Origin of the sequence: Herbivorax alkaliphila (assembly GCF_030848475.1) — a bacterium.
Taxonomy (GTDB): domain Bacteria; phylum Bacillota; class Clostridia; order Acetivibrionales; family Acetivibrionaceae; genus Herbivorax.
In genome coordinates this window covers 1-57,671 of the sequence record NZ_JAVDDS010000016.1, presented here as the reverse complement: position 1 = coordinate 57,671, position 57,671 = coordinate 1, and the positions used below count along the sequence as shown (strand labels likewise).

Annotated in this window: 49 protein-coding genes (1 of these 49 running past the window's edge); 32 read left to right on the top strand and 17 right to left on the bottom strand. The window is 31.8% G+C overall.

The genetic code is table 11. The annotated features are described in order from the left end of the window. From RBH29_RS07735 to RBH29_RS07720, 4 genes are all read right to left on the bottom strand, one after another. Positions 1-1,526, bottom strand: the 5' portion of a protein-coding gene (locus tag RBH29_RS07735; RefSeq protein ID WP_306696208.1) for a Na/Pi cotransporter family protein. 184 nt of this gene lie to the left of the window's left edge; 1,526 of the gene's 1,710 nt are visible here — the first part of the coding sequence; its start codon is at positions 1,524-1,526; its stop codon lies beyond the left edge, outside the window. A 244-nt stretch (positions 1,527-1,770) separates the two neighbouring features. Continuing rightward, positions 1,771-2,457 (bottom strand): DNA/RNA nuclease SfsA, encoded by a 687-nt coding sequence (sfsA, locus tag RBH29_RS07730; RefSeq protein WP_306696207.1) that lies wholly within the window; start codon positions 2,455-2,457, stop codon positions 1,771-1,773. Between the two features lie 278 nt (positions 2,458-2,735). Continuing rightward, positions 2,736-3,344 (bottom strand): SafA/ExsA family spore coat assembly protein, encoded by a 609-nt coding sequence (safA, locus tag RBH29_RS07725; protein WP_306696206.1) that lies wholly within the window; start codon positions 3,342-3,344, stop codon positions 2,736-2,738. Positions 3,345-3,719: 375 nt separating this feature from the next. Next, positions 3,720-4,178 carry a hypothetical protein gene (locus RBH29_RS07720; RefSeq protein ID WP_306696205.1) on the bottom strand — a complete coding sequence of 153 codons (459 nt, stop codon included), beginning with the start codon at positions 4,176-4,178 and terminating at the stop codon, positions 3,720-3,722. Between the two features lie 495 nt (positions 4,179-4,673). Between RBH29_RS07720 and RBH29_RS07715 the strand changes: the two genes are divergently transcribed. The 4 genes from RBH29_RS07715 (at position 4,674) to RBH29_RS07700 (ending at position 11,370) form a co-directional block, all read left to right on the top strand. Beyond that, on the top strand, positions 4,674-6,653 hold the full coding sequence (locus tag RBH29_RS07715) for a DNA gyrase/topoisomerase IV subunit B (RefSeq protein WP_306696204.1): 1,980 nt from the start codon (positions 4,674-4,676) through the stop codon (positions 6,651-6,653). A gap of 134 nt (positions 6,654-6,787) precedes the next feature. Next, positions 6,788-8,971 (top strand): DNA gyrase/topoisomerase IV subunit A, encoded by a 2,184-nt coding sequence (locus RBH29_RS07710; RefSeq protein ID WP_306696203.1) that lies wholly within the window; start codon positions 6,788-6,790, stop codon positions 8,969-8,971. A gap of 94 nt (positions 8,972-9,065) precedes the next feature. Beyond that, positions 9,066-10,064 (top strand): isocitrate/isopropylmalate dehydrogenase family protein, encoded by a 999-nt coding sequence (locus tag RBH29_RS07705; RefSeq protein WP_306696202.1) that lies wholly within the window; start codon positions 9,066-9,068, stop codon positions 10,062-10,064. 112 nt (positions 10,065-10,176) lie between these two features. Then, positions 10,177-11,370 carry an alpha/beta fold hydrolase gene (locus RBH29_RS07700; RefSeq protein ID WP_306696201.1) on the top strand — a complete coding sequence of 398 codons (1,194 nt, stop codon included), beginning with the start codon at positions 10,177-10,179 and terminating at the stop codon, positions 11,368-11,370. Between the two features lie 165 nt (positions 11,371-11,535). Here the strand turns inward: RBH29_RS07700 and RBH29_RS07695 are convergent, their stop codons facing one another. After that, positions 11,536-12,513, bottom strand: coding sequence for a dockerin type I domain-containing protein (locus RBH29_RS07695; protein WP_306696200.1), 978 nt, complete (start codon positions 12,511-12,513; stop codon positions 11,536-11,538). A gap of 437 nt (positions 12,514-12,950) precedes the next feature. Here RBH29_RS07695 and RBH29_RS07690 point away from each other — a divergent pair, with 437 nt between their 5' ends. The 3 genes from RBH29_RS07690 to RBH29_RS07680 all read left to right on the top strand — a co-directional run bounded on the left by RBH29_RS07690 (position 12,951) and on the right by RBH29_RS07680 (position 16,308). Next, positions 12,951-14,141, top strand: a complete 1,191-nt coding sequence (locus RBH29_RS07690) for an RtcB family protein (RefSeq protein ID WP_306696199.1) — start codon at positions 12,951-12,953, stop codon at positions 14,139-14,141. A gap of 116 nt (positions 14,142-14,257) precedes the next feature. Then, a complete protein-coding gene (locus RBH29_RS07685) occupies positions 14,258-15,160 on the top strand; it encodes a helix-turn-helix transcriptional regulator (protein WP_306696198.1) in 903 nt (300 codons plus the stop codon). Positions 15,161-15,366: 206 nt separating this feature from the next. Next, the gene (locus RBH29_RS07680) at positions 15,367-16,308 is read left to right on the top strand and encodes a M15 family metallopeptidase (protein WP_306696197.1); all 942 of its coding nucleotides are present in this window, start codon (positions 15,367-15,369) and stop codon (positions 16,306-16,308) included. 246 nt (positions 16,309-16,554) lie between these two features. On the opposite strand, the gene RBH29_RS07675 is transcribed toward RBH29_RS07680, so the two are convergent. From RBH29_RS07675 to RBH29_RS07655, 5 genes are all read right to left on the bottom strand, one after another. After that, positions 16,555-17,751: a putative glycoside hydrolase gene (locus RBH29_RS07675; RefSeq protein WP_306696196.1), complete on the bottom strand. Its 1,197-nt coding sequence runs from the start codon at positions 17,749-17,751 to the stop codon at positions 16,555-16,557. 203 nt (positions 17,752-17,954) lie between these two features. After that, positions 17,955-19,265: a TRAP transporter large permease gene (locus tag RBH29_RS07670; RefSeq protein WP_306696195.1), complete on the bottom strand. Its 1,311-nt coding sequence runs from the start codon at positions 19,263-19,265 to the stop codon at positions 17,955-17,957. Then, positions 19,262-19,819, bottom strand: a complete 558-nt coding sequence (locus tag RBH29_RS07665) for a TRAP transporter small permease (RefSeq protein WP_306696194.1) — start codon at positions 19,817-19,819, stop codon at positions 19,262-19,264. The genes RBH29_RS07670 and RBH29_RS07665 overlap by 4 nt, the downstream gene beginning before the upstream one ends. Continuing rightward, positions 19,806-20,879, bottom strand: coding sequence for a TRAP transporter substrate-binding protein (locus RBH29_RS07660; protein WP_306696193.1), 1,074 nt, complete (start codon positions 20,877-20,879; stop codon positions 19,806-19,808). Before RBH29_RS07660 ends, RBH29_RS07665 begins: the two co-directional genes overlap by 14 nt. Positions 20,880-21,200: 321 nt before the next feature. Continuing rightward, a complete protein-coding gene (locus tag RBH29_RS07655) occupies positions 21,201-21,956 on the bottom strand; it encodes a SurA N-terminal domain-containing protein (protein WP_306696192.1) in 756 nt (251 codons plus the stop codon). A 392-nt stretch (positions 21,957-22,348) separates the two neighbouring features. Here RBH29_RS07655 and uvrB point away from each other — a divergent pair, with 392 nt between their 5' ends. From uvrB to RBH29_RS07625, 6 genes are all read left to right on the top strand, one after another. Next, positions 22,349-24,328, top strand: coding sequence for an excinuclease ABC subunit UvrB (uvrB, locus tag RBH29_RS07650; RefSeq protein WP_306696191.1), 1,980 nt, complete (start codon positions 22,349-22,351; stop codon positions 24,326-24,328). Positions 24,329-24,649: 321 nt separating this feature from the next. Beyond that, positions 24,650-27,499 (top strand): excinuclease ABC subunit UvrA, encoded by a 2,850-nt coding sequence (uvrA, locus tag RBH29_RS07645; protein WP_306696190.1) that lies wholly within the window; start codon positions 24,650-24,652, stop codon positions 27,497-27,499. Positions 27,500-27,772: 273 nt separating this feature from the next. Continuing rightward, entirely contained in the window at positions 27,773-28,792 is a 1,020-nt protein-coding gene (gene asnA / locus RBH29_RS07640; RefSeq protein ID WP_373463307.1) for an aspartate--ammonia ligase, read from the top strand. Positions 28,793-28,874: 82 nt separating this feature from the next. Then, the gene (gene asnS / locus RBH29_RS07635) at positions 28,875-30,269 is read left to right on the top strand and encodes an asparagine--tRNA ligase (RefSeq protein WP_306696187.1); all 1,395 of its coding nucleotides are present in this window, start codon (positions 28,875-28,877) and stop codon (positions 30,267-30,269) included. A 21-nt stretch (positions 30,270-30,290) separates the two neighbouring features. Then, positions 30,291-30,917 carry an ABC transporter ATP-binding protein gene (locus RBH29_RS07630; RefSeq protein ID WP_306696185.1) on the top strand — a complete coding sequence of 209 codons (627 nt, stop codon included), beginning with the start codon at positions 30,291-30,293 and terminating at the stop codon, positions 30,915-30,917. Beyond that, positions 30,917-31,696, top strand: coding sequence for an ABC transporter permease (locus RBH29_RS07625; RefSeq protein WP_306696184.1), 780 nt, complete (start codon positions 30,917-30,919; stop codon positions 31,694-31,696). Before RBH29_RS07630 ends, RBH29_RS07625 begins: the two co-directional genes overlap by 1 nt. A gap of 187 nt (positions 31,697-31,883) precedes the next feature. On the opposite strand, the gene RBH29_RS07620 is transcribed toward RBH29_RS07625, so the two are convergent. The 3 genes from RBH29_RS07620 to RBH29_RS07610 all read right to left on the bottom strand — a co-directional run bounded on the left by RBH29_RS07620 (position 31,884) and on the right by RBH29_RS07610 (position 34,352). Then, complete coding sequence (locus RBH29_RS07620) at positions 31,884-32,945, bottom strand: cellulose-binding domain-containing protein (protein ID WP_306696182.1); 1,062 nt, start codon at positions 32,943-32,945, stop codon at positions 31,884-31,886. Positions 32,946-33,178: 233 nt separating this feature from the next. Further along, positions 33,179-33,745 (bottom strand): chromate transporter, encoded by a 567-nt coding sequence (locus RBH29_RS07615; RefSeq protein WP_306696181.1) that lies wholly within the window; start codon positions 33,743-33,745, stop codon positions 33,179-33,181. Positions 33,746-33,791: 46 nt separating this feature from the next. Then, positions 33,792-34,352: a chromate transporter gene (locus tag RBH29_RS07610; protein ID WP_306696180.1), complete on the bottom strand. Its 561-nt coding sequence runs from the start codon at positions 34,350-34,352 to the stop codon at positions 33,792-33,794. A gap of 332 nt (positions 34,353-34,684) precedes the next feature. On the opposite strand from RBH29_RS07610, the gene RBH29_RS07605 reads away from it, so the two are divergent. From RBH29_RS07605 to RBH29_RS07580, 6 genes are all read left to right on the top strand, one after another. Beyond that, positions 34,685-35,137: a PspC domain-containing protein gene (locus RBH29_RS07605; protein ID WP_306696179.1), complete on the top strand. Its 453-nt coding sequence runs from the start codon at positions 34,685-34,687 to the stop codon at positions 35,135-35,137. Then, a complete protein-coding gene (locus tag RBH29_RS07600; protein WP_306696178.1) occupies positions 35,134-36,057 on the top strand; it encodes a toast rack family protein in 924 nt (307 codons plus the stop codon). The genes RBH29_RS07605 and RBH29_RS07600 overlap by 4 nt, the downstream gene beginning before the upstream one ends. Positions 36,058-36,271: 214 nt before the next feature. Further along, the gene (locus tag RBH29_RS07595; RefSeq protein ID WP_306696177.1) at positions 36,272-36,832 is read left to right on the top strand and encodes an RNA polymerase sigma factor; all 561 of its coding nucleotides are present in this window, start codon (positions 36,272-36,274) and stop codon (positions 36,830-36,832) included. Further along, positions 36,829-37,752 (top strand): zf-HC2 domain-containing protein, encoded by a 924-nt coding sequence (locus RBH29_RS07590; protein ID WP_306696176.1) that lies wholly within the window; start codon positions 36,829-36,831, stop codon positions 37,750-37,752. The genes RBH29_RS07595 and RBH29_RS07590 overlap by 4 nt, the downstream gene beginning before the upstream one ends. A 324-nt stretch (positions 37,753-38,076) precedes the next feature. Next, positions 38,077-38,406 (top strand): YtxH domain-containing protein, encoded by a 330-nt coding sequence (locus RBH29_RS07585; RefSeq protein ID WP_306696175.1) that lies wholly within the window; start codon positions 38,077-38,079, stop codon positions 38,404-38,406. A 179-nt stretch (positions 38,407-38,585) separates the two neighbouring features. Then, positions 38,586-38,963, top strand: coding sequence for a hypothetical protein (locus RBH29_RS07580; RefSeq protein WP_306696174.1), 378 nt, complete (start codon positions 38,586-38,588; stop codon positions 38,961-38,963). 133 nt (positions 38,964-39,096) lie between these two features. Here the strand turns inward: RBH29_RS07580 and RBH29_RS07575 are convergent, their stop codons facing one another. Then, complete coding sequence (locus tag RBH29_RS07575; protein ID WP_306696173.1) at positions 39,097-39,567, bottom strand: chemotaxis protein CheW; 471 nt, start codon at positions 39,565-39,567, stop codon at positions 39,097-39,099. 432 nt (positions 39,568-39,999) lie between these two features. Then, entirely contained in the window at positions 40,000-41,205 is a 1,206-nt protein-coding gene (gene argJ / locus RBH29_RS07570) for a bifunctional glutamate N-acetyltransferase/amino-acid acetyltransferase ArgJ (protein WP_306696172.1), read from the bottom strand. A gap of 566 nt (positions 41,206-41,771) precedes the next feature. Between argJ and lon the strand changes: the two genes are divergently transcribed. Then, positions 41,772-44,207, top strand: a complete 2,436-nt coding sequence (gene lon / locus RBH29_RS07565; RefSeq protein ID WP_306696171.1) for an endopeptidase La — start codon at positions 41,772-41,774, stop codon at positions 44,205-44,207. A 210-nt stretch (positions 44,208-44,417) separates the two neighbouring features. Beyond that, complete coding sequence (locus tag RBH29_RS07560; RefSeq protein ID WP_306696170.1) at positions 44,418-46,097, top strand: MASE3 domain-containing protein; 1,680 nt, start codon at positions 44,418-44,420, stop codon at positions 46,095-46,097. Between the two features lie 2 nt (positions 46,098-46,099). Here RBH29_RS07560 and RBH29_RS07555 read toward each other — a convergent pair whose 3' ends face one another. After that, the gene (locus RBH29_RS07555; protein WP_306696169.1) at positions 46,100-46,645 is read right to left on the bottom strand and encodes a DUF6648 family protein; all 546 of its coding nucleotides are present in this window, start codon (positions 46,643-46,645) and stop codon (positions 46,100-46,102) included. A gap of 239 nt (positions 46,646-46,884) precedes the next feature. Here RBH29_RS07555 and RBH29_RS07550 point away from each other — a divergent pair, with 239 nt between their 5' ends. Beyond that, positions 46,885-47,694 (top strand): PRC-barrel domain-containing protein, encoded by an 810-nt coding sequence (locus tag RBH29_RS07550; protein WP_306696168.1) that lies wholly within the window; start codon positions 46,885-46,887, stop codon positions 47,692-47,694. Here RBH29_RS07550 and RBH29_RS07545 read toward each other — a convergent pair. After that, positions 47,691-48,317 (bottom strand): adaptor protein MecA, encoded by a 627-nt coding sequence (locus RBH29_RS07545; protein ID WP_306696167.1) that lies wholly within the window; start codon positions 48,315-48,317, stop codon positions 47,691-47,693. The genes RBH29_RS07550 and RBH29_RS07545 overlap by 4 nt on opposite strands. Positions 48,318-48,499: 182 nt before the next feature. Between RBH29_RS07545 and RBH29_RS07540 the strand changes: the two genes are divergently transcribed. The 10 genes from RBH29_RS07540 to mgsA all read left to right on the top strand — a co-directional run bounded on the left by RBH29_RS07540 (position 48,500) and on the right by mgsA (position 57,446). Further along, positions 48,500-49,342: a hypothetical protein gene (locus RBH29_RS07540; protein ID WP_306696166.1), complete on the top strand. Its 843-nt coding sequence runs from the start codon at positions 48,500-48,502 to the stop codon at positions 49,340-49,342. Positions 49,343-49,610: 268 nt separating this feature from the next. Continuing rightward, a complete protein-coding gene (locus RBH29_RS07535; RefSeq protein WP_306696165.1) occupies positions 49,611-50,204 on the top strand; it encodes a Maf family protein in 594 nt (197 codons plus the stop codon). Positions 50,205-50,234: 30 nt separating this feature from the next. Continuing rightward, positions 50,235-51,257 carry a rod shape-determining protein gene (locus tag RBH29_RS07530; RefSeq protein WP_306696164.1) on the top strand — a complete coding sequence of 341 codons (1,023 nt, stop codon included), beginning with the start codon at positions 50,235-50,237 and terminating at the stop codon, positions 51,255-51,257. A gap of 12 nt (positions 51,258-51,269) precedes the next feature. After that, the gene (gene mreC, locus RBH29_RS07525; RefSeq protein WP_306696163.1) at positions 51,270-52,097 is read left to right on the top strand and encodes a rod shape-determining protein MreC; all 828 of its coding nucleotides are present in this window, start codon (positions 51,270-51,272) and stop codon (positions 52,095-52,097) included. A gap of 30 nt (positions 52,098-52,127) precedes the next feature. Further along, complete coding sequence (mreD, locus tag RBH29_RS07520) at positions 52,128-52,643, top strand: rod shape-determining protein MreD (RefSeq protein WP_306696162.1); 516 nt, start codon at positions 52,128-52,130, stop codon at positions 52,641-52,643. Between the two features lie 52 nt (positions 52,644-52,695). After that, positions 52,696-54,819: a penicillin-binding protein 2 gene (mrdA, locus tag RBH29_RS07515; RefSeq protein WP_306696160.1), complete on the top strand. Its 2,124-nt coding sequence runs from the start codon at positions 52,696-52,698 to the stop codon at positions 54,817-54,819. 184 nt (positions 54,820-55,003) lie between these two features. Further along, positions 55,004-55,687, top strand: coding sequence for a septum site-determining protein MinC (gene minC, locus RBH29_RS07510; protein WP_306696158.1), 684 nt, complete (start codon positions 55,004-55,006; stop codon positions 55,685-55,687). Positions 55,688-55,933: 246 nt separating this feature from the next. Further along, positions 55,934-56,734, top strand: a complete 801-nt coding sequence (minD, locus tag RBH29_RS07505; protein WP_306696157.1) for a septum site-determining protein MinD — start codon at positions 55,934-55,936, stop codon at positions 56,732-56,734. 13 nt (positions 56,735-56,747) lie between these two features. Then, entirely contained in the window at positions 56,748-57,032 is a 285-nt protein-coding gene (gene minE, locus RBH29_RS07500; RefSeq protein ID WP_306696156.1) for a cell division topological specificity factor MinE, read from the top strand. A gap of 18 nt (positions 57,033-57,050) precedes the next feature. Continuing rightward, positions 57,051-57,446: a methylglyoxal synthase gene (gene mgsA, locus RBH29_RS07495; protein WP_306696155.1), complete on the top strand. Its 396-nt coding sequence runs from the start codon at positions 57,051-57,053 to the stop codon at positions 57,444-57,446. Positions 57,447-57,671 lie beyond the last annotated feature (225 nt).

Genomic DNA, 57,671 nt, shown 5'->3' with positions numbered 1-57,671 from the left:
CTATCACGAAGAGTAACTTCAATATTGTCAATTTCAGATTCTTCTGATAACACCTCTTTTGCTAGAGAAGTGTCATCTTGGCCAAGTGATTTTATGGAATGTTTTACCATGTCATTCAGCTTGTTAAAAGTTTCAGTAATATCATTAATAGCTTCCTCAGAAAATGGCAGGTTCTTTTCTTTCTTTTCCATTGCAAACTCGGCAATATTTTTACAGTGATCCCCCATACGCTCGATATCATTTGTTATATGCATAAGACCAGCAAGTCTTATTGACTGACGTTCTGTAAGAGAAGATTGTGAGAGCATTGTAGAGAGGTATTTAACTATTTCATATTGAAGTATATCAACAATATCTTCTACTTCATGGACTTTTTTTGCACATGTTGCATCTGATTCTATAAAAGCTTTTTTTGAATCATTTACCATTTCTTGAGCGAACTCCGCCATTCTAGTAAGCTCTTTTGTTGCAAAATCCATTGCAATAGAAGCACTGTTTAAAAACTTATAGTCAAGGTATAATACTCGTTTTTCTAAAGTATCTTCCTCACCCTTTATAAAAAATGTAACTATTTTTGTAAGTAAAAATATAAATGGCAACCATATGAGGGTGTTAATAATATTAAATGATGTATGTGCATTTGCTATTTGCCTAGTGATTATTTCTGTTTCTATTCCTTTAGGAGAAATAAAAACAACAAATCTAGCAAAAAGAGGTATGAACATCATGAATATGATTGCACCGGTAATGTTGAATATTGAGTGTGCCATAGCAGCTCTTTTAGCATTTATTCTTGCTCCTATAGATGCCAGCATAGCTGTTATTGTTGTCCCAATATTGCTACCAAAGAGAATAGGAAGGGCTGCATGAAGACTTACTAAAGCTTGTCCATCAGCACCTTGCTGTTGGGATAGATTTAATAAAACTGCTATGGTTGCACTACTACTTTGAACTATTAGCGTAAGCAAAGCTCCAATAACAAGGCCTAGCACAGGAACAGAAGAAATTTGTTGGATAATATTTTCAAACATTGCACTTTGAGATAGAGGTCTCATTACATCACTCATAATATTAAGACCTATGAATAAAAGCCCAAAGGCAAAAATAGTTTGACCAATGTACTTAATTATTTTCTTATGGAAAAAGAAAAATAACACAAAACCTATGGCAGCTATTAAATAAGCATAGCTCCCGACTCTGAAAGCAATTAGTTGGGCTGTAATGGTGGTTCCTATGTTAGCCCCCATAATTACACCTACAGCCTGCGGAAGTGTCATTAACTTTGCACTCACAAAACCAATAACCATAACAGTAGTAGCTGTACTGCTTTGGAGCATTAGTGTTACCAATGCTCCAACTAAAATACCTATGAAAGGATTATTGGTTAAAACTTCTAATATTCGCCTCATGCGTTCACCAGCAGCTTTTTGAAGACCATCACCCATAAGGTTCATACCATATATAAATATAGCTAATCCACCTAAAAGACCAAAAATCATATTAGAAATCTCTAAATTTCCTGTCATAAATGTACCCCTTTCTTAAAAACAAAAACTTTCCCCCATTATAATAACTATTTAATTTTAACACGCAATAGATATCAATTACAAGAAAATTAAAAATTTTTTTATCTTATAGTCTTCAGGTACAGTTGAGTCTCCACCGGAAGATTATAAGATAAAGGATTTCACTTGGTCATTTAGGATAGTTTAAAGGAAAGTGTCGTAGGTCAAAACTGATAAATGGGGTTTTTGCTAAAAAAGATTAATTTTATACAGTAGAAGATACTGGATTTCCAATTTTAAGTCCATTTATACTGACAATTGAATCATAAACCAGTATTTTAACACCTTTGTTTTTGGCTTTTTTTAAAGCTCTATCGAAGTTAGGATCCATTTCTTTGTTAGGAGTAAAGTACTTTATACCATTTAGTTGTATTAGAAAAATAATATAACCTTGATAGTTTTTACTTACTGCATCTATCATTTCGAGTATATGTTTAGTTCCTCTTTGGGTAGGAGCATCAGGAAACATAGCTATTCCGTCTTTTTCTAAGGTGACACCTTTTATTTCTATAAATCCCTTTATAAAATTTTTTTCGAAATATAAATCAAATCTGGAGTTTTTAAAGGTAACTTCTTTTTTAATAGCTGAAACATCCTTAAAATCTTCTATTTTACCCTGCCTGATAGCTTCGTAAATAACACTATTAGGAGCTTGAGAATCAATGTTAATTAAGGTGTTTTCTTTGTATGCTGCTATTAAGGAATATTTGGTTTTTCTTTTTGCGTTAGATGATACTTCTAAAAGAACAGAAGCTCCTTTTATAAGTATCTCATTACACCTACCTGTATTTTTCACATGAACTGTTTCAGTTTTGCCATCTACAAGTACATTTGCAATAAACCTGTTTGGTCGATTTAAAAAAACGCCTTTTTTTATTGAAGTATAATTCATATTTGCCCCCTTAAAAAACCTAAAATTCCCATACTTAACGCTAAATATAAACTTGTCTTATTTTATGGTTTCATCCTCAATATAAGTGCAGTTCTTTTCATTATATTAAATATATCAAAAAGGTCATACTTTTAAAAGCATGACCTTTTTATGATACTACTTTTTTGAAATGTTTTTTTGTTTTAAAAACTCTACCCTTTGAATAATACTTAATCATAAAACAAAGTAAATTTTTAACTGATGCATATGGTTAGATTAAAACCATTTAAAATGAACTTTTATGGCTTGATGAACATTTGAGTCCAATAGTATCTGCCATCTTCTGACTTAGCAAGACCTACTCCAATTTCAGTAAATGATGGACTTAATATATTGTTTCTGTGGCCAGGTGAGTTCATCCATGCATCCATTACTTCTGAAGGAGTTCTTTGCCCCATTGCAATATTTTCTCCGCCAGCAGAAAAAGAGACTCCAAAAGACTCAAGCATTCTAAATGGAGAGCCGTAAGTAGGAGAGGTATGAGAGAAATAATTTTTGTCAATCATATCCTGAGATTTATATCTTGCTACTCTTGAAACCTGCCAATTAGCTTCTAAAGCTGGAAGTCCATTTTTAGTTCTTTCAGAATTTACAAGCCTGATTACTTCATCTTCAAGTGCTTTAATATCATCGATATTAGGTACTGTTATTTTTTGCCCAGGATAAATAAGGCTAGGGTTTTCAATTTGTGGATTTGCTGAAATTATTTCGCTTAAACCAATTTGGTTTCTTACAGCAATTTTCCAAAGAGTATCACCAGGCACAACAGTATATTCTAAAGGTTGAGCAAAAACATTTGAAGTAAACATCAAAATAAATAGTAGTATTAGAACAATTCTTTTTTTCATAATAAAAATATCACCTCATGTAATATTTTTATATATAAATTAATTTTTTATGTAATAAAAAAATGTAAATACTTTCATAACAAACTTTTAAAAAACATTGGAATATTTGAAAAAAAATACCTTGCTAAAAGATTGAATTATCATTTAGCAAGGCAATTAATGAGATTCCGAAATATTACTTGGGTTTTTGTAAAAGACCGTTTTAAATAAAAGAAGTTTAAAGTTAAATTAATATGAGAGCTATTTTTTAGAATATTTAATCAACTGAAAATTTTATAAAAATGTAAATCTTCGATTAATTGTGGCATAATTTACTTTTTTAATTCAACTATTTGTGCTATATGTTAATAAATAATAGGAGGTTTTTTGAGAATATTATTCCATCTCGATAAGATGTTGAATATCTTTTCTTAAAAGTTGTGTTAATTTTATAATGGTTTGTAGTAATACTTTGTATTCGGAATTCCAATAAATGTCTTTGGTTTTTTCCTTAATAATTGCTGCAAAAAAATGTATTAAATTTAAACTTTCAGTTAATAAAAACAGTGCTTCATGTTTAGTAAAATATTCTGAGCCGTAATCCTCGTGTGTGGAAATTTTTATGTGGTTATGATCTTCAATTAAATCTGCCAAAAGCTTTTTTATACTGTAAATATTTTTGCGTGAAGAAGTAGAAAGATATTGCTTAGTATGCTTGTAGCTTTTTTGTAAATTTGGAAGTAGACATTCATGGACATAGCTTCCCATATCTTTTATATCTAGCATTTCAATTTGATAAATAAAATCTATCCTTGTGACATCCCAATCAAGTTTTAAATTAAGCGAATCCTGCATTAATATCACTCCTTTAATAAGTTATTACTTTCTACAGTTGATTAAATGATTTTTACAGAATACGAATTTGCACAAAACCAGATACTGTTTAATAGAAAACGACTTAAGAACTTGATAAATAATAATGGTAAGAAATTTTTGAGTCTAGAATACATTATATTATAAAAATAAAATTTTGGCAATAAGATTTTTTAATTTTTTAATTATTTAATATCTTGACACGAACATAGGTTTGATATAAGCTGGATTTTAGAAAAGTTTATTATAACATAAAGTTATATTAAATATATGAATTGCAATGAATTTTATTCATAAAGATAGTCTAAACATTGGGCTTTTAAATAGAGCCTTAGAATAAGATAAAGTTTATATGCAATTCATAAATCGAGGAACATGGTTTTGCAATATTCAAAACAAATATTGCAAAACACTTATATGACTTATAATTGATAAAATAATACTTTTTACAAAAATATATGGGAGTGGCAAAAAAGTATGGTGAGACAGAATAATATAGAAAAATATGGAAATAGCAGTATTACATCACTAAAAGGAGCTGACAGAGTAAGGTTAAGGCCAGCTGTAATATTTGGTTCGGATGGTATTGAAGGATGTCAACATTCTGTGTTTGAGATTCTCTCTAACTCTATAGATGAAGCCAGAGAAGGATATGGAAATATTATTGAAGTTATAAGACATGAAGACCATTCTATTACAATAAAAGACAATGGAAGGGGAATACCTCTTGACTACAACGAACAGGAAAAAAGATATAACTGGGAACTGGTTTTTTGTGAATTATATGCTGGAGGGAAATATAAAAACAATACTGGTGAAAATTATGAATTCAGTCTTGGGTTAAATGGACTTGGAAGTTGTGCAACTCAATATAGTTCAGAGTACATGGAGGTTACAGTTTTTAGGGAGGGACAAAAATATTCCCTGCACTTTGAAAAAGGTAAAAACATAGATGGATTAAAAAAAGAAAAAAATAGCTTAGAAAATTCAGGAACAATTATTAAATGGAAGCCTGATTTAGAGGTTTTTACAGACATTAATATACCACTTGAATATTATACAAATATTTTAAAAAAGCAGGCTGTCGTAAATGCTGGCTTGAAATTTATTTTGTACGATGAAGAGTCAAATGAGAAATTCGAATATTGTTATGAAAATGGTATAGTTGATTATATAAAAGAAATTTCTAAAGATAAGGCATTTACAGATGTCAGGTTTTTTGAGAAAATTACAAGAGGAAGGGACAGAAAAGACAAACCCGAGTATAAAGTAAAAATGCAGATAGCTTTTTGCTTTAACAATGAAATAAATATGTTGGAATACTATCATAATTCTAGTTTTTTAGAGCATGGGGGTTCGCCTGATAGAGCTGTTAAGAATGCTTTTGTATATGAAATAGATAAATATCTTAAGTCTTTGGGAAAATACAACAAAGATGAAGCTAAAATTACTTTCCAAGACATACAGGATAGTATGATACTTGTGACAAACTCATTTTCAACTGAGACAAGCTATGAAAATCAGACAAAAAAATCAATAACTAACAAATTCATTCAAGAAGCAATGACTGAATTTTTAAAAGAACAATTGGAGATTTACTTTATTGAAAATAAATTGGAAAGTGATAAAATAGCCCAGCAAATTCTTGTTAACAAGAGAAGCAGGGAAAAGGCTGAAAAAACTAGGATAAATATTAAAAAGAAACTTAGTGGAAATGTTGATATATCTAACAGAGTTAAAAAATTTGTAGATTGCAGAACAAAGGATATAGATAAAAGAGAAATATACATTGTTGAGGGTGACTCTGCTTTAGGTGCATGTAAGCTTGGAAGAGATGCCAGCTTTCAGGCAATAATTCCTGTAAGAGGTAAAATTCTTAATTGTTTAAAGGCTGAATATGACAGTATATTTAAAAATGAGATAATTATAGATCTTTTAAAAGTTTTAGGATGTGGCGTGGAAATTAAGACTAAAAGCAATAAAGATTTTAATACCTTTGATATTAACAATCTTAAATGGAACAAGATAATAATATGTACAGATGCAGATGTGGATGGATTTCAGATAAGGACTTTAATACTTACAATGCTTTATAGGCTGGTGCCTACACTGATTCAAACAGGAAAGGTATTTATTGCAGAATCACCACTTTTTGAGATAACTTCCAAGAAAAAAACTTATTTTGCCTATTCTGACAAAGAGAAAAATGAAATAATGTCAAAGGTAAAAGGAAAGTGTTCTCTTCAGCGCTCAAAAGGTCTTGGAGAAAATGAGCCTGAGATGATGTGGCAGACAACTATGAATCCAGAGACAAGAAGATTAATTAAAGTTGTGTCAGATGATATTGAGAAAACCGAAGAATGTTTTGGAATATTGTTAGGTGATAATCTGCAAGGGAGAAAGTCACATATAGAGGAAAATGGTTACAAATATATAGATATAGTAGATGTAAGTTAGAGGTAAAGTAAACTTACTTATTTATAAGGAGTTTCAGAAGGGAAAGGGTGCTTAAAAGTAACCCTATCTTATAAAAGATAGGGTATTGGGATTGATAAAAGAAAGAGAAAGTTTTTTAGAAAGGTGAAGAAAATATGTCTTCAAATAATGTAATTGAACAAAAAATAGTGGATACACTTGAAAGTAACTATATGCCGTATGCTATGAGTGTGATAGTTTCAAGGGCAATTCCTGAAATAGACGGACTTAAGCCATCTCATAGAAAACTTCTTTATACGATGTATAAAATGGGGCTTTTGACCGGAACAAAGACAAAGTCAGCAAATGTAGTAGGTCAAACAATGAAGCTTAATCCTCATGGAGATATGGCAATTTATGAAACTTTGGTCAGATTGACAAGAGCTAATGATGCACTTATACATCCGTACATAGATTCTAAGGGGAATTTTGGAAAGCATTATTCTAGGGATATGCGATTTGCAGCACCTAGATATACAGAGGTCAGACTTGAAAAAATATCAGAAGAGCTGTTTAGAGATCTTGATAAGAATACAGTTGACTTTGTTGATAATTATGATGGTACGATGAAAGAGCCTTTGCTTCTTCCAAGTACTTACCCAAATATTTTGGTTAATTCAAATCAGGGAATAGCTGTTGGTATGGCAAGTAATATATGTAGTTTTAATCTAAAAGAAGTATGTGAAGCTGCCATAGAATATATAGATGATGAGAATGTAAATATTTTGGATTATCTGAAAGCCCCGGATTTATCTTCAGGGGGACAGCTCATATACAACGAAAAGGATATTCAAAAAATATACAGTACGGGAAGGGGAGGTTTTAAACTTCGTGCTAAGTATAGGTTTGACAAGGCGAATAATTGCATTGAAATTTTTGAGATTCCATATACTACTACCACAGAAGTTATAATAGATGGAATTATTGATCTTATAAAAAATAATAAAATAAAAGAGATAGCAGATGTAAGAGATGAGACGGATTTGAAAGGTCTTAAAATAACCATTGATATAAAAAAGAGTACCGACCCGGATGTCTTAATGAAAAAACTATTTAGATTTACTTCACTTGAAGACAGTTTTAACTGTAACTTTAATATTTTAATTAATGGACGCCCAAGAGTACTAGGAGTAAAGGGTATTTTAAAAGAATGGGTTATATTTAGAGTTGAATGTATAAAGAGACAGATTGCTTATGATATTCAAAAAAAATCAGACAAGTTGCATTTGCTGCTTGGATTAAAAAAGATTTTGCTTGATATAGACAAAGCAATTAGAATAATCAGAAAAACAGAGGAAGATGCACTTGTAGTGCCTAATTTGATGGAAGGTTTTGAAATAGATAAAGTACAGGCAGAATTTGTTGCGGAAATAAAGCTTCGAAATCTTAACAAAGAGTATATATTAAATCGCGTAAGTGAGATTGAAAGTCTTCAAAATACTATAGCTGAACTAAAAAATATTTTGAGCAGTGAGAAAAAGATAAAAAAAATAATAATAAAACAGTTAAAAGATGTAGCTAAAAAATATGGTAAGCCTAGGAACACCGAAATAATTCATGAAGAACATGTAGAAGAGATAACTCATGAACATTTGATAGAAGACTACAATTTAAGGATGTTTTTAACAAAACACAATTATTTAAAGAAAATACCTCTAACTTCTTTAAGGGGAAATCCAGAGCACAAACTTAAAGAGGATGACTCAATAATTCAGGAAATTGAAGGTCGTAATAAGTCAGACTTACTTTTGTTTTCTAATAAGCATACAGTTTATAAGATGAAATTATTTGAGATTGGGGATTGTAAAGCCAGTAGCTTAGGTATGTATTTGTCAAACCTCTTAGAGATGGAAGAAGGAGAAGAAATTTTATATATTGTTGTAACTGATGAATACAAAGGTTATATGATTTTTGCATTTGAAAGTGGAAAGATTGCAAAGATAGATTTAAAAAGTTATGAAACAAAAACAAATAGAAAGAAGCTTGCCAATGCTTACAGTGATACATCAAAACTTATTTATATATCACATATTTTAGAGGATATTGAGCTGGCTGCTTTTAGCAGTCTTAATAAAGTACTTATTTTTAATACTTCGAATATAAATTCTAAATCAACCAGAGGATCCCAAGGAGTACAGGTTCTAAAGGCCAAAAAGGGAAGTCTAATGACCAGTATAAAGAGTTTAGACGAGGCGGGCATTAAGGATTTTGATTACTATAGGACAAAAAATATACCTGCTGTGGGACGCTACTTAAAAGACGAAGAGGAGGAAGACATTCAATTAAAGCTTGATATATAAACAGAATGTTAGGTTATAGAGTATAAGATGGCTCTACTTTCTAGAAGGAGGAGTCTTAAGATAAGATGAAAAATTATGAAAAAAGGAGAAGGATATGCATAAAATTACCTTGATACCAGGAGATGGGATAGGTCCGGAAGTTACATTTGCCACTAAGAAAATAATTGATTCTGTAGGAGTAAAAATTGATTGGGATATTCAAAATGCTGGTTCTCACGTAATAGAGCAATTTAAGAATCCTCTTCCAGAGCATGTAATTAATTCTATTAGAAAAAACAAAATTGCCCTAAAGGGACCTATAACGACTCCAGTAGGAGAAGGTTTTAGAAGTGTTAATGTTACATTGAGAAAAGAACTTGATCTATACACTAACCTTAGACCGATAAAAACATATAGTGGTATACCTACAAAATATGACAATATTGACCTTGTTATAATTAGAGAGAATACTGAAGATTTATATGTTGGAATTGAGCATATGGTTGGTGATGATGCAGCAGAAAGCATAAAAATTTTCACACGTAAGGGATGCGAAAGGATAATTAGATATGCATTTGAGCATGCGAGAAAAGAAGGTAGGAAAAAAGTAACTGCAGTTCATAAAGCTAATATTATGAAATGCACTGATGGCATGTTTTTAGGTATAGCTAAAGATATATCAAAGGAATATCCTAACATCGAGTTTGAAGAAATGATTATTGATGCAATGTGTATGAGACTTGTACAAGTACCTGAGACATATGACGTTTTAGTACTTCCTAACCTTTATGGAGACATAGTATCTGATTTATGTGCAGGACTTGTTGGTGGTCTGGGATTTGCACCAGGTGCTAATATAGGAAGTAAATATGCTATCTTTGAAGCAGTTCACGGTAGTGCACCAAATATTGCAGGACAAAATATTGCCAATCCTACGGCATTAGTTTTATCCGGAATACATATGTTAAGATATCTAGGTGAATTGGAAGCATCAAACAGGATAGAAAATGCTTTATCAAGTGTGCTACAAGAAGGTAAAGTTCTCACAGCAGATATAGGTGGAAGTGCTTCTACAACAGAGTTTACAGATTATATAATTTCAAAGTTTGATTAAATACAAAAGGTTGCTGGACTTCTAGAGAATAATAAATATCTATTGTTTAGTGCATAATAAGATTATTCGTTTTTTATAGTTAAAAACACACTATAAGAATTGGAGGAAGGCAATGGGGGAATTTTCTAAAATAGATTCAGTTCCTGTTGTGGTTTTTATTCCAGGATTTCTTGGTACAGAAATTTATGAAGATTCAATAATACCCAAAAAGCTATGGCCTGTAATTGATCCCTTTTTACATCAAAGAATGGCTCTTAATAGTGATGGAGAGCTTGATACTGGTTCAAATGGGCATTATCGAACATATCCTAGAAGGGTATTTGAAACTTATTGGCCTTCTTTGGGAGGACATAATCAAACTAAGATATTTCTTGATGCATTAAGAAAGGCAAAAATTAACGTAGTTAAAGTACCATATGACTGGAGGATTGGATTTTCTCATGACAATACAATAAAGGCGGTTGATGATGGAATTGAATATGCACTTGATACATATTCTAATGGAAAACCTGTTACAATTGTTACGCACAGTTCTGGAGGGCTTGTTGCAAGAAGTTATCTTTTAAGAAAACCAAATTCTCCTGTAGCAAATTTTATTAACATTGCTTCTCCAAATCTCGGTACACCAAGGGCAATAAAGGGTTTGACAGTGGGTGATAATTTGGGTTTACCTATATTACTAAACACAATTTCAAAGAAGATGGTTAAAAATATGCCTTCAGTATACGAACTTATACCTGGAGAGAGTTTTGTAAATGTATATAATGACATTTACAAAGATTATGATTATAGTACCTTTTACTATGATGAGCACAATAATATTACAAGTTATAATAAAACAAAAAAATATATAGAAGATAATTATAATTTTAAGCTGTATAAAAAGGGAATGCTTTTCAGGAGAAAAATGGAAACAGAACAATTAAATCCAGCTATTAAAGAATACAGAATTGTTGGATACAGACGCTCTAATATTATGCAGGTTATCAGAAAAGAAGCAACAAAGGAATCTGTTGGTAGATTTATAGAAAACAATTATGAATTGTTATTTGGCATAGGTGATGGAGTTGTACCAATAAAAAGTGCGGATATGAACTGTAATGGTAATGCTAAAGTATACTACTTTAATTTATCTCATATGGGACTTCTGTCTAATAGTGTTATAACTAAATTTGAAGGCAGGAGGGTTAGGAAAAAAAATTATACTAAAATTCATGATTTGATTATTAATATTGTAAAAGGAAAAGACATTGATAGTCCTGATGATTTTCCTCCACATAATATTGGTGACTATATATTAAAGTGAACTCGTTTAGCTAAACCTAAACATCGAGGCTTCAGGTGGAGTGTTAGAATAAGATAAAAAACTTAAAAAGCAAGGATTTTCTTCCCAATATCCTTGCTTTTTAAGTTTCATATGTAAAAATGGAGTAAGATTACATAAAATAAATTTTTAGACATAAAGTTATTATTAATTATCAAAATCTATAGGTTCTAAAGGATAGTCCAACTCATCAAACAAATCAAAAGGATCACCATTAGTAAATTCAATTTCATAACGGTTGTCATCTTTTATTAAATGATCATTATAGGTAATATTATATTTTGTTCCATCATCAAAGTTGATGTTAATAATAAAATATCCGCAAACGATTTCTTCATATGTTTGTTCTAAGACATTAATTCCCTGCACCATATCAACTATGGTATTTATATCGTCTTTTCCAGTAATTGTTTTTTGGCAATATGGGGGAAGATGTAAAACTATATTATCTATTTCTCCATCTGGAAGATTAATAATATTTTCATAATTTTTTTCTACAGGAAACTTGTCTATTGTACCGATAATATAGCGCTGCAAAAGAACGCAATCAGTACTATCTATAATGCCATCTCCGTTTAAATCTGCTAGAATTTTTTGTTTTGGTGACAACTGAGATATAGATAATACATGTCTTTTTAACAGAGCGTAGTCTGTAGAATCTATAGTTCCATCTTCGTTTAAATCACCATAGACAAGTGAAGAAGCATCTATAGGATCAGTTCTAAAAGTAATAGTCTCTGGCGTTCCTTCAAAATTTGAAGTGCTAATTTGTCCCCATCCCGTGTATGTATATTCTGTGTCTGGTTTTAAGTTAGTAAGAGTGACAGTTTGTAATTCATTCATTACATCAGGTCCTCCTAAAGGGTAAGTATGAATGGTTGATGGATCGCTGGTTTCCCAGTATTGCAAATCATATACATATCCGGGAAGGGTTATATCATTATAGCATACCTCGCCCATAATAAATTCAATTTCTATTTGAGCGCTGTCATGAGTAACAATTGGATCCTCATATAGTATGTAATATGTACTCCAATTTCTTCCCTGGACATAAAGACCTGTTGTCAGTATGGTTGTACTAAGCAAAACAAACACCAACCCTAAAATAATCATTTTTTTAAACATAAAACTCCTCCTTCAAATAACACAATTTGCCACAATTTGAATCACATGAGGGTATACTGTGTAATTAAAATCCTTTAAATGTAATTTGCTACAACTGTACTATAAAAAGAGAGAATAGATATTCATAAACGAAAGATATATTGATAAAACCCTATATAATTCAAGATAAAACATATTTTCATTATATCATAAATAAAAAAAATAAAATAGTTACTTTAGTCACTGTTTTTTCTGTTTAAAATTTTTTACATTAAAATACCTTCTTAATACGCTAATATTTATTAGCATATTTTTCTAGATTGCTTTAGTAATAGAGAAAAATGTGATATATTTAAGAAAGAAATATTTTCTCAAGTTTGAAATTGAATAGACAATCAAGTTATTGTACCTAGAATAAAACTATAAGATTATTAGTGTACAATGAAAGCGGTGAGGTTATGATAGAAATAAAAGGGAAATTTAATGCAGCAAAAGTTTTTACTGACAATCTAGAGAGTCAAGCTGCTGAACAGATACAGGAACTTTGCAACCAAGAGTTTGTTAAAGACAGTTCTATAAGGATTATGCCAGATACACATGCAGGAGCAGGTTGTACCATTGGAACAACAATGACTATACAGGATAAGATAGTTCCCAATTTAGTCGGCGTTGATATCGGTTGTGGTATGGAGACAATAAGGCTAGAGAATAAGGAAATAGATTTAGAAAAATTGGACAAAGTTATTCATGAGTTTATACCAGCTGGGTTTGATGTTAGAAAGAAACAGCATAGTTATACTAATGAAATTGATTTTGAAAAGTTAATATGCAAAAAGAATGTAAATATAAATAGAGCAAAATTAAGTATAGGAACATTAGGTGGAGGCAATCACTTTATTGAAGTAAACAGGGATAAAAGAGGATGCCTTTATCTAGTTGTACATTCAGGTAGCAGACACCTAGGCAAGCAGGTTGCCCAGTTTTATCAAGACCTTGGATATAAGGAAATGGTAAAAAACAACAAATACATTTTAGAGGTCATACAAAAATTAAAATCTCAAGGGCGTGAAAAGGAAATTCAAGGGGAAATAAAAAAGATAAAGACCTCAAAAATAAGTAAATCCCTTGCATATGTGCAGGGGAAAGGCTTTAATGAGTATCTCAATGATATGAAAATAGTACAATATTTTGCAGTTATTAACCGAAAGGCTATTGTAGATGAAATTGTTAGAAAAATTAATATTGATGTTAGTGAACAGTTCACTACTATACACAACTATATAGACATTGAAAATATGATTTTAAGAAAAGGAGCCATTTCAGCACGTAAAGATGAGCGTGTTCTCATTCCTATTAATATGAGAGATGGAAGTCTAATTTGTGTTGGAAAGGGCAATAGAGATTGGAATTATTCTGCACCTCATGGTGCAGGAAGGTTAATGAGTAGAAAAAAAGCAAAGAAATCTATCACTTTAGAAGAGTTCAAAAAATCCATGGAGGGCATTTATTCATCAACAGTAAATAAGTCTACTTTAGATGAATGCGCCTTAGCTTATAAGCCTATGGATGAAATAATAAAAAACATAAAGGATGCTGTTGAAATTATTGATATAATAAAACCTACATATAATTTTAAAGCCGCAGAGTGACGTTTATCAAAGAATGTTTCTTCTATATTTTCAGTCATACTTAAATATCATGCATCCATATTAAATATGACATGTACTTGTCATATTTGTGTGGTAAAATATACATAGGTGATGATATGCAAATAAATCGTATTATTGAAATGGTTTATATTTTACTTGATAAAAAAACAGTAACAGCTAAAGAGTTAGCAGAACATTTTGAAGTTTCTCAACGTACAATTTATAGAGATGTAGATATATTGAGTTCTGCTGGGATACCTATTTACGCCATGAAGGGCAAAGGTGGGGGCATTAGCATTTTAGATAACTTTGTACTCAATAAATCAATGCTTTCAGAAAAAGAACAGATGGATATTCTTTCTTCATTACAAAGTCTCAAAGCTTTAAATGCATTGGATATAGATCCGGTATTAAAGAAATTGGGAGTAATATTTGGCAAAGACAATACAAGCTGGATAGATGTTGATTTTTCACGCTGGGGTAGTAGTGCTGAGGAAAAAGACAGATTTAATATTTTTAAGGAAGCTATTTTAAACAAAAAAGTTGTGTCTTTTGAGTACTACAACTCATATGGAGAAAAAACAAATAGAGCAGTCGAACCTTTAAAGCTTGTTTTCAAAGGTTATGCCTGGTATGTATATGCATTTTGTTGTGTTAAAGAAGACTTTAGAATGTTTAAAGTAAGCAGAATAAAAAAAATAGTTATGATAGATAAGTCTTTTGCAAGATCCAGCCCAAAGAAGGTGACCTTGGATTATAATGAAACAGATGCTAGGACAATTAAAGTTGTTTTAAGAATTAATAGAAAAATGGCATTTAGGATATTTGATGAATTTGATAGGGAATGTGTATCAGAAAATCAAGATGGAAGTTTTAAGGTTACATCTTTTTTGCCAGATGAAGACTGGGTTTATGGGTATATACTTTCTTTTGGAAACTTTGCTGAAGTTCTAGAGCCAAAGCATATTCGTGAGGGACTAAAAGATAAGCTAGAAGAATGTTTGAAAAAATATTCTTAATAATAGATTTTTTATATTTAAATAGTGATAAATAAATGATAGTATGTTAAATAGGTTGTTAACATATACAAAGGAAGCATATGTTGTTTCACTTTCTAGTGAACTTATTTAGCTAAACAGTAGATTTTTAAATATAGATTTATATTTACCTGAAAATTAAATTATGATAGTTTTAGATGTGTCAAAAGATGTAGAGGGAGAGAAAAATGTACAAAAGAAAAAGTAATTTAAGAAAAAAAAGAAGGTTGATGTTTGCAAAAATTAGGACACTGGTTATATTTATGTTTATTGCATGGGGGCTTATTAGTTTTACCCAAAATTCTGGAGAAACTAATGATGAAGATATTGCTGCTAGTTCCCAAATTGACAAAGTTGAGGTACTTGATAATGATGACAGAGAAGATTATAAAGAAATACATAATGAGGATTTAGTAGAAGAGGATACGCAAGATGAGAGAGGCGACAGTGAAGGTATACAAGGTGAGGGAAATAGTAATGAGGATACGCAAGATGAGAGAGGCGACAGTGAGGACACACAAGGTGAGGGAGACAGCAGTGAGGATACGCAAGAAGTTAACATAGATGATTGGCGGTTATTACTGGTAAATGCGGACAACCCAGTTCCTGATGATTACACATTTGAGCTCTCTAGTATTGATGGTACAAGAAAATTTGATTCAAGAGCTATAGATGAATTGAAAATGCTTATTGAGGATTGCAGACGTGAAACTGGAGACACTATATGGGCACAATCCACCTACAGGGACAAGAATGAACAAAAGGTGATATTTGATAGAAAGGTACAGGAGTATATTGATTTAGGAAAATCTATAGAAGAAGCGGACAGGCTAGCTGCTACTTCTATTTCAAGACCAGGAACTAGTGAGCACCATATTGGATTAGCTGTTGATTTTAATTATGCAAAAACTAATTTCGAAAATACAGCTGCTTTTAAATGGCTTAATGAAAATGCTCATAAATATGGATTTATTTTAAGATATCCTGAAGATAAGCAATCAATAACAAAGGTTGTATATGAACCGTGGCATTTTAGATATGTGGGAAAAGAACATGCAGAAGTTATCAAGTCAAAGGGATTTTGTCTTGAAGAATATATTGAGTACCTTAAAGAAGGCAGGGAAGATTGATATATAGAAAAACCCTTTGATTCAAAATCGGATTTTAGTAGTGGTTTGTTCGTGAAATTACTTAATATTATAGTATAAAACAAAGGTTCCAGTTAGTGGCTGGAACCTTTATATCTTAGTTTAACGCTTACCAAAATCTTAGTTATCTTTTTCTAAGACTTCATTTCTACAAGGTGGAGTCTCAAAAGTTTTAGATGTTGTAGAATCTACACTTAAAGCTCCGATATTTATCAAAGCCAAAGGAAGTTACTCTTTTTTAAAAGCTTCCTCAGAATATTTTATATTTGAGTTCCACAAAATCCATTCTTCATATCCTGCATCATAAACTGCTTGAATTTGCTGTCTGACTTCTTCGGCTCCATATTTCATAAAGTTTCCCTGACCTAACCAAGAAGCAGTAAAGTCTTGTAAATAAGGTCTTACTTTTGCATTGTAATCTGGTACTTTTGCAATTCTGTCTCTAGCCCTAACCAATGTATTATACACAACTCCATAGGGGTCAAAATCCGGTTTGGGAAATACTACTCCATTAATTTTTTGACCCTGATAATAGTGGGAAGGATATATCATTGGACATATATAATCAACGTCTTTTCCAATTAATTCTAGATATTGGCCAATTTTTTCAGTGTCTGCTGGACTTTCGCATATTATCCCAAATACATCGGCAGATATTATGGCATCTGGCATTTCGCTTCTTGCATAAGCAAGGAATTCGTTTATAGCCTCATGTAGTTCTTTGTCTTCTGCACCTGGAAAAACCATTCTATTTTTATTTCCGTCAGGAAAGCGGACATAATCAAATTGTATTTCATCTACTCCCTTTTCCAGTGCCTCTTTTGCTATATCCACATTATACTTCCAAGCATCTTTATTATATGGATTAACCCAAGTCATACCGTTATGAATTAAAAACCCACCGGAAGTATCTCTTATAGCCCACTCAGGCATTTTTTCAGGTATTACAGGGTCTTTAAAGACGACAACCCTTCCTATAACATAAATATCGTTTTCCTGAAATTCTCTGACAACCTCTTCTATTTTAAATCTACTTTGATAAGTTTGTTTTTCCTTAACAAGAGGCACCTCAGAAGGGTAACTAACATAGCCTGTGTCATCCTTTATGTCTATAACATAGGCATTTATCTCAGTTGTATTTGCCAGATTTACAAAGTGCTCAATATTACTTTGAATACTAAGTGGCCAAGAAGATAAAAATAGTGCTTTTGCCTTTACTGGTTCAGGTGTTGGCTCAGGAGTTGGTTTAGGTGTTGGTTCGGGCGTAGGTTCCGGTTCACCTTGTTCTTCTATTGAGTTTGGAACTTCAGTTGTAGTTTCAGAATCTTCTTGGATAATCTTACCGCTACAACTTGTAAAAACAGTCAATAACACAGTACCTATAATTATTGCGAGTAAAACCTTAAAAGCAAATTTGTTTTTCATAATTTTAGCCCCCATTTTTAATTTAGATAGGATAAATACTTAACACTCACTATTTTGATTAAAACTTGAATATATAATATTATTTATTTTATCACAAAATGAGAGTAAAGGGGTACTGGTTTTATTAACCGTATTAAAACTTTTTCTTTTGTAACCTTAAGTTTATATGTTTAGCTTTAACTAAACATATAAACTAAGTTTTGCTAATACGTAATTAAATTTGGCAAAAATGTGACCAATTGTGGGAATGCTATGAGTATCGTCAGACATACAATAATGGCAATTAAAAATGGCCATACTCCTTTGTATATAGTCTCTAAAGGTATATCTTTTGCCACTCCCTTTATAATAAATACATTCATTCCAACAGGTGGAGTTATTACCCCCATTGCAACAACCATAACAATTATAACTCCAAACCATATAGGATCGTAGTTTAAAGTCCCAACAACAACAGGATAAAAAATAGGTATGGTAAGCAGTATTAGAGCCAGAGCATCAATAAAGCACCCTAGAACCATATATATTAAAAGTATAATTCCTACAATAAGAAATGATGGTAGCACAAGTTCAGACGCCCAGCTTGCCATTTCAAATGGAAGCCTGCTGATAGCAATAAAACGTCCAAAAACAATAGCACCTGCTACCATTAGCATAATCATTGCAGTGGTTCTTGTGGTATCTTTTAAAGAATTTTTAAAACCTTCCCAACTAAGACGCCTTCTTATTAACGTTATGAAAAGAATAATTCCAGCACCTATCGCTCCTGCTTCTGTCGGAGAAATCCAACCTTTAAAAAGGAATCCTAAAGATATAGAAAAAGTAAGAAGCACTTCAAAAAGACCACCCTTTAATGCTCCAATTCGTTCATTCCAATTTGATTTTTCACCAGCTAAGGCAAGAGAAGGGTTTCTTTTTACCAGAATATAAATTGTAATCATATAAAGAGACATTAAAAGAAGTCCTGGTATAATACCTGCGATAAAAAGTTTACCAATAGGTTGTTCAGTTGCCACACCATATACAATAAAAATAACACTTGGAGGTATAAGAACCCCTAAAGCACCAGCAGCAGCAACACTTGCAGTTGACAGTGAGTCATCATATTTATATTTGCGCATTTCAGGAAGGGCAATAGCTCCCATAGTAGCAGCAGTAGCAGAATTTGAACCGCATATAGCTCCAAAAACTGCACATGCAATCTGGGTTGATATAGCAAGTCCACCGGGACGATGTCCAATCATCCTGTATGAAAAATTATAAAGACAGGATCCGATACCGGCATAGTATGCAATAAAACCCATCCAAACGAACATTGGAATTACACCTAATGAATTTGATGAAAAGGTTGAAAAAAGTTCAGATGAAACCATACTGAATGCAGCATTAGGTGTTCTTAAGTATGCAAATCCGCTAAAACCAACTATAAGCATTGAAAAAGCAATTGGTACTTTAAAAGCTATAAGTACAAAAAATATTAAAACACCGATTAATCCAACTAAAGGAGGACTCATTTTCTAATCACCTCCTGAATATTTTTTGAAAATTGAGTTATAACCACTAGGCATAAAAAGGTAAAGCCTGTGGCAACAATAAATATAAAGGGGAAGAGAGGAATTCTTGCTGTTGGAGAAACCTCACCGCTTAATGATACATTATATCCATATATAAAAAGGCGGATGCTGAAAAGGCTGAGAAAAGATATATATATACACTGAACTATAATATCTATAATTCTTCGCTTTTTAGAGGAGATTTTCTCCATAATAAATTCAACTGCAATATGAGCTTTCTGAACTGCACAATAGGCAATAGAAAGCCCTATAAAAGATGAAGTTAAAAGTCCTATAACATCATGAGCTCCAGAAATAGGACTGTTAAAAACCCGTCGCATAATTACATTAACTACTACAATCAGCATAGTTGCAAAAACAATTCCCCCAGCTACATTGTCAAACATTTTACTTGTATAGACAATGATAGTTTCTATTTTATTAAATGTTTTGCCATTTTTTGAAACGGAAAAATCTTTCTTATTCATGTTAAAATCACCATCAATACTTTTCATTATATTTTTCAGCAAGTTCTTTTGCAGTTTCCAAAGCCTCTTTAGCTTTTTCACCATTTTGAGAAACATATTTTTCTTGTAAAGGTTTTACAAGTTCTATCCACTTTTGAGTTTCTTCATCTGAAAGAGTCATAAGCTCCATACCTTTTTCATTTACAGCCCAGTCAAGGGAAACTTCATTTTGTCTGTCCCAAAGAGCAATTGAGTCTTCTTTATGAAGATTTTCAGAAATTTCTACAATTATGTCTTGAGTTTCTGTTGAAAGAGAGTCCCAGGTATCAAGATTCATAGTTATATAAAATAGATTATTATATAAAAATGGTGTTTGGGTAATATAGTCTGTTACATCAGCATGATTCCATGTTTGTAAAACTTCAATTGGTGCAAGGTTTCCAGCTACCATTCCTCTAGACAATGCCTCATATGCTTCAGACTGTGGCATTCCAACAGGGGATGCACCTAATAGTTCAAGTGTATCGGCAGTTAAACCTGTAGCTCGTATTTGCATACCATCTAAATCTTCAAGGTCATTTACAGGTGATTTAGAAAATATATCACCAGGGCCGGTTGCAATTACCATTAATAGTTTCGTATCCTGTACTTCTTCAGGATTTAATTTTTTAATGCCTTCCCATGCTACCATACTTGCAACCTTTGAATTTTTATAAACTATACCAGGTTGTTCAAAGGCCGCTGAAACAGGGAAACGTCCTTTATTATAAGAAAAGCATGAAAGACCAATATCTGCTATGCCATCTACAACACCACTGTAAGTATCATCTGCATCTAAAAGTGTTTCGCCAGGATAACTGGTAATAACAACTTTTCCATCTGTAGCTTCTTCAATTTTTTTACCCCACACTTCAACAAGTTCCTTTTCGGCTGGATGAGTAGCCGGAAAAAAATGTGCAAGGGATAACTCCACAGGACTATCTCCTAATGAAGCTGTTTGTGAACAGCCACTTAAAAGAATAGTTGTAAAAAGCATTGACAATACAAGCCCTTTAACCACAACTTTTTTTGCTCCCATTAATAATTTGTGAGACTTTTGAATTTTCATTTACTGATACCTCCCTAAAAAAATTAATAAAAAAAACCCCTCGCAGGGGTAATTTGCACAAAAAATATATAGCAACTGCACATTAGAATAAACTAACGCAGTTTCATTAATCTTTATGCTTTTTGCTACCGTTTTACCATCCTACTTAATTTTAATTATAGTATCCTAAGTATTTTATGTCAATAACAACATTCCAGAAGCTAAAGTTTCCCAGTATAAAACATGTTAATACTCCACGCCGTATTAACATGTTTTATAAGTTTTTTCTATATTTATAACATGCACCCAGAAAGGAGGGGAGTATGATAAATAACATTTCTCTTAGTCCATTTCTTCTCTGAAAACTTCTATTTTATTATCTTCTTTTAAATTTTCTATTAATACATCAACATTTTCCGAAAATTTATTATTTTTTACTGTTTGCTCTAATTGTGGTTTTAAATCTTCATATTCTGGTGGGTCTTCTTCTAGTGTTTCTGTGTATTGATCATACATTTCCATAATTTCTTCTTCAGTTACTTCAGGTTGTTCAACTGTACTTTCAACATAATCTGAAACAAGCATTTCTCTTTCAATGTCTTCTTTTAGTTCTTCTACAGTAATTTGTCTCATCTCTAACGAATCTATAAATTCTTGTTCAGATTCAAATTGAGACTTAATTGTTTCTATTTCTTCATCTAATTTTTCAGGCGAAATTGTATAACCTTCCTTTACAGCACTTTGAAAAAGCACTTCATATGCAATTAATGTGTCTAGAGCTTCTTCTAATACTTGATCCCTTATTCCATCATCAGAAATATCTACGCCCATTTCCATATAGTTTCTATTTAAATTTTGATATACTTCAAATAAATCAAATAACATAATTTCAGCGTCATTTACAACTGCTACTGGTATATTTTCTTGCTGTTCTACTGGTGCATCATCAGAAATGCTTTCAGGTAGTTGTTCTCTTAGTGTTTCCCCAGAATTATTTTCAGGTGTTTGTCCTGATGTTTCCTCAGTTTCATTTTGGCATGACAAAAGTGATATTGCCAGTATAGTTGAAATTGTAATTAATAAAATTTTTTTAAACAAAATAAAGTCCCCTTTCGTATATACGGTATCTTAAGAATAAATAAAAAACACCTTGTATTTAAGTTTACTGAAAAATCATGAACACAATATTAACTATATATTAATAGTTCTTATAAATCAATATTTTAAAATCTAATGCAACTTATAAGATAAATGTAAAGAGGATGCCTCAAGTTAAAGTTTCCATTCATTAAAAAATTTTAGTTTCTGGAATATTGTTCTTCATCCTTAATATATACAGCCAAAATATGGTTTGTAATATACAATACAAAAATATTAATGTAAAATAGACATATGATAAAAAGTGTATTTAAAATATAAAAACTATATGCACCCTGTGATAAGTTTATTAGATGTGGTATATATGATTAGAGATAGAAGGAGGATGTTTTATGCATGAATTTAAAATAAAATCAAATTATAAGCCTTGCGGGGATCAGCCTGAGGCGATAGATAAACTTGTAGAAGGTATAAATGCTGGATTTAAAGAACAGAGTCTTCTAGGTGTTACTGGTTCAGGTAAAACATTTACAATGGCAAATGTTATTGAGAGAGTGCAAAAACCTACATTGATTATTGCTCACAATAAAACTTTAGCAGCACAGCTTTGCAGTGAGTTTAAGGAGTATTTTCCCAACAATTGTGTTGAGTATTTTGTAAGTTATTATGACTATTATCAGCCAGAAGCATATATTCCAACTACTGATACGTATATTGAAAAGGATTCTTCTATAAATGATGAGATAGATAAACTAAGGCATTCTGCTACGGCAGCTCTTTTTGAAAGAAGAGATGTTATAATTGTTGCCAGTGTGTCCTGTATATATGGTTTGGGTGATCCAGAAGATTATACTGAACTTATGCTTTCTTTAAGGCCTGGAATGCAAAAAGATCGGGATGAAGTTATAAAAAAGCTTGTGGACATTCAATATGACAGAAATGATATAGACTTTAAAAGGGGAAGGTTTAGAGTAAGAGGTGATGTTTTAGAAATTTTTCCTGCGTCTTCTTCAGAAGAAGTTTTGAGAGTTGAATTTTTTGGAGATGAAATTGAACGAATTACTGAGGTGGATTCACTTACTGGGGAAATAGCAGGTACAAGAACTCATGTTGCAATTTTTCCAGCGTCACACTATGCTACAACCAGAGAAAAGATGGACAAAGCCATAGTATCTATTGAAAAAGAGCTTCAAGAGCGTTTAAAGGAACTAAAATCCGAAGATAAACTTTTAGAAGCCCAGAGGCTTGAGCAGAGGACATTATATGATATTGAAATGATGCAGGAGGTAGGATTTTGTCAGGGGATAGAAAACTATTCAAGGTATGTAAGTGGAAGAAAACCCGGGAGTGCTCCTTTTACTCTTATAGACTATTTTCCAGAAGATTTTTTAATGATAATAGATGAGTCCCATGTTACTGTGCCACAGGTGGGGGCAATGTATAATGGTGACAGGTCAAGGAAAGAGTCGCTTGTTGACTATGGATTCAGGCTCCCTTCTGCATTTGACAACAGACCACTTAAATTTGAGGAGTTTGAAAAGAAAATAAATCAAATTGTATTTGTAAGTGCAACGCCTGCAAAATATGAAAATGAAAACTCAAAGCAAATAGTTGAACAGATAATAAGACCAACTGGGTTAATTGATCCTGAAGTGATTGTAAAACCTGTTAAAGGACAGATTGATGACCTTATTGGGGAAATAAGTGAAAGAACTGAAAAGAATCAAAGAATACTTGTTACTACACTTACTAAAAAGATGGCAGAGGATTTGACAGACTATTTAAAAGAAATGGATTTTAAAGTAAAATATCTTCACTCTGATATAGACACCATTGAAAGAATGGAAATAATACGAGAATTAAGACTTGGAGTTTTTGATGTCTTAGTTGGAATAAATCTTTTAAGAGAGGGATTGGATTTACCAGAAGTATCTCTTGTTGCAATACTGGATGCAGATAAGGAAGGGTTCTTGCGTTCAGAGACGTCACTAATACAGACCATTGGAAGAGCGGCAAGAAATGTTGAGGGGAAAGTAATAATGTATGCTGATGTGGTTACTAAATCTATGAAAAAAGCTATAGGTGAGACAAATAGAAGAAGAGGAATACAGATAGATTACAATAAAGCTCATGGTATTACTCCAAAGAGTATAGTAAAAGGCATTCGTGATGTTATAGAGACAATTAAGGTAGCAGAAGATGGTGAAAATTATAAAGTTGATAGAGATAGTGAAACAATGACGAAGCAGGAAATTAAAGAGCTTATTGATAAAGTTACAGATGAGATGAAACAAGCAGCTGCGGACTTGCAGTTTGAAAGAGCAGCAGAGCTGCGAGACATATTAAGTGAGCTAAAAGAAAAGGTAAAGTAAATAACATCCAATTTCTTTGCCGAAGGGTGCATGTTATTTATGTGAATGAAAATATGGAAGAAACATTGTGGAGCAAGTTTTAGAGCGTGTTAATATGACGAGGAAAGGGAAAGCATTGCTCTTCACATTAAATATATACACCGTTTACCGATTTATTTACCGAACTTATGTTTGATTTTTAGAATTTATTTGATATAATATTATGGTGAGACTTTTGCTCATAAATATTTAGCTATTTTTTAAAACAACTAAAACACAACGTATTTGTATAAAGAAATAGGCTAAACATTATATTTAAATATAGGAAATAAGGTGTGAAAAATGATAAGAGATAAAATTTTTATAAAAGGTGCAAGAGAGCACAACTTAAAAAATGTAAATGTTGAAATACCAAGAGATAAGTTGGTTGTCGTTACAGGAGTCAGTGGTTCTGGTAAGTCATCTCTTGCCTTTGACACTATCTATGCAGAAGGTCAAAGGCGTTATATGGAGTCTTTGTCTTCTTATGCAAGACAGTTTTTAGGCCAGATGGAGAAACCAGAAGTGGATTATATAGAAGGGCTTTCTCCAGCAATATCTATAGACCAAAAGACTACCAGCAGAAATCCTAGATCTACAGTTGGAACAGTGACGGAAATACATGACTATTTAAGACTTTTGTATGCACGAATAGGGATTCCTCATTGTCCTTCCTGTGGTAAAGAAATTTCACAGCAGACTGTTGATCAGATGGTTGATCATGTTATGGAACTTGATGAGGGAGAAAAGATACAACTTTTAGCCCCAGTAGTCAGAGGAAGAAAGGGCGAGTATCACAAACTTTTAGAAGACATAAAAAAAGCCGGGTATGTAAGAGTAAGAGTTGATAAAGAAGTAATGGATGTAAATGACCCTATTGATCTTGACAAAAATAAAAAGCATAATATTGAAATTGTGGTAGACAGAATTAAAGTTAAACCCAATATACAAAAAAGACTTGCAGATTCAATTGAAACTGTACTTAAACTGAGTAATGGAATACTTATTGTTGATGTAGTAGGTAAAGAAGAGCTTTTGTTTAGTCAGAATTTTGCATGTAATGATTGTGGAATTAGTATGGAAGAGTTGACACCAAGAATGTTTTCTTTTAACAATCCATTTGGCGCCTGCCCTAATTGTACTGGCTTAGGAGCACTATTAAAGGTTGATCCTGATTTGGTTATTCCAAATAAAAAATTATCATTAAAGGGTGGCGCAGTTGTTGTTGGGGGGTGGAATATAGCAAAGGGTGATAGTTATGCTAGCATGTATATAAACGCTCTGGCAGAACACTATAAATTCAGTCTTTCTACTCCAATTGAAGATTTGCCAGAACATATTGTGAATATAATTCTTTATGGAACAAAGGGAAAGAAGATGTCTGTAAAATATGACAGGGCATATGGAAATGGAATTTTCACAGCGTCCTTTGAGGGGATAGTAAACAGTGTGGAAAGACGATATAAGGAAACCCAGTCAGAGGGCATGAAGCAGTATTATGAGCAGTTTATGAGTAATAATCTGTGTCTAGAATGTAATGGAGCTAGATTAAAAAAAGAAAGTCTAGCAGTTACGGTATCAGGAAAAAATATTCATGATGTTAGTTGTATATCTATAGGAGAGGCAAAGCAATTTTTTCAAAACATACATTTATCACAAAGGCAAAGGATGATAGCAAATCAAATATTGAAGGAAATAAATGAGAGGTTAGGGTTTTTAGTTGATGTAGGATTGGATTATCTTACCTTATCAAGAGCGGCCGGCACACTTTCAGGCGGGGAAGCTCAAAGGATAAGGCTTGCGACACAAATAGGCTCAGGTCTTATGGGAGTTTTATATATTTTAGATGAACCAAGTATTGGGCTTCATCAAAGGGATAACGAAAGGCTTTTAAAAACTCTTAAAAAGATGAAAGATTTAGGCAATACTTTGATAGTAGTTGAGCACGACGAAGATACAATGTACGCTGCCGATTATATTATAGATTTAGGGCCAGGAGCTGGTGTTCATGGTGGAGAAGTTATTGCTAAAGGGAATATAGAAGAAATAAAACAAAACCCAAAATCAATTACAGGTCAGTACCTGAGTGGAAAAAAATCTATTAGAGTTCCTAAAAAAAGAAGAGAGCCAAATGGTAAATGGGTTGAAGTGATTGGAGCTAGGGAAAATAATTTAAAAAATGTTGATATAGAAATCCCTCTAGGTATACTTACATGCGTAACAGGAGTTTCAGGGTCAGGAAAAAGCTCTTTTGTAAATGAAATTTTATACAAAAAATTAGCCAGTCAACTAAACAGGGCTAAAACTAAGGCTGGAGATTATGATGATATTAAGGGAATTGAACATCTTGATAAAGTAATAGATATAGATCAGTCTCCTATAGGACGAACACCAAGGTCTAATCCAGGAACATATACAGGAGTATTTGACATTATACGTGGAATTTTTTCAGAAACTACAGAGTCTAAAACCAGAGGATATAAGGCAGGGCGTTTTAGCTTTAATGTTAAAGGAGGGCGCTGTGAAGCATGTAGAGGGGACGGAATAATTAAAATAGAAATGCACTTTTTGCCGGATATTTATGTTCCCTGTGAAGTATGTAAAGGAAAAAGGTATAACAGAGAAACACTTGAAGTAAGATACAAAGGCAAAAACATTGCAGAAGTTCTTGATATGACTGTTGAAGACGCACTTGAGTTTTTTAAAAACATACCTAGGATTCAAAAGAAACTTAAGACGTTATTTGATGTTGGATTGGGATATATAAAATTAGGACAGCCTTCAACCACTCTTTCAGGTGGGGAGGCACAGAGAGTGAAACTTGCTACCGAATTGTCTAAAAGGAGTACAGGAAGAACTATGTATATACTGGACGAGCCAACAACAGGACTTCACGCAGCAGATGTTCACAGGCTTACAGACATTCTTCAAAGGTTGGTTGATTCAGGAAACACAGTGATTGTAATTGAACATAACTTAGATGTTATAAAGACAGCTGACTATATTATAGATTTAGGACCTGAAGGAGGAAACAAAGGTGGTTATATAGTTGCAAAGGGCAAACCAGAGGAGATAATAAAAGTTAAAGAATCATACACAGGTGACTTTCTTAAGAGAATTCTAGATCCTTTGCCCAAGCTTAAGGTATTGTAGGTGAAATAATTTTATCATCACCTTTATAAAATCCACTCGAAACTGTTGGAATTTTGAGTTTCAAGTGATATAATGTGAATTGGTAATTTTATCGGATTATACAAGAGATTAGACTTAAAAATTTAAAACATAGTAAAGAAATAAAGTATGAAGCAGGAAAAAAAGAGGGGAGGAGTTACGTTAAAATAGGCGATATTATAAAACCTTAAAAAGGATACTTTAAAGATAAGGTATTTATATGGTTTTATAAGTTTTGCGTAACGGTTTTATATGATGGACAGTAGTGAAAAGCTTATTATACCTTCAGGATATAAACCAACTTTGTCGGTAAGAGATACCGAAAAGGCAATAAAAAAAATTAAAGATTTTTTTGAGTCAAAGCTTTCTAAAAAGTTAAATCTAGAAAGGATATCAGCACCGCTTTTTGTAAGGCCTGAATCGGGAATGAATGATAATTTAAGTGGTGTTGAAAGACCTGTAGCTTTTGATGTAAAATCAATAAATGAAAATATGGTTGAAATTGTACATTCTTTAGCTAAGTGGAAGCGTATGGCTTTGAGAAGATATGGTTTTGATGTTGGAGAAGGTTTATATACTGATATGAATGCCATAAGAAGAGATGAAGATGTGGACAATCTTCACTCCATATATGTAGATCAATGGGATTGGGAAATTGTAATAAAAAAAGAAGATAGAAAAGTTGAAATGTTAAAAGAAACAGTTAAGAAAATTTTCAACGTACTAAAAGAGACAGAGGACTATATATACAGTATCTTTCCAAATATTGAGAAGATACTACCTGATGAAATATTTTTTGTTACAACCCAAGAACTTGAAGATATGTACCCAGAACTTTCTCCTGAAGAAAGAGAAGATGAAATATCAAAAGAAAAGAAAGCTGTTTTTATAATGAAAATAGGGTGTAAATTAAAATCAGGCTCAAAACATGATGAAAGGGCACCTGACTATGATGATTGGAATTTAAATGGAGATATATTATTGTGGTATCCATTGCTAAATAGAGCTGTGGAAATGTCCTCAATGGGTATTAGAGTGGATGAAGAAGCTTTGTTAAGACAATTAAGGGAAGCTGATTGTGAAGACAGGAAAACTCTCTTATTTCACAAAGAGTTGCTAGAAGGCAAACTTCCATATACATTAGGGGGAGGAATAGGCCAGTCAAGAATTTGTATGTATATATTAAAGAAGGTACATGTTGGAGAAGTGCAAGCATCTATATGGCCTGATTCTATGATTGAAACTTGTGAAAGTGCAAATATAAAATTGCTTTAAACAAAGACAAGGGGACGGTTCTCTTGTCTTGATTATATAATAGTTAGAGTTAAATATTATTAACAAAGGAGTAAGTGTATAGATGAAAACTACTAGTGTAAAAAGCCTATATAGGGAATCAGAAAAATATTTAAACAATGACATTGTTGTTGCTGGATGGGTAAGAACATTAAGAGATTCTAAAGCATTTGGATTTATTGAGTTAAATGATGGATCTTTTTTCAAGAATCTACAAGTGATATTTGAAGATGAGCGTTTAGATAATTTTAAGGAAATAGCAAAGCTTCCTGTTGGATCATCAATAGTTGTAAAGGGACAACTTGTTGAAACTCCCAATGCAAAGCAGCCATTTGAAATAAAGGCAGACAGGATAGAAATTGAAGGTTTATCCCAGCCTGATTATCCGCTTCAGAAAAAAAGACATTCTTTTGAATTTCTAAGGACAATTGCACATTTAAGACCTAGAACTAATGCATTTTCAGCTGTATTTAGAGTGAGGTCACTTGCTGCTTATGCAATTCATAAATTTTTTCAGGAAAGAAATTTTGTATATGTGCATACACCAATAATTACTGGAAGTGATGCGGAAGGTGCAGGTGAAATGTTTAGGGTTTCAACTCTTGACATGGATAATCTACCCAAACAAAAAGATGAGAAAATTGACTTTTCCAAAGACTTTTTTGCTAAAGAAACAAACCTGACAGTTAGTGGGCAATTGGCGGGCGAAACTTATGCAATGGCATTTAAAGACATATATACATTTGGACCTACTTTCAGAGCGGAAAATTCCAATACAGCAAGACATGCAGCTGAGTTTTGGATGGTAGAGCCTGAAATAGCTTTTGCAGACATTAATGATGACATGGAGCTTGCAGAGGATATGTTAAAGTATATAATAAAATACTGTATGGAAAATGCTCCTGAAGAAATGCAGTTTTTTAATAAATTTGTAGACAAGGGACTGTTTGATAGATTAAACAATGTAGTTAATTCTGATTTTGCAAAAGTAACTTATACACAAGCAGTTGATATTTTATTAAAAGATAAGGACAAATTTGAATATCCTGTAGAGTGGGGATGTGACCTTCAAACTGAACATGAAAGATACTTGACAGAGAAAGTGTTTAAAAAGCCTGTATTTGTGACTGATTATCCTAAAGATATAAAGGCATTTTATATGAAATTGAATGATGACAATAAGACTGTAGCTGCCATGGATCTTCTTGTGCCTGGTGTAGGAGAAATTATTGGAGGAAGTCAGAGAGAAGAGAGAATGGATATTTTAGAAAAGCGAATGAATGAGTTGAATCTTAATAAAGAGGACTACTGGTGGTATATGGACATTAGAAAATATGGAGGAACAAAACACGCAGGTTTTGGGCTGGGTTTTGAAAGAGCGATAATGTATATTACTGGCATGTCAAATATTAGGGATGTAATTTCTTTCCCAAGAACCGTTAATAGTGCTGAATTTTAAATTTCTTTATATGAGGTTAAAATGTTCAAGTTAATTGATGTTGGCTATAAAAATATTCTAGATATTGAGAAAATAGAAATCTCGAAAAACAGAGTTACCTGTATTGTTGGGGAAAGTGGAAGTGGAAAGTCAACTTTGTTACGTCTTTTAAACAAGCTAATAAGTTGTGACAGAGGGGAGATATATTATGACAATCTGCTTATAGATAATATTGATTCTGTAGAACTTAGACGGAATGTAGTTATGCTTCCCCAGCAACCAATTGTTTTTCCAGGCAGCATAAAGGATAATTTACTTATTGGACTTAAATTTTCAGAAAAGCCAGAGGTAAAAGATTGTAAGCTGACTAAAATTTTAGAAATGGTTTGCCTTAAAAAAAAGCTTAATGAAGATGCAGAAAAGCTATCTGGTGGAGAAAAACAGAGGATGGCTCTTGGAAGAGTTATTTTAATGGAGCCAGAAGTGTTTTTACTTGATGAACCATCTTCTGCACTAGATGAAAAAACAGAGCAAATGATAATAGAAAAAATGGTTAATTATACAAAAACAGAGAAAAAAACACTTGTTATGGTCACCCACTCTAAGAAAACAGCCTTAGAATATTCTGATAACATTATAAAAATAGATAAGGGGAGGGTGATAAAATAATGGATGAAATAATAAATCTTCAATTGTGGCAGGTTTTTGCTGCATATGTATTTGTTGTTTTGTTACTGGTTATTGTGAGGCTAAAAGGAATTCCCCGGGAAAAGGAGATATTAATATCTTCAGTTAGAATGACACTTCAACTTATACTAGTGGGATATTTATTAACATATATATTTGAATTTCCATCTCCAGTATATACAGTGCTTATACTCCTAGTGATGGAAACTTTTTCTATATACACAATTTTAAAAAGGACAAAAATTAAATTAAATTCTAAGTTAGGTCGTATTACTGCATTTTCAATGTCTTTTGGTACAATATCCTGTCTTTTTTATTTTCTTTTCATTGTTGTAAATATTTCACCTTGGTATGAACCGAGATATTTTATTCCCATTGCAGGAATGCTTGTTGGTAATTCTATGACTGGTGTTACATTAGGTGTAAAAAGGCTTGTAGCTGGAATGGAAACCCACAAGCATATGGTGGAAGGTGCTCTAATGCTAGGAGCAACACCGAAAATGGCGGCAAAACATATTGTAGATGATACTTTTGATTCTGCGATACTTCCTACCATTAATTCTATGCTTGGCATGGGAATAATATTTTTGCCTGGGATGATGACAGGTCAAATACTATCCGGGATTTCACCAGTTACGGCTATAAGTTACCAGATAGCTATTATGCTTGGTGTTTTAGGAAGTGTAGCACTAACTGTAATATTATTTGTTCAAATGGGTTACAAAACTTTTTTTAATGAACAAGAGCAGCTTTATAAGTAAAAAATCACCTTTCCCATTATAAATATAATAACACTAGGAAAGGTGATTTTAAATAAGTCTGTAAATTAAACAATTTTATCTTATTCTAAGACTCTACCTTCTATAAGGTGGAGTTCATTTTATAAATCTTCAGGTGGAGTTGAGTCTCCACCTGGAAGTCTCGATGTTTAGCTTTGGCTAAACGAGTTCACTCAATTTCACATTCTACTCCATTAAGATAAAAACTTCTAGGTAATCTATTTATACTTCTGTAACTCATATTAAAACCAAATGATACTTCTCCATTTGGAGGTATCACAACATTAGAGAACATAGATGAACTCCTTACCGTTACAGATGAACCACTTTGTGAATATCGTGCATTCCAAAGATGATCAATTTTCTGATCATTAGGGAAATTCCAACTTAGAGTCCAACCATCCACAGTGGAGGAAGTATTGTTTTTAATTGTAACATCAACAGTTGCACCATCTCCCCAGTCATTTTGTATCTCATATGATACTGAATAATTTCCATCTTGAGGAGCATCAGTAGGTGTAGGTTCAGGTGTAGGTGTAGGTCTAGGTGTAGGTTCAGGCGTAGGTGTAGGTTCAGGTGTAGGTCTAATAGTAGGTGCAGGTCTAGGCGTAGATCTAGGAGTAGGTGTAGGTGTAGGTGTAGGTGTAGGTTCAGGTGTAGGTTGTGGAGTAGGTGTTATTGTAGGAGTGGGTTGTGGAGTAGGAGTAGGAGTTATTGTAGGTGTAGGTTGTGGAGTAGAAGTAGGTTCAGTTGTAGGTGTTGTTTCAGGAGTAGAATCATCATCAGAATCATCACCGGAATCTTCATCGGTATCATCATCAGAATCATCACTTGAATCATCACTGGAATCATCACTAGAATCATCACCGGAATCCTCATCGGTATCATCATCAGAATCATCATCGGAATCCTCATCAGAACCCTCAGCGATATCTTCATCGGAGTCCTCATCACCATCTATGATTTGTTTATCTTCTGAATCGTTTATATTAGAATCATCAATTGGTTCAGAATCAGATGGAACAGGGGTTGTAATATCATCAGAGACTGTTTCATCTTCAACATCTGATGATTCAGAGTTGTTTTTATTAACGGAAGTACTAGCATCAGAAGGACTTCTGTCATAGGTAATTGTAAAAGCTACTATGAAAGAAGTTACTGTAAGTAGTGCAATTAAAGAAGCAATAATAAACTTTTTTCTAAACTTAATATTATATAATAATTTTTTCATAAAAACACTAATGTATACTGTGAAAATAAATTATATTTCACAGAGCGTATACATATTATACCTCCCTTCAAATAAAGTGATATGTTTCCAATATAATTATTATACCTCCTTTAATAATATAGTATCATATAATAATTATACTAGGATTTTTGTTTTATTACAATAAAATGTTTAAAGAATGGGTGTATCTCTGACATGATGAGTTTAAAAAAATTTTTGGTTTATGGTGTGAGTTAAAAAATTATAATTCCCATCAAAGCAGATGCCAGTACAACTAATATTGGGTGAAGTTTAAACTTCAAGCAAGATATAAAAATCAATATAAAAATAATTGTACTTCTAATATCAAATTGAGACATAATTGTACGGGGATTAAAAAAATCAAAAATATTTTGTAGTTGAGTGTTTTCTTTTAATATAGAGGCTTGAGCCAAAAAGACTACTGCAGAAAAAATTAAACCAATGGTTACAGGGCGTATACCCTTTAAAATCCATTTTATTATTTGGTTTTCTTTAAATTGAGCAAAATAATGGGCAATTACAATCATAATAATAAATGAAGGAAGAGATACCCCTATAGTTGAGGTTATTGCACCTAGAATTCCAGAAGTACTCATGCCAGCATAAGTTGCCGTGTTAGTAGCAATTGGACCAGGAGTCATTTGAGATACAGCAATAATGTCTGCAAATTCTGTGGCACTTAGCCAGCCATGAGATTCCATTTCAGCCTGTATGATGGATATCATTGCATATCCGCCTCCAAAACTAAATAGTCCTATTGTGAAAAAAACTTTAAACAAAGTTAAATAGATCATGTTAAAAACCTTTCATAATTATATTTTAGATTCACCATAATTTGCGACGACATTTCAGGTATCCAAGAAGACCTAAGACCCCACCAGCGATTATAGTGAAAATTGGATGAATATTAAAAAGCACTATAAGTATAAATGCGATTATAGCAATTAAAACAGAAATATAACCTTTTAAAGCTGATTTAGCAAGTCTAATAGCAGTAACTAAAATAAGAGCAGTTACCCCAGCTCTTATGCCTGCAAAAACTTTTTGCATGTATATGTTATCTCTTAAACTTAATAATAAGTGAGAGATTAAAAGTATTATTAAAAAAGAAGGGAGGGTTACACCTAGTGCGGCAAAAAAGGCACCTTTAATTCCAGCTTTTTTGAATCCGATAAACACTGAAGAATTTATTGCAATTACCCCAGGAACAGATTGAACTATTGCAAGCATATCAACAATTTCTTTTGTATCTACCCATTTTTTATTTTCAACAACTTCTGTTTCTATCAAGGGAAGCATTGCATAGCCACCCCCTATTGTAAATGCACCTATTCTAAAAAAAGTTATAAAAATCTCAAAACATTCCAAAAAACTTTCTTTTTTCATATTGTATAACCTACCTTAGCCTTTACATTTTCTGTTATATTTATCTTATTCTAAGACTCCGCCTGAAGCCTCGATGTTTAGCTTTAGCTAAACGAGTTCGCTATTTAAGAGAATTAAAAAAGTGATGTAATTTATATGGCAGCCTCTCCTAAATAATAATAACAGTAATTAACCGTTTTATAAAGTAAAAAAAATTTTATTTAAATAATAAGACTTTTTAAAAAGGCATTCGTATTATAAGATATACAAAACAAAATTACTGTATAAACAATTTAAAAAATCACATAAAGAATATTTTGGAAATAAAAAAACCAACTAAAGGAGGAAACATTATGGGAAAAAAGATCACTCGCTCTAGGAAAAATAAAGTTATAGAAGGTGTCTGTGGGGGGATAGCAGAATATTTTGATATTGACCCTACCATTGTAAGGCTTGGATTTGTAATTTCAATGTTTTTTGGAGGAACTGGTATTATTGCGTATATTGTTGCAGTAATTGTCATTCCTATGGAAGATAAATACGTTCCTGAAAACTTTTACAATGAAAAAGAGGAGTTTAAAACAGTCTATGATGAAGAAAAAGATTTTAGCACAACCATGGAAGATAGTGAAGATGAATTTGAATCAGGTACTGATAGAAATAAAAAATTTATAGGTTTAGGTCTTATTGTTCTTGGAGGGCTGTTTTTATTAAGGGAGATTATTCCTTTAAGACTTGGTTTCCCAGCTTTACTAATAATAATTGGTTCACTTATTATTTTTAAAGGGGGGAGGAGTAGTTCATGAAAAAAAGTGGGATAGGTGCAGGGTTGTTTTTTATATTTATTGGAACTATTGTAATGTTGATGCAATTTGAAATTATAGATTTTTCAATTATATCTTTTGTAACTAGTAACTTAATTACAGTAATTGCCATGATACTTATAGTTTCAGGTATAAATACTATGTTTGATTATCACTTTGTAAAAATAATTACTTGGGTGGCTTTTTTTGCAATTATTATTATTCTAAGTCATCAATATTCCAAAAACGATGAATACAAAAGTTATGAAAATACCAATAAGTTTGAAATAGAAAGGAAAGATGAGACAGATTATGCGGAGTTAGATATTAATCTTGGAGCGGTTAAAGTTAATATTAACTCAACTGATGATAAGCTTGTTGAAGGGAATATTAATGGTTTGAATTTTAGAGAACCAGTGGTAAACTATGAAAATGACAATAAAAAAGCTAATGTAAAATTAAGTACACCTAGAAGGTTTTCATTTTTAAATATTGAAGATTTTTTCAACAGAAATAGCTCTGGAGTTGAAAATTCAAACTTACATTTAAATGAAGATGTATTATGGGATATAAACTTAAATTTAGGTGCGGTAGATACAAAGTTTGACATGTCAAATTTGAAAATTCAAAATTTAGAATTAAATGGCGGAGCAGGGAGCTTCAAGTTGATTTTAGGAGAAAGATATGAGAATACAAAAATAGATATTAATGCAGGAGCCTCAAGTTTTGATATTTATGTGCCGGAAGATTCCGGTTTAAAAGTGTCATCTACTGGTGTGTTGAATTCTTTGAAATTTAATGATATAACCTTGGAAGAAAAGGATGAATATTATGTATCAGATAATTTTGACGATGCTGAAAACAACATTGAAATAGATGTAAAGATGGGAGTTGGAAGCATAAAAATAAATGGTATTGAGTAGTGTCTAAAAAGAATTATTTCTATAAATTTTAGTTGTTCTGGTGATGGAAGTGAAATCGTTTAGCTAAAGCAAAACATCTAGGCTTCAGGTGGAGTTGATTCTCTACCTGAAGATTTATTTTGTATTACAAAAATAAATGAACCAATTAAGCTTTAGGTGCGTCATTATTATATAAAAGGATATAGAATGTGGAGTCTTAGAAGAAGGTAAAAGTTTGTTAAAAAACAGTAATGGAGGTGTGAAGGTGGAAATAGAAACTATCATTGAAGCTGCTAAAAATGGAGACAAAAAGGCATTTGAAATAATCGTTAAAAGATATCACAATGAGTTGTATTATACAGCTCTTGGAATAGTACGTTCTGGATGGGAGGCACTTGATATATGTCAGGAGACATTTATTAAAGCGTTTAACTCAATAAACAGATTGAAAGATACCACTAAATTTAAATCATGGATAAATAGAATTCTCATAAATAAGTGTAATGATTATTTTAGAAAAAATAAAAAAGTGGTTTACGTAGATTTTATTGAAGAAAGTGAAGGTTTTATTGAAGGTGGATGTGAGGAAAATATTGATTTGTTGAGAGCTCTGTCTACATTAAAAGACGATAGCAGAGTAGTTTTGACATTAAGATATTTTCAGGATCTTCCTTTAAAAGAAATAGCGACAATTTTGGATATACCTGAAGGAACAGTTAAGTCTAGAATAAGTAATGGACTTAAAGAGATGAGAAAATTAATGAAAACACCTTATGAAGAGGAGGGAAAAATATGAATTGTAACGACATTAAAAAATTAATGGAAGAGTATATAATGGGAGAATTAGACAAAGAAAACTGTAAAGACTTAGAAAAGCATATTAATGAATGTGATAGCTGCAAAAATGAATATGAAGAAACAAAGCAAGTGATTGGAGAGCTTCAAAACCTAAAAAAATCAATTAAAATAAAAGGGGATATATTGGATATGAACACGAAAAATATATTAAAAAGTACTAAACAAAAAAGGCATAATATAAAAAGGATGGTGTCAGGTATAGCTGTAGGGATGTTTATTATTATGTTTCTTTTTACAGGTTCTATTGTAGCATTTCCTACATTTGCATCTAATTATATACCTGAGCAGTTTCCTGTAATAAGGCAGTTTAACGAGGTTCAAAATAATTTTAATCTAGTAACTCGGGAGATTGAAGAAATAAAAAGGGAAAATAATAATATAAAGAGACAAAATGAAGAGATAAAGATGCAGAATGAAGAAATAAAATTAGAGAATGAACAATTAAAAAAGACTATTAAAGAAATTGAGGGAGAATCTATTCCAGAATACCAAACAAGTGAAGGAATTGGCTATAGTGATAATCAGAGAATACAAGAAATGGTAATTCGTTTTATCAAAGCACTATACAGTGGGGATACTGAAACAATGAAAAAAATGTGTACCGATGAATTTAGAAAAGAGTTAGAAGAAGAAAGAAGTGAGATTTTATTTAACAATAGAGGAGATTATGTGTATTCAGACAGTGAAAATCTTGTATTTACTCAGATTACAAATGTTGCTAAAGAGGGAGAAATGTATTTAGTTTTTGTCAGGTTAAATGATGGAAGTTATGAAGAGGTAGCAGATTATCAATTGAATTTTCATTTAGAAAAAATTGATGAAGAGTTTAGGGTATCAGTTGTAGAAAAGGATGCATAAACGTAAAAGAGCATATTTGAGGCTGCATCTTTTAAATAGGTGCAGTCTTTTTAACTGAAGTCTGGTAAAAGAGTAAAAGATTTTTCGAAAAATGTATATTTAAACGATTTGTTTTGTATTAGTATTTAAAAGTTTGTAAACACTGTGCAGAGCTAAATACATTAGTTTTATAGTGGGAAATGTATTTTTATATTGCACTGTTTATTGGTATGTAAAGCTTAAAAGCTGTATTATTACCATAAAATTACTAGGAATTTTCTCATAAATAAAGTATAATATTATTATGTAGATACATATAAAAAATATAACAGGAGGTGCTTTAAAATGCTTATAAAAGATTTACTAGAAAGCAAAAAAAGAGAAAAAGAAAAGGCCGAAAAAAGAAAAACAACAAAAAACGCTGCAATTGGCGCTGGAGTTGGAACGGCAGTTGGATTAGCTGCAGGGATGTTACTAGCACCTAAGTCCGGAAAAGAGACTAGAAAAGATATATCTGAAAATGCTAAAAAAACAGCTGACAAGGTATCTGAAGGTTCAAAGAAGGTAGTGGACAATGTTAAACATTCTGTAAATGATGTTAAAGAAAAAATTTCTAAAGCAAAATCAAAAAAGAATTGTGAAACTGAAGATTCTCCTAAAGAAACTAAAGAATAATTAGTATATTTGATGTTTTTCCAAAAAAGTTTGTTTTAAAACAAACTTTTTTTGGGAAAATTTTAATATTAAAAGTGGACAGGCTTTTCTATTTTTTTAAGTTTAAAAAAGAGTTTTACTAAATATAAAAAAATTGCCCAGTAATTGGTGAGGCATATAGACTAAAGAGGAGGCTTTTTATGTACTCGTTACAAGATTTTGGAACATTTGTGCTTTATTTTTTTGGTATACTTGCTATTATTGCAGTAATCATAGCAATAATAGCTTTAGCAAATGCTTTATTTAATATCAATAAACTTGTTAAGAGAGTGGACGGTCTTATTGAAAAAAATGAAGATAACATCACTGAAACTGTTGATAATGTTAATGAGGTTACTACCACTGTCAAGAATGGAGTGGATAGGGCAGAAGCAACTGTTGATGCTGTAGAAGAGTATATTTGTGAGACTATTATTACTGTTGGTGAGAAAACAGATAGCTTTTTTGATTTTATTAGCATTACAAAACAAATAATAAAAACTGTGTTCAAAATTTTCCCGTTCGATAAGAAGAAATAATACATAATAAAATTTTAGGGTATCTAGATTCTTCGATATAAAATCTTTTAATTTGTTCAAGGACTTTGAAAAAGGATGTGAGTTTTTAACTCACATCCTTTTTCAAAGTCTTAAAATAAGGTGAAAGTCCTAATTAGACAGTACAATGTACTTGTTTATCAATTACTTTATTAAGAAGCATATCAAGGTCTAGTAGAAGTAAGAGCTGACTATCATTTATTTTAGCTATGCCCTCAAGAAAACTTGAATCAAATTGGGATTCAAACTCAGATGGTGACATGATTTTCTCACTTTCAATTATTTTTATTTCATTTACCGAATCAACTATTAGTCCAACAAATTTAGAGTTTATATTCACTAATAATATTTTAGAATTTTCGTTACCACATTCTTCGTTATTTAAATTCTTTTTAGGTAAATTAAACATTTCTCTTAAGTTTAAAATGGTATAAACTTTATCTCTCAGATTTATAAGTCCTTCTATGCAAAGTGGAGTATTTGGAACTTTAAAAACTTCATGAATATTTATGATTTCTGTAACGTGGTTTATTTTGATTCCAAAGCTGATATTATTTAGATTAAAAACAACATACTGATCTGACATAATAATACCTCCAATGATATAATAGTTGCTACATAAAATTGGTATATTGATTAAAGTGTTTTGATATAAGTTAATATTTTGCTAATTAGTTTATATCAAGGTTAGATTTCAAGTGATATATTTTAGTGTATTAAGAAAAGTGAGATTAAGCTAATATACTACTTTAGAATAAAAAATAAAGGCAAGACCTATATATCTATTATACCAATTATACGAAAGATAGGCAATGAAAATTTTGTATATATTAAACATAAAGAAGAATATTCCAGAAGCTAAAGTTATGCAGATGTAAAGCCTGTAGATACTCCGCGGGCTCGAGCAAAACTCGCTAGTGCGTAGAAGATTGATTTCACTTTCCACGTAGTATTAACAGGCTCTACAACTTACTCCACAATGTTTCTTCCATATTTCATTCGCTGTACCCTTAAAACATCAAGACCGATAGCTTCCATTGATTTTAACATAGTCATAAGAAAAATCACATGTCCACATTCTATCTGAAAAGGTTCCTTTTTTTAGATTTACGTTAATTTGCACTTGGTCTTTTTCTAATATTTTTTTAGCTTCCGTCTCGTCAAAATTCAGTCCTGTACCGTTTCGACAAACCAGTAAGTCTCCTATTGAAATATCTATTAAATTAGAATCGAATTCTGCTCCAGAATACCCTGCTGCAGTTATTATTCTACCCCAATTTGCATCTTCACCAAAAATTGCTGTTTTTACAAGGGGGGATTTGGCAATTGAGCATACTGCCTTATAAGCATCATCTTCATTAGCAGCATTTTCTACAACAACTTCAATCAGCTTTGTTGCACCTTCACCATCTTTCGCAATCAATTGTGAAAGATTTTTACAAACGTATTCAAGAGCAGATTTGAAGGTGTTATATTCCATATCCTCACTTATAACTCCAGAATTTTCTGCTTCTCCATTTGCAAGCAAGAGAACCATATCGCAAACACTGGTTTCTCCATCTACTGAAACTCTGTTAAAAGTTTTTGGAACTACTTCTTTTAGTGCTTTATTTAAAAGTCCTTTTGAAATGTTTATATCAGTTGTTATAACACCAATCATTGTAGCCATGTTTGGATGTATCATTCCTGAACCTTTTGCAATAGCTCCAACCCTAACTCTTTCTCCTTGAATTTCTATATCCACAGCAGTTTCTTTTTCAATAAGGTCGGTAGTCATGATAGCTTGTGCTGCATCATGTGATCCTTCCGCAGATAAATTAGAAGAGGCAGCTCTAAGACCTGCACGTATTTTAGGCATATTTAGAGGCACCCCTATAACGCCAGTTGAACCAACTAAGATGTTTTCAGATTCGCAGTCTAAAAGTTGGGAAGAGAGCTGGGCAATTTCCTTTGCATTTTTTATTCCACCTTCTCCGTTACAGGCATTTGCGTTTCCACTATTTAAAACGATTGCTTTTGCATAACCATTTTTTATATGTTCCATAGTTAATTGCAGGGAATGCCCTTTGACTTGATTTTGAGTAAATACTCCAGCCGAAACTGCAATTTCATCTGAACATATAACTGCAAGGTCTTTATTTTTGTTATTTTTTACTCCGCAAGAAACTCCTGCAGCTTTAAATCCTTTTGGTGCTGTTACTCCACCTGGTATAACATTTGTCATATATTTCAACTCCATTTTTGTGCTTAAGAATGATATAATTATTCTTAAGCTTTAGATTTGTGCTGTTTCAAAAACTGAAACCAGCTATAAATAATACTTAACATGTAAATTATACATAAATTAAAATAACTATTCAATAAAACTTGTATATTTTTTAAAAGGGGAATATAGACCTATTTATATTAAGCATAAAATATAGTATAATCTAAGTATGCTTGAATATAAATTAAAAAAATATTTTTTGAGCATCCTTCGAGAGAACCATAGAGTTCCCTAGCGAAATTTCTTAATTTTTAAAGTTTTTAATACATTTTTGTTTTAGTCAAGAAGTGGTTACCTGATATTCCAAATAAAAATAATTGAAATAATGTTTTACTAAGGTTATAATAGTGAGGATTCAAGCTTTGATATTTAAGTAATTATCCAAAAATTGCTAGTGCTATTAAGGGTGTAGATATAAGTAGTTTAGTATTAAGGATTTTGTTTTCACAAGTATGCGTTTGAAATAAGTAGTAGTACAGTTATTGCAAGAGAAATACAAATTTTAAAAGTAAGGGGATGGTAAAATGTCTGGTGAAAGAAAAGTTGTAAAAAAGCAGGTGTTACCACTATTGCCTCTAAGGGGTTTGACAGTGTTTCCCCATATGATATTGCACTTTGATGTGGGAAGAGTAAAGTCTATTAAGGCTTTAGAAGAAGCGATGATCAATAACCAATTAATTTATTTGGTTGCTCAAAAGGATGCAAAGAATGATTCACCTGAAGAAGATGAAATTTACACCATTGGAACCATATGCAAAGTCAAACAGCTGTTAAAGCTTCCAGGAGATACAATAAGAGTTTTGGTTGAGGGTATAAGTCGAGCAGAAATATCTGAGTATACTCAGGTAGATCCTTTTTTCATGGCTGAAGTTGAAGAAAAGATTTATATTGATGATGAGGAAAGTCATGTTGAAATTGAGGCTCTAAAAAGAAGAGTATTATCAACTTTTGAAAATTATGCTAAGTTAAATAATAAAATATCACCTGAAACTGTTTTATCAATAATGAATATTGATGATCCAGACCAATTAGCTGATATAATAACGTCTAATCTTGTTGTAAAGGTTGAACAGAAACAGGAGATTCTTGATGAATTTCAACCAATTGTGAGGTTGCAAAAGTTATTTGAAATTCTTGTAAAAGAAATTGATATTATGCAAATTGAAAAGGATATTAATATTAAAGTCAGAAAGCAAATTGATAAAATGCAAAAAGAGTATTATTTAAGAGAACAGTTAAAGGCAATACAGAATGAATTAGGTGATAAAGACGGGGTTGCAGGTGAAGTTGAAGAATACAAAAAAAGATTAAAAGAAGGAAAATATGGTGAGGAAGTTGAGAAGAAAGTATTAAAAGAGTTAGATCGTCTTATTAAGATGCCTTCAGGATCTGCAGAAGGAGCTGTAGTCAGAACGTATCTTGATTGGTTACTAGACTTACCTTGGAATAATAAGACCAAAGAAATTATTGATTTAAAACGTGCAGAGGAAATCTTAGATGAGGATCATTATGGACTTGAAAAGGTAAAGGAAAGAATAATAGAATATCTTGCAATTAGAAAACTGAAAAAAGACCTTAAGGGACCTATTTTGTGCCTAGTAGGACCTCCAGGGGTAGGTAAAACATCAATTGCAAAATCCATTGGAAGAGCACTAAATAGAAACTATGTAAGAATGTCTTTAGGTGGTGTGAGAGATGAAGCTGAAATCAGAGGTCATAGAAGGACATATGTAGGTTCTATGCCGGGAAGAATTATTTCTGCACTTAAACAGGCAGGTTCAAAAAATCCTCTTATTCTTCTTGATGAAATAGACAAGATGAGCAGTGATTTTAGAGGTGACCCGTCTTCAGCTATGCTTGAAGTGTTGGACGGAGAACAAAACTTTGCATTTAGAGATCACTATTTAGAACTTCCATTTGATTTGTCAGATGTTTTATTTTTGACTACTGCCAATAATCTTGATACTGTTCCAAGACCTCTTTTAGACAGAATGGAAATAATTCACATTTCCAGCTATACAGAAGAGGAGAAGGTGAATATTGCCACAAGGTTTTTGTTTCCTAAACAAATTAAGGAACATGGTCTTAAAAAGGGAAATGTAAGAATTGATGAAAAGGCAGTACGCGAGATAATAAATTGTTATACAAGAGAGTCAGGAGTAAGAGGATTAGAAAGGCAAATGGCAAGTGTTTGCAGAAAAGCAGCTAAAAAACTTGTATTGTCAAATCAAAAGACAGTAAAGATTACTGCACCTAATATTGAAAAGTATTTAGGAACGAAAAAGTACAAATACGATTCTGCAAATGAAAAAGATGAAACTGGTATTGCAACTGGCTTAGCATGGACTCCAGTAGGTGGAGACACTTTATCTATAGAAGTAACATTAATGGAAGGTGCTGGGAAGTTAGAACTTACAGGACAATTAGGAGATGTTATGAAAGAATCTGCAAGAGCTGCAATGAGTTTTATACGCTCAAAGATAGAACTATATAAAATTGACAAAGATTTTTATAAAAAGTATGATATTCACATTCATGTTCCTGAAGGAGCTATTCCAAAGGATGGACCTTCAGCTGGTATAACGCTGGCTACTGCTATGGTTTCAGCACTCACAGATGTTCCTGTTAAGAAAAATGTGGCTATGACAGGTGAAATAACTTTAAGAGGTAGAGTTTTACCAATAGGAGGACTTAAAGAAAAAGTATTGGCAGCTCATAGAGCAGGTATAGACACTGTTATTTTACCTGGTGATAACAAAAAAGACTTAGATGAAATCCCTGAAAATGTTAGTGAGAAAATAAAATTTGTTATTGCAGAAGACATGGAAACAGTGTTAAAGACAGCTCTTGTGAAGAAGAAAACAAAATACAAAAACAAAGGTGTACAGAAAGAAGAGAAAGTAATTATAGATAAAGAAAGTGGAATAGACAATTTAGACAATCCAGTAATAGAACAGTAGATATACGTATTTAAAAAGCTTGATATCGAAATGTTAACTTTTTAGAATATTAGGGTTTATAAATTAGATAAATTTAAAAAGTCAGAGTATAGAGTTTAAAAAGTTTTTGTAAATTTCTATACTCTGCTTTTTTTCTTGCATTTTGAGAGAATAAAGTGTTAAAATAAATGAAAGCTAAATAAAAATAACTTGTGTGAGTATGTGAGGACAATGTTAAAAAAAATATCAAAAATTTTTACTAAATACAAGCAATATATTATATTAATAATTACTGGACTTGCTGCATTTTCTCTTTTTGAAATAGTTGGACTTTTTGAAGAAGAATTTGAACAGATTATGAGTATAGCTAATTATTTGACATGGCATTATTTGTTTGAGTTTATTAGCATACTTGTTTCATTTTCAGTGTTTGTAGTATCTTACTATACTTATGATCAAACCCGTAATTTAAGGACGGTTTTTTTAGGAAGTGTTTTTTTTACCATAGCGATGGTAGATATGTTTCATACACTGAGCTTTAAAGGTATGCCGGACTTTTTTATAGAAAATATAGGTGCAAATAGATCTACTACTTTTTGGATTATAGCAAGATTTATTTCATCAATCGGTTTTTTAATTGCAACTATTATTCCACCAAAACAAAAATCTAAAATAAGAAAAGAAGTATTTTTAATTGTTCCCATGTTTATAAGTGTTTTTTTTCTTGTCACAGTCACTTATTACCCAAATTTGTTTCCACCTATGTTTGTAGATGGACAAGGGCTTACCAGTTATAAAATATATTCAGAGTATGTAATAATATTATTGTTTGCCGTTGCAACTTTCAGGTTGATAGCAGAATATAAAAAGGGAAAAGATCGCGTGATTTTTCTTTTTGCCATATCTTTAATTATAAGCATATTTAGTGAAATAGCATTTGTGTTGTATGTAAGCGTATATGACATTTATAATTATTTAGGACATATATATAAATTTATTGCATTTTTTATTATTTTTAGAGCTATTTTGATTAGCAGTATAAAAAAACCGTATCTTCAATTGTATACAGCCAAACAAAAACTTAAAGATCATGCAGAAAATTTGGATAATATAGTTAATGAAAGAACCAATGAAATAAAAAAGCTAAATAATAAACTTTTAAATGATTTGAAATATGCAAGAAACATTCAAAAATCTATGTTTTACTTTAAGGAGCCTGAAAATAAGAATATTTCTTTTGAAGTCAGATATGTTCCGGCTGAGAGGGTAAGCGGAGACTTTTATAGTATTTTCAAAATTGATGAGGACAATATGGCATTTTATATTGGGGATGTATCGGGACATGGAGTTCCGGCAGCTATGCTTACTGTTTTTTTAAATCAGACAATTAGATCTTTATTGGATTTAAACAATACAAAGAATAATTTAAGTCCTTCAAGTATTTTAGACGATACATATAAAGCTTTTAACAAGACAAATTTTGGTGATCATGTATATATTGTTATGTTGTTTGGAATATATAATATGAAAACAAATGAATTAAAGTGGTCTTCGGCAGGACATAATACAGAGCCATTGATTATAAAGAAAAATGGTGAAATACAAGAGATTGAAATAAAAGGATTTCCTATATGTAAGTTAATTGAATTTTACAGTGAAAATTATAAAGATTATAAAATAAAGATTGAGCCTAGTAACAAAATAATGTTTTATACAGATGGTATTACAGAAGCAAGAAATGCTTCTAGAGAGTTTTATGGAGAGGAAAGATTAAAAAAAGTACTAAAGGACAATTCTAATAACTCTGTAAAGGATATGGCAGATGCTGTATGTGATGGAGTTTTTGAATTTATGGAAAATAAAAAGATACAGGATGACATTACATTTTTTATTATGGAAGCAAGAGAGTAATTTTAGTATTTTTGATTAATATAGCTATCTACAAGAGAACGTCTTTCTTCAAAAGAAAATACATTTTCATCTATAAGCATATTTAATAATACTTTATTCTTAGAATGAAGTATTATGTCGTCATAGTCCTTTAAGACAATTTCAAATAATTTTTTTTTGAGGTTTGATGATTTCACTTTTACATAATAGGCATCTACTCCACAAAAATCAATGAGTTTTAAAAGCTTTATTGTTACATTATCCTTTTTTGAATAAAAGTGGTTGGACAATTCTAAAAAATCATATCGACCTTCGTTTCTTTTACCAAGGTTATGAGCTTTTTTTTGATAATATTTTGCCAGCACATTGTAATATTGATAATTATAGATAGCTTTTTTAACGTTATCTATTTTGCTAAAAGGTTTTATATCCAGTGCTGTTATACATCTGTAATTTTCTTCAATAAATTCTTCTTTTGATAAGTCTCCCTTTGAATATTGTTGTATTAGACTGTTTCTATTTGATAAAAATTGTTCAAACTTATTAGGTATAATCTTTTTAGGCGACATTGTTATCCAACCAATCCATAATTATTATATTCATAAGTATAAGGATGCATGCCATTTCTATTAACGTTTGTTATACACACCTTAAGTATAATATAGATTATATAAAAAGTGCTGTCAAGGCATGGATGTTATTCACATCTCTCAAAATTATTAAAAAAAATGTTTTTTTGCAGGATTTGAGAATAGATATATAGAATAGTGGTTTAATAGAAAAAAGTGTTAAAGGAGTATGCCGATAGATGAAAAAAACACAAGAAATATTAGGTTTGCCTGTTATTGGTGCTTTAGAAGGGATGGAAGTTGGAAAGGTTAAAAAATTAATTGTAAATCCAAAAAAAAACTCTATTGACTACATTCTTGTTGAAAGTGAAAGTCAGATTTTTAGTTCAAAAGTGATAACTGTAGATGATATTATAGGGATAGGGCAAGATGCTTTAACTATTAAGGGTGAAGAAGTAGTAAAAGATTTAAGTGAATTTCCCTTTGCAATAGATTTATTGAAGGAAAATATTCAGGTGTATGGTGTTAGGATACTTACTCAAAAGGGAAGGCTTATTGGTGAAATTGAAGATATATATATTGATGAGGACAAAAGCTGTAAAGTAGCTGGAATTGAGTATATATCTGATATTATTCAAAATAAAATTAGCATTATACCAAAAGCTAGTATAATTGCTTTTAGAGATAATTTTGTTTTAGTAAAGGAAAATGTTGAAAATTCTCTTGTTGAAGATATAAGTGACTTATGTACGAAAAAAAACAGCTCAAAAGATGAGACAAACCTTATAAAAAACAAAGATAAGTCTACAACTGATGATATTTCCATAGAAGGCAAAATTATAAAAGAGCAGTCAAATTCATATAATTCATCAAGCTTGTTTGAACAAAGATACAGACAATATCTAAATGGCAGAAAGGCCACAAAGACAATCAAAACCGATAAGGGGTCAATAATTATAAGTGATGGCAACACAATTACTGATGAAGTAATTGAACAGGCTCAAAAGTGTGGAAAACTTATTGAACTAGTAATGAACAATAGAGGCTAAAAGTAAGCTATAATTGATTCTATAGCTGTGCAGTCAATGATTTTTACTGCATGTTCATTTAAGTACCCTTCATAGAAATAGGTTTTTTTAACTTTTTGTCCGTATTCATTTAAAATTAAATCAAATGCATCTAAGTTGTCTACCGACCATGAATTCTTAGTCAATAAAATATAATAAACGTCTTTTAGCTTATATAAGGTGCTTTCGCCAGAATAGGTTTTATACAACCTATTGCATAGAAGACACAAATTGTCAAAATCATCAAAAGCATAAATAACTATAGAAGAGCATACTTTTTTGGTTTTCTTTTTAACTCTAAGATCTGTTTTTTTGAATCTATTTTTAATGTATTTGTGAATAGATTCAAACTCACCATCTTCATCCATTTTAGTTATTAATATGACAAAACCTTCATCAGCATCGGGAACAGCTTCGATACATAATTGAGAATCTGAAGCGGTGAAACCAAATTGTATTTCTGCTTGTTCCATCATGTCCCAGAATAATTCCTGTGTTTCAGGAGAATTATAGTTTAAAGAATTCAAATCGATATTTCTCTCTTCTAAATCGTTTAATGAAATTGTAACTTTAATTTTGTTATCGTTTATTCTTTCTATTTTCATTGGCCACCTCCGTTGTTTCTTAACATAATAGTATCCTATATATATATTATACTTGTTATTAGTAAAAAAGAGAAGTCCAAAAAGCATATTGATTAGATTTCCATAAAACTCAAATATAGGCTGTGTTATATACTTAAAATTATTCAAATAATAATACAAAATTAAAAATAGGAGGATATTTAATGTCTATAGATAATGTATCTATTAACCCAGAAAACAAAACAACAACGCCCGAAGTATTCTATAATGCAGATAAAGATTTTTATAAAGGTGCAGGCGGCGAATTGAGAATGAAAGCAGAAGCTTTGTTTAAAAAGGCAAAAGAGAAGGGAATATCAATTGAGGATGTATCTATTGATTTAGTAAAAGAAAACAAAGTAGATTTTCCTGGTATTGGCAAGCTTGAACTTCCTATTTATATGGTTAAAGTCAAGGGAAGGGATATGATTAATGGTCAAATTATTGTAGATGGAAAGCAAATTGATTATTATAATAGATATCAGAAATATATAGCACAAAAAATTGAGAAGAAAAATATATCTAAAGAAGAAAGAAATAATTCGGATTATTTATTAACTAATTGGGAAAAATTTAAAATAGGAAAGGAACTTATTGAAGATAAAGAATTTGGTTTGGAAAAGACAATAACAGGAGCTTGTGACAGAATTATAAGGAAATTAATGGGCGAAAATGACTGGTTATATCCTGAGGAAGCAAGACTTTTAGATGAAGAATTTTATTATGTTCAAGATAGCATTAAAAAAAATACTAAAAAGCAACTTAATAATGTCAGTAAAAAAGCTACAAAGAGACAAGTAGAATATCTTAAACAAAAATTAAAAAATGCAGGACTAAACCCTAATGATGAATCAGTGTTAAAGAGGATTTTTAAAGAGGCTGGTTTTAATAGTCTAGATGAAATAAGTGTAAGTGACATGAGCAAAATAATAGAGGGTTTAAACAATATAATTCCAAAGGTTAAAGAGCCAGTTAATAAGGGACAGAAAAATATAAGTGAACAATAATGGCTAAGAAATATTAATCGATTCTCATCTCCCAAAAACCGTTGAAACGTTGGGTTTTGCCATCGAGAATATGAAGTGTTTATAAGGCACTACTTAGCTGTAATAAAAAAATAACAACATTTAAATTCAAATTTTGTTGAAATAGGATAGTTTGTGTGATTATAATAGTATATGTGTCAGTTTATAATATTTATTTAAAAAGTTTATATGTTTTGAACTTTTGGTTTAAAAGAGATATTATATTTTAAGAGAGTAGTATGAGGTGATTATGATAAAAATAGTTTTAGCATCTTCATCGCCTAGGAGACGTCAGCTTTTGACTCAAATAGGCTTGGAGTTTGAAGTTATAAAACCTGATATTGATGAGACTAACAGTATGAATTTAGAAGCTGATGAATTGGTAAAATTTTTGGCATATGAAAAAGCTCATTTTGTAGCAAAAGATATATCGAAGAGTTTACCAAAAGATGAAAGGTGTCTGGTTATTGGTTCAGATACTGTAGTTGTAAAAGATAAGATTTTAGGAAAACCTAAAAACAATCAGGAAGCTTTTGAAATGTTAAAGCATATTCAGGGAAGCTGGCATAAAGTTATGACAGGAGTGGCTGTTATTGACGCTTTTGATATGAAGGGTATAAGTGATTTTGAGATAACTGATGTAAAAATAAAAGAGTTGTCTGACAATAGTATAAAGGCATATGTTGATTCAAAAGAACCTCTTGACAAGGCTGGTGCATATGGAATTCAAGGTTTGGGTTCAGTACTTGTAGAAAAAATCAATGGCTGTTATTTTAATGTTGTTGGATTGCCTTTAGCAAAGTTGGAAACTTTATTAAACAAATTTAAAGTTGATATAATATAACTGTTAATTGTACGAGAGGAGAATAAAAAAATGGCTATTTTTTCCAGGAGCATTGGAATAGATTTAGGTACGGCAAATACATTAGTTCAGGTAAGAGGAAAAGGAATTGTTGTAAGAGAGCCTTCTGTGGTTGCGATAAATAAAAGAACTGGAGAGGTGCTTTCAGTTGGTGATTCTGCAAAAAACATGATAGGAAGAACTCCAGGGGATATAATTGCAATAAGACCTATGAAAGATGGAGTTATAGCAGATTTTGATGTAACCCAGAGCATGCTTAAATATTTTATTAAAAAAGCAATGTCAAAGGGGATGATTGGGAAGCCACGAGTGGTTATATGTGTTCCATCAGGGGTTACAGAAGTGGAAAAGAGAGCAGTGGAAGAGGCATCAACTCATGCAGGAGCAAAGGAAGCATTTCTAATTGAAGAGCCAATGGCTGCGGCAATTGGGGCAAAACTTCCCGTTGAAGAACCATCAGGGAGTATGGTTGTAGATATTGGAGGAGGAACAAGCGAGGTTGCTGTGATTTCTCTTGGAGGTATAGTTACCAGCAAGTCTTTAAGAATTGCTGGTGATGAATTGGATGAATCTATTGTGCATTATATTAAAAAAGAATATAATTTAATGATAGGTGAAAGAACGGCAGAGGGAATAAAAATGGAAATAGGAGCAGCTTATCCGAAGGCTAAGGAAGAGTCTATGGAAATAAGGGGCAGGGACTTAATCACAGGTCTTCCTAAAAACATAATGATTACATCTACAGAAGTCTCTGAAGCATTGAAAGAACCTATAAATTCAATAATCGATTCAATAAAATATACCCTTGAAAAAACACCACCAGAATTAGCCTCAGACATCATGGACAGAGGGATTGTACTTACAGGTGGAGGAGCACTTTTAAGTGGTTTGGACAGGTTAATTAGAGGAGAAACTGGTATGCCTGTTTCTGTTGCAGATAATCCTTTAGATTGCGTAGTTCTTGGGACAGGAAGGGTTGTGGATGAAATAGAGACATTGAGGAAGCTTCTTATTTCTCCAAAGAAAATTAGATAGGGGGGATACCTCTTGATTAGATTATTCAAAAAAAAATCATTCTTACTGTTGCTTTTTACAGTTATTATTTTGATTGTGATAGGAATAACTTCAAGACCAAATAGCAGATTTAATTATCTGGGAAGTGCATTTAATTTTGTGATATCTCCATTTCAACAGTTTGCCAGTTACACTGGTGATAAAGTTGGAGGAGTGACAAATTACTTTGGTGATGTGGAAACCTTAAAAGAAGAAAATGATGAACTAAAAAAACGTGTTATTCAACTAGAAGATGAGGTAAGAGAACTTGAAGCTTTTCGCAAGAAAAATGAAGAGCTGAGAGAGGCATTGAATATAAAAGATCAGTTTAGTGATTTTGAGTTTTATGGAGCCAATGTAATAGCAAAAGATATTGGAAATTGGTTTAATGTCTTTACTATTAATGTGGGGATTAATGATGGTATAAAAGAAAATGACACAGTTATAACTCAAAATGCCCTTGTAGGAAGAGTGATGACAACAGATATAATGTCATCAAAAGTTATCTCTATTATTGATGTTGACAGCACAGTAAGTGCTCGCATAGTTAGAACAAGAGATTTAGTAGTGGTAAAAGGTGATTTGAGTCTTAAAGATGATGGTCTTTGTAGAATTGAATATATTGAACCCCATGTTGATATATCTGTAGGAGATACAATTGAAACATCCGGACTAGGAGGGATTTATCCAAGAGGAATTGTAATAGGAGAGGTAAAAGAAGTTAGACAGGTAAACAATCAACTAAACAGGTATGCGATAATTGAACCAACTGTTGATTTAAAAAGAATTGAAGAGGTGTATGTATTAAATAGAAAGTACTAATTTAAAGGGTATCAGGGATGTGGAGAATTGATGAGGGTAAAAATAATAGGATATACTTTGCTGGTATTTATATTTGCTTTGTTACAATCGACAGTTTTGGATTATTTTAAAATATCTAACGTAAAGCCGAATCTATTAATGGTGTTGATTGTGGTTGTGGCTTTTCAGGGCAATAACATTGAAGGGGCAATACTTGGATTTTTTAGTGGATTAATGCACGATGTAATTTCTGGAAGAGTTATTGGGCTTTATGCTTTGCTGGGATTATATCTTGGTCTTTGCATAGGTTCTTTAAATAAAAGGCTATATAAGGAAAATATTTTTGCAGTTATTTTTTTCATACTTGTGTCTACAGTAGTCTACGAATACAGTGTATATTTTTTTCATACGGTTTTTAGAAATAAATTAGAGTTGTTTTATCCATTAAGACATATAATTTTACCTGAGGCTTTATATAATAGCGTTGTTTCAATATTTATTTATATAATAGTTTATAAAATTAATGAGTGGTCTGAAACTTCTAAAAGATTATCGAGAAAATACTAAGCAATGCCTTAGAAATACGATAAAAACATTTCCATTGCGAGGGGGTGCAGTTGTGAATGAAAAAGCCAATCAAAGATATGTAATTATAATAATAGGTTTTCTATTAGCATTTATAGCAATTTTATTTCAACTTGTAAATCTTCAAATAGTTGATGGCAGAAAACATGAAGAAAGGTCTCAAAGAAGGATTATAAGAGAAAGAGAGGTAATTGCTCCAAGAGGAAATATTGTTGATAGAAATGGACTTCCAATAGCGGTGAATAGAACTGCTTATACTGTCCAGCTGGCAAGAACAGAAATGAAAAAACAGCAATTAGATGAAATGCTTCTTAGGCTTATAAATGTACTCGAAGAGCATAATGATGGTTTATATGAAAAAAATCTTGAAAAATATCTTACGTTTAATCCAATAGAATTTGGGTCTCGAAACAGCACAGAAGAGGCTTTGGAAAGATGGAAACAGGATATTATTAATAAAGAAGAAGATTTGGAAAAATTAGAAACTCCAGAAGATGTTTTTAATTTCTTACGTGAAGAGAAATTTTATATTGATGAAAAGTATTCAGATGAAGAAGCTTATAAAATTATGACAATTAGATATGATATGCTTATAAAAGGTTATTATGCTTCAACTCCTCTTTTAATTGCAAATGATGTTAATATGGAAACTGTAGCACAACTTGAGGAAAGACATTTTGAGTTTCCAGGGGTAATTATTGATAGTGTTCCACAGAGAAGATACATTGATGCAAGTTCTGTTGCTCACGTTTTGGGATATATCGGTGTTATAAGTTCAGATGAATATGCAAGGCTTAGAGATGAAGGTTATAAAATGAATGATATATTAGGAAAGACGGGAATAGAACGTACAGCTGAAAAAGATTTAAGAGGCATTAATGGACAAAAGAGAATTGAAGTGGATACAAATAACAGACTTACAAGGGAGCTTAGCAGTACCCCGGCAATTCCGGGCAATGACATTGTCCTTACAATTGATTCACGATTGCAAAAAGCTGCAATGGAATCTCTAGAGAGAAATATAGATAGAATTAATTCTCTTTCAGAAGAAGAGCCTGATAGATATTATGGTGATACGGAGGCAGGTTCTGTTGTTGCAATTGATGTAAATAGTGGTGAAGTAATTGCTATGGTAAGTTATCCAACATATAATCCTGATGCCTTTTTAGCAAATGATAAAGAGGCACAGCAGGTCAGAGCAAAGCTTAATAATCCTGATAATGGTGCTACTCCTTTGGTTAACAGATCGATACATGGACAATACATTCCAGGATCTGTATACAAACCCATTACTGCAATTGCAGGTGTTGAAACAGGTAAAATTTCTGAAGGTAGTGACATTATCAGATGCAGCGGTAGACATAATATAGGTGGATGGGATTTTGAATGTCTTAGCTATAGAAATTATGGAATTGTACACGGAAATTTAGATTTAATAGAGGCTATGGGAACTTCGTGTAATCTTTATTTCCACGAACTAGGAGTTGATTCAGGTATAGATAACATTGATGAATGGGCAAAGTACTTTGGATTAGGTGAACGAACTGGCATAGAATTACAGGGGGAAGAAGCAGGGATGAGAGCAAATAGAGAAACAAAAAGGCAACATAGAGGCGATGTTTGGAGACCAGCTGATACTGCACAGGCTTCAATAGGCCAATTTGACAATCTTTTTACGCCTTTGCAGATTGCAAATTTTACCAGCACCTTAGCTAATGGAGGAAAGAGGTATTCTCCCCATGTAATAAAAGAAGTGAGGAAACACGATGGTTCAATAGTGAGGCAGACAAATGTAGAATATGAAAATTTACCTTTGTCAGAGGGAACAATGGATTATTTAAATGAAAGTTTAAAATCAGTTGTAAATGAAAGTTATGGTACTGCATACAGATATTTTGTTGACTTTCCAGAGGATATAACTGTGGCCGGAAAAACTGGTACACCTGAGACAAGTGCAAGATCTTCAGATGCTTTATTTATTGCATATGCACCAGCTGATGATCCAGAAATTGCAGTTGCGGTGGTCATAGAAAAAGGTGTGTGGGGTTCTAATGCCGTTCCAGTTGCAGTTGATGTGTTAAAAGAATACTTTGGTATGAATAGCAATATTTTTCCTGAAGATAGAATTACAACAGACCAGGTTAGATTTACACGATAAAAACTCAGTTTTTTGAATCGTAGGAATTTATAGAAACTCTGATTTTGCAAATTCCTGTGATGGTTATTGGTAAGGGGATTGACCCTTGCCCCATTTAAAGGGGGGCTCAGGAATGTAATAATAAATATGTATATTGTGTTTTATGTGGTTTTTATAAAATGATATTTGATGGAGGATGTATAGAATGAGTGACAGTAGCGTTATTTTTAAAGGTTCATTAGATAGCTTAATTATAATTATGAACGAAGAGGAAGATTTTGAAACTGTTTTAAAGGGAGTAGAAGATAAGATTTCTTCTAGCGGAAAGTTTTTTAAAGGCGTTAACCTTAAAGTTAAGTATAGAGGTAAAAAGCTTTCAAAAGAAGAGGAAAACAAAGTATTTGAACTTTTAAAAAACAAAAGCGGGGCAGAGATTAAAAGTTTTGAAGAAGATACACAGGAGTATGTGCAAATAGAAAAGAAAAGTTCTCCAAAACCTCATTCAAAAATAAAGATGAGTAATTTTTATTTTAAGGGTTTAGAAGAGGGAATTACAAAATTTCACAAAGGAACAGTTCGCTCAGGACAATTAGTGCGTTTTGATGGCAATATAGTGGTTATTGGAGATGTTAATCCTGGAGGAGAAGTTATTGCAACAGGAAATGCAGTTGTAATGGGTTCTTTAAGGGGAATTGTACATGCAGGCTCTAATGGTAATAAGGAAGCAATAGTTGTTTCATTGAATTTACAACCGACTCAGTTAAGAATAGCAGATGTGATAACTCGTTCACCAGATGATAAACAGGTTGAAAATCAATTTATTCCTGAAATGGCTTATATAAAAGATGATTTTGTATATATAGATAGATACTTGCCTTCTAGAGGGTAGGGTTTATAAACTCAAAATTCATCAGGCTGAGCAGTAAAAAAATTTAAAATTTTAAAAAACAAATGAATACAAAAACATAAATGTGTAATTGACAAATTACTAAAAGAAATATATAGTTTAAGTGAGGGATAATAAAGTATTTATATTTTCTGAAAAACAAGTAAAAGTAATATTCTTTGAATTATAATGGATAGTATCTTTGAGCTTAACATTCTTAATTGATTACATGTTGGGAGGTAAAAATAAATGGGAGAGGTTATTGTAATAACTTCAGGTAAAGGGGGAGTTGGAAAAACAACTTCTACTGCTAATATTGGGACAGGCTTGGCACTTGAAGGCAAAAAGGTAGTTTTGCTTGATACTGATATAGGACTTAGAAATCTAGACGTTGTAATGGGGCTTGAAAACAGGATAGTGTATGACTTGGTTGATGTTGTTGAAGGAACATGCAGGTTAAAGCAGGCATTAATAAAGGACAAGAGGTATGCAGGATTGTTTCTTCTACCAGCAGCACAGACAAGAGATAAATCTGCTACCACTCCAGAACAGATGATTAAGCTATGTGAGGAATTAAAACAGGAATTTGACTATATATTGGTAGATTGTCCTGCTGGTATTGAACAGGGTTTTAAAAATGCAATTGCAGGTGCTGATAAAGCTATAGTAGTTACAACGCCAGAAGTTTCAGCTGTTAGAGATGCAGATAGGATAATTGGTCTTTTAGAAGCTAATGATGTTAGAAATCCTAAACTTCTTATTAATAGAGTTCGAAATGATATGGTTAAACGTGGAGATATGATGTCTATAGATGACATTATAGATATTCTTGCAATTGATCTTGTTGGTGTTGTTCCAGATGATGAAAAAATAATTGTATCTACAAACAGAGGGGAACCTGCAGTTACTGATAAAAAATCTCTTGCAGGAGAAGCTTATAGAGGAATGACAAAAAGGATTATGGGACATGATGTTCCATTGCTAAATTTAGAAGATGAAGAAGGGTTCATGTTTAGAATAAAAAAATTATTTGGGTTAAAGGCAAATTGAGAGGAGGAGACTTATGTTTTTGGATTTTTCAAAGATATTTGGCAAGTCTAAAAAGTCGAAGGATTGTGCTAAGGATAGGTTAAAATTGGTTCTAATCCATGACAGAGCGAATGTTTCTCCTCAGTTTTTAGAGATGGTAAAGGGAGAAATACTTAAGGTTATTTCAAATTACATGGATGTAGATGAGGACGCTTTAGATATTCAGATGACTAGGACAAAAGGCGAAGAAGGAGATAGAGTTGTTCCAGCTTTAGTGGCTAATATACCTATTAAGAAAGTAAAAGATAGTGGTAAATAGGTAGTTTGAAAGGATAATATGAATATTGCTTTAATTGCTCATGACAAGAAAAAAGAATTAATGGTTTCTTTTTGTATTGCCTATAAGAGGATACTCGAGGAGCATAATCTTTTTGCTACTGGAACTACAGGTTCTGTGATTATTGATTTTGCAGGTCTAAAAATAAGAAAATTCCTTCCTGGGGTAATGGGAGAACAGCAGATAGGAGCTAGAGCAACCTATAATGAATTGGATCTTGTTATTTTTTTTAGAGATCCATTGACTGCTAAATCTCATGAACCAGACATAAATTATCTGCTTAAATTATGTGATGTAAATAACATTCCTTTTGCTACAAACCTTGGGACTGCTGAGATGTTAATACGGGGTCTCGAAAGAGGAGATCTTGACTGGAGAGAAATAATTACCAAGTAAAATGCCTAACTGCTTCCAATAGTTGGTTAAAGGCTTGCTTTATTAATGCAAATTAAAAAGTTGTATAGGCATGTATGAAAAAGTAAATATAATTTTAATGTTCTTTACTTTGCTGTAAGGCATTAAAATAAGATTATTAAAAACCTCTTTTGTAAGAGGTTTTTTTGTAATAATTTATAAAATAAAAAATATAATTTATTGTAGTATAAATTTTTACTATAAGAG

Coding starts and splice junctions, on each gene's coding strand:
- lon (WP_306696171.1), top strand. CDS start 41,772: ATGTCTGGTGAAAGAAAAGTTGTAAAAAAGCAGGTGTTACCACTATTG.
- minE (WP_306696156.1), top strand. CDS start 56,748: ATGTTTTTGGATTTTTCAAAGATATTTGGCAAGTCTAAAAAGTCGAAG.
- minD (WP_306696157.1), top strand. CDS start 55,934: ATGGGAGAGGTTATTGTAATAACTTCAGGTAAAGGGGGAGTTGGAAAA.
- RBH29_RS07700 (WP_306696201.1), top strand. CDS start 10,177: ATGGGGGAATTTTCTAAAATAGATTCAGTTCCTGTTGTGGTTTTTATT.
- RBH29_RS07560 (WP_306696170.1), top strand. CDS start 44,418: ATGTTAAAAAAAATATCAAAAATTTTTACTAAATACAAGCAATATATT.
- RBH29_RS07530 (WP_306696164.1), top strand. CDS start 50,235: ATGGCTATTTTTTCCAGGAGCATTGGAATAGATTTAGGTACGGCAAAT.
- uvrA (WP_306696190.1), top strand. CDS start 24,650: ATGATAAGAGATAAAATTTTTATAAAAGGTGCAAGAGAGCACAACTTA.
- RBH29_RS07710 (WP_306696203.1), top strand. CDS start 6,788: ATGTCTTCAAATAATGTAATTGAACAAAAAATAGTGGATACACTTGAA.
- RBH29_RS07600 (WP_306696178.1), top strand. CDS start 35,134: ATGAAAAAAAGTGGGATAGGTGCAGGGTTGTTTTTTATATTTATTGGA.
- argJ (WP_306696172.1), bottom strand. CDS start 41,205: ATGACAAATGTTATACCAGGTGGAGTAACAGCACCAAAAGGATTTAAA.
- RBH29_RS07660 (WP_306696193.1), bottom strand. CDS start 20,879: ATGAAAATTCAAAAGTCTCACAAATTATTAATGGGAGCAAAAAAAGTT.
- RBH29_RS07620 (WP_306696182.1), bottom strand. CDS start 32,945: ATGAAAAAATTATTATATAATATTAAGTTTAGAAAAAAGTTTATTATT.
- RBH29_RS07630 (WP_306696185.1), top strand. CDS start 30,291: ATGTTCAAGTTAATTGATGTTGGCTATAAAAATATTCTAGATATTGAG.
- RBH29_RS07665 (WP_306696194.1), bottom strand. CDS start 19,819: ATGAAAAGTATTGATGGTGATTTTAACATGAATAAGAAAGATTTTTCC.
- RBH29_RS07610 (WP_306696180.1), bottom strand. CDS start 34,352: ATGAAAAAAGAAAGTTTTTTGGAATGTTTTGAGATTTTTATAACTTTT.
- mgsA (WP_306696155.1), top strand. CDS start 57,051: ATGAATATTGCTTTAATTGCTCATGACAAGAAAAAAGAATTAATGGTT.
- RBH29_RS07625 (WP_306696184.1), top strand. CDS start 30,917: ATGGATGAAATAATAAATCTTCAATTGTGGCAGGTTTTTGCTGCATAT.
- RBH29_RS07690 (WP_306696199.1), top strand. CDS start 12,951: ATGATAGAAATAAAAGGGAAATTTAATGCAGCAAAAGTTTTTACTGAC.
- mreD (WP_306696162.1), top strand. CDS start 52,128: ATGAGGGTAAAAATAATAGGATATACTTTGCTGGTATTTATATTTGCT.
- RBH29_RS07605 (WP_306696179.1), top strand. CDS start 34,685: ATGGGAAAAAAGATCACTCGCTCTAGGAAAAATAAAGTTATAGAAGGT.
- safA (WP_306696206.1), bottom strand. CDS start 3,344: ATGAAAAAAAGAATTGTTCTAATACTACTATTTATTTTGATGTTTACT.
- RBH29_RS07575 (WP_306696173.1), bottom strand. CDS start 39,567: ATGTCAGATCAGTATGTTGTTTTTAATCTAAATAATATCAGCTTTGGA.
- RBH29_RS07555 (WP_306696169.1), bottom strand. CDS start 46,645: ATGTCGCCTAAAAAGATTATACCTAATAAGTTTGAACAATTTTTATCA.
- asnA (WP_373463307.1), top strand. CDS start 27,773: ATGGACAGTAGTGAAAAGCTTATTATACCTTCAGGATATAAACCAACT.
- RBH29_RS07580 (WP_306696174.1), top strand. CDS start 38,586: ATGTACTCGTTACAAGATTTTGGAACATTTGTGCTTTATTTTTTTGGT.
- RBH29_RS07535 (WP_306696165.1), top strand. CDS start 49,611: ATGATAAAAATAGTTTTAGCATCTTCATCGCCTAGGAGACGTCAGCTT.
- RBH29_RS07545 (WP_306696167.1), bottom strand. CDS start 48,317: ATGAAAATAGAAAGAATAAACGATAACAAAATTAAAGTTACAATTTCA.
- RBH29_RS07720 (WP_306696205.1), bottom strand. CDS start 4,178: ATGCAGGATTCGCTTAATTTAAAACTTGATTGGGATGTCACAAGGATA.
- sfsA (WP_306696207.1), bottom strand. CDS start 2,457: ATGAATTATACTTCAATAAAAAAAGGCGTTTTTTTAAATCGACCAAAC.
- RBH29_RS07590 (WP_306696176.1), top strand. CDS start 36,829: ATGAATTGTAACGACATTAAAAAATTAATGGAAGAGTATATAATGGGA.
- uvrB (WP_306696191.1), top strand. CDS start 22,349: ATGCATGAATTTAAAATAAAATCAAATTATAAGCCTTGCGGGGATCAG.
- RBH29_RS07585 (WP_306696175.1), top strand. CDS start 38,077: ATGCTTATAAAAGATTTACTAGAAAGCAAAAAAAGAGAAAAAGAAAAG.
- RBH29_RS07680 (WP_306696197.1), top strand. CDS start 15,367: ATGTACAAAAGAAAAAGTAATTTAAGAAAAAAAAGAAGGTTGATGTTT.
- RBH29_RS07705 (WP_306696202.1), top strand. CDS start 9,066: ATGCATAAAATTACCTTGATACCAGGAGATGGGATAGGTCCGGAAGTT.
- asnS (WP_306696187.1), top strand. CDS start 28,875: ATGAAAACTACTAGTGTAAAAAGCCTATATAGGGAATCAGAAAAATAT.
- minC (WP_306696158.1), top strand. CDS start 55,004: ATGAGTGACAGTAGCGTTATTTTTAAAGGTTCATTAGATAGCTTAATT.
- RBH29_RS07670 (WP_306696195.1), bottom strand. CDS start 19,265: ATGAGTCCTCCTTTAGTTGGATTAATCGGTGTTTTAATATTTTTTGTA.
- RBH29_RS07540 (WP_306696166.1), top strand. CDS start 48,500: ATGTCTATAGATAATGTATCTATTAACCCAGAAAACAAAACAACAACG.
- RBH29_RS07715 (WP_306696204.1), top strand. CDS start 4,674: ATGGTGAGACAGAATAATATAGAAAAATATGGAAATAGCAGTATTACA.
- RBH29_RS07675 (WP_306696196.1), bottom strand. CDS start 17,751: ATGAAAAACAAATTTGCTTTTAAGGTTTTACTCGCAATAATTATAGGT.
- RBH29_RS07695 (WP_306696200.1), bottom strand. CDS start 12,513: ATGTTTAAAAAAATGATTATTTTAGGGTTGGTGTTTGTTTTGCTTAGT.
- RBH29_RS07550 (WP_306696168.1), top strand. CDS start 46,885: ATGAAAAAAACACAAGAAATATTAGGTTTGCCTGTTATTGGTGCTTTA.
- RBH29_RS07685 (WP_306696198.1), top strand. CDS start 14,258: ATGCAAATAAATCGTATTATTGAAATGGTTTATATTTTACTTGATAAA.